The sequence below is a fragment of the Micrococcus sp. M4NT genome, assembly GCF_033790745.1.
Lineage (GTDB): Bacteria > Actinomycetota > Actinomycetes > Actinomycetales > Micrococcaceae > Micrococcus.
Window position 1 is genome coordinate 1 of the sequence record NZ_JAMYEH010000007.1, and the last position, 56,803, is coordinate 56,803.

General features: G+C 73.2%; 52 protein-coding genes and 1 pseudogene (1 of these 53 cut by a window edge). 9 read left to right on the top strand and 44 right to left on the bottom strand.

Annotated features, from left to right (window positions below):
- Positions 1-19 precede the first annotated feature (19 nt).
- From NJC10_RS05900 to NJC10_RS05945, 10 genes are all read right to left on the bottom strand, one after another.
- The gene (locus NJC10_RS05900; protein ID WP_319075209.1) at positions 20-1,636 is read right to left on the bottom strand and encodes a YifB family Mg chelatase-like AAA ATPase; all 1,617 of its coding nucleotides are present in this window, start codon (positions 1,634-1,636) and stop codon (positions 20-22) included.
- Entirely contained in the window at positions 1,633-2,052 is a 420-nt protein-coding gene (locus NJC10_RS05905; protein WP_319075211.1) for a YraN family protein, read from the bottom strand. The genes NJC10_RS05900 and NJC10_RS05905 overlap by 4 nt, the downstream gene beginning before the upstream one ends.
- 118 nt (positions 2,053-2,170) lie before the next feature.
- A complete protein-coding gene (locus NJC10_RS05910; RefSeq protein WP_298713260.1) occupies positions 2,171-2,494 on the bottom strand; it encodes a DUF2469 domain-containing protein in 324 nt (107 codons plus the stop codon).
- A 129-nt stretch (positions 2,495-2,623) separates the two neighbouring features.
- On the bottom strand, positions 2,624-3,382 hold the full coding sequence (locus tag NJC10_RS05915; RefSeq protein ID WP_319075213.1) for a ribonuclease HII: 759 nt from the start codon (positions 3,380-3,382) through the stop codon (positions 2,624-2,626).
- Positions 3,379-4,152, bottom strand: a complete 774-nt coding sequence (gene lepB, locus NJC10_RS05920) for a signal peptidase I (protein ID WP_319075215.1) — start codon at positions 4,150-4,152, stop codon at positions 3,379-3,381. Before lepB (NJC10_RS05920) ends, NJC10_RS05915 begins: the two co-directional genes overlap by 4 nt.
- Complete coding sequence (gene lepB / locus NJC10_RS05925) at positions 4,145-4,906, bottom strand: signal peptidase I (protein ID WP_319075217.1); 762 nt, start codon at positions 4,904-4,906, stop codon at positions 4,145-4,147. Before lepB (NJC10_RS05925) ends, lepB (NJC10_RS05920) begins: the two co-directional genes overlap by 8 nt.
- 37 nt (positions 4,907-4,943) lie before the next feature.
- Positions 4,944-5,297, bottom strand: coding sequence for a 50S ribosomal protein L19 (gene rplS / locus NJC10_RS05930; protein WP_248115058.1), 354 nt, complete (start codon positions 5,295-5,297; stop codon positions 4,944-4,946).
- Between the two features lie 209 nt (positions 5,298-5,506).
- A complete protein-coding gene (gene trmD, locus NJC10_RS05935; RefSeq protein WP_298713253.1) occupies positions 5,507-6,244 on the bottom strand; it encodes a tRNA (guanosine(37)-N1)-methyltransferase TrmD in 738 nt (245 codons plus the stop codon).
- 7 nt (positions 6,245-6,251) lie between these two features.
- Positions 6,252-6,845: a ribosome maturation factor RimM gene (gene rimM / locus NJC10_RS05940; RefSeq protein WP_319075218.1), complete on the bottom strand. Its 594-nt coding sequence runs from the start codon at positions 6,843-6,845 to the stop codon at positions 6,252-6,254.
- A gap of 34 nt (positions 6,846-6,879) precedes the next feature.
- Positions 6,880-7,404: a hypothetical protein gene (locus NJC10_RS05945; RefSeq protein ID WP_319075219.1), complete on the bottom strand. Its 525-nt coding sequence runs from the start codon at positions 7,402-7,404 to the stop codon at positions 6,880-6,882.
- A gap of 12 nt (positions 7,405-7,416) precedes the next feature.
- Here NJC10_RS05945 and NJC10_RS05950 point away from each other — a divergent pair, with 12 nt between their 5' ends.
- Positions 7,417-8,148 (top strand): HAMP domain-containing sensor histidine kinase, encoded by a 732-nt coding sequence (locus NJC10_RS05950; RefSeq protein WP_319075220.1) that lies wholly within the window; start codon positions 7,417-7,419, stop codon positions 8,146-8,148.
- On the top strand, positions 8,145-8,831 hold the full coding sequence (locus NJC10_RS05955; RefSeq protein ID WP_319075222.1) for a response regulator transcription factor: 687 nt from the start codon (positions 8,145-8,147) through the stop codon (positions 8,829-8,831). The genes NJC10_RS05950 and NJC10_RS05955 overlap by 4 nt, the downstream gene beginning before the upstream one ends.
- Before the next feature lie 88 nt (positions 8,832-8,919).
- Here NJC10_RS05955 and NJC10_RS05960 read toward each other — a convergent pair whose 3' ends face one another.
- The 5 genes from NJC10_RS05960 to ftsY form a co-directional block, all read right to left on the bottom strand.
- Positions 8,920-9,159 carry an RNA-binding protein gene (locus NJC10_RS05960; RefSeq protein WP_248115313.1) on the bottom strand — a complete coding sequence of 80 codons (240 nt, stop codon included), beginning with the start codon at positions 9,157-9,159 and terminating at the stop codon, positions 8,920-8,922.
- Positions 9,160-9,161: 2 nt separating this feature from the next.
- Positions 9,162-9,605, bottom strand: coding sequence for a 30S ribosomal protein S16 (gene rpsP / locus NJC10_RS05965; protein WP_319075224.1), 444 nt, complete (start codon positions 9,603-9,605; stop codon positions 9,162-9,164).
- Between the two features lie 229 nt (positions 9,606-9,834).
- Complete coding sequence (gene ffh, locus NJC10_RS05970) at positions 9,835-11,421, bottom strand: signal recognition particle protein (RefSeq protein WP_319075226.1); 1,587 nt, start codon at positions 11,419-11,421, stop codon at positions 9,835-9,837.
- Between the two features lie 107 nt (positions 11,422-11,528).
- Positions 11,529-12,818, bottom strand: coding sequence for an ammonium transporter (locus NJC10_RS05975; RefSeq protein ID WP_319075228.1), 1,290 nt, complete (start codon positions 12,816-12,818; stop codon positions 11,529-11,531).
- A gap of 235 nt (positions 12,819-13,053) precedes the next feature.
- Entirely contained in the window at positions 13,054-14,292 is a 1,239-nt protein-coding gene (gene ftsY / locus NJC10_RS05980; protein ID WP_319075230.1) for a signal recognition particle-docking protein FtsY, read from the bottom strand.
- 39 nt (positions 14,293-14,331) lie between these two features.
- Between ftsY and NJC10_RS05985 the strand changes: the two genes are divergently transcribed.
- Positions 14,332-15,639, top strand: a complete 1,308-nt coding sequence (locus tag NJC10_RS05985; protein WP_319075231.1) for an MFS transporter — start codon at positions 14,332-14,334, stop codon at positions 15,637-15,639.
- A gap of 13 nt (positions 15,640-15,652) precedes the next feature.
- On the opposite strand, the gene NJC10_RS05990 is transcribed toward NJC10_RS05985, so the two are convergent.
- Together NJC10_RS05990 and NJC10_RS05995 are read right to left on the bottom strand one after the other, a co-directional pair.
- Complete coding sequence (locus tag NJC10_RS05990) at positions 15,653-16,480, bottom strand: ABC transporter ATP-binding protein (protein ID WP_319075232.1); 828 nt, start codon at positions 16,478-16,480, stop codon at positions 15,653-15,655.
- Between the two features lie 47 nt (positions 16,481-16,527).
- On the bottom strand, positions 16,528-17,412 hold the full coding sequence (locus NJC10_RS05995; protein ID WP_319075233.1) for an ABC transporter permease: 885 nt from the start codon (positions 17,410-17,412) through the stop codon (positions 16,528-16,530).
- A gap of 191 nt (positions 17,413-17,603) precedes the next feature.
- Between NJC10_RS05995 and wecB the strand changes: the two genes are divergently transcribed.
- Positions 17,604-18,737: a non-hydrolyzing UDP-N-acetylglucosamine 2-epimerase gene (wecB, locus tag NJC10_RS06000; RefSeq protein ID WP_254184808.1), complete on the top strand. Its 1,134-nt coding sequence runs from the start codon at positions 17,604-17,606 to the stop codon at positions 18,735-18,737.
- A gap of 26 nt (positions 18,738-18,763) precedes the next feature.
- Here the strand turns inward: wecB and NJC10_RS06005 are convergent, their stop codons facing one another.
- The 3 genes from NJC10_RS06005 to NJC10_RS06015 are packed head-to-tail and all read right to left on the bottom strand — an operon-like array spanning position 18,764 to position 24,319.
- Positions 18,764-21,988 (bottom strand): hypothetical protein, encoded by a 3,225-nt coding sequence (locus NJC10_RS06005; RefSeq protein WP_319075234.1) that lies wholly within the window; start codon positions 21,986-21,988, stop codon positions 18,764-18,766.
- Positions 21,981-22,589: a hypothetical protein gene (locus tag NJC10_RS06010; RefSeq protein WP_319075235.1), complete on the bottom strand. Its 609-nt coding sequence runs from the start codon at positions 22,587-22,589 to the stop codon at positions 21,981-21,983. Before NJC10_RS06010 ends, NJC10_RS06005 begins: the two co-directional genes overlap by 8 nt.
- Positions 22,586-24,319, bottom strand: coding sequence for a hypothetical protein (locus NJC10_RS06015; protein WP_319075237.1), 1,734 nt, complete (start codon positions 24,317-24,319; stop codon positions 22,586-22,588). The genes NJC10_RS06010 and NJC10_RS06015 overlap by 4 nt, the downstream gene beginning before the upstream one ends.
- 317 nt (positions 24,320-24,636) lie before the next feature.
- On the opposite strand from NJC10_RS06015, the pseudogene NJC10_RS11255 reads away from it, so the two are divergent.
- A pseudogene (locus NJC10_RS11255) lies at positions 24,637-24,705 on the top strand (hypothetical protein); the annotation flags it as partial.
- Between the two features lie 179 nt (positions 24,706-24,884).
- On the opposite strand, the gene NJC10_RS06025 reads toward NJC10_RS11255, so the two are convergent.
- The 12 genes from NJC10_RS06025 to coaD form a co-directional block, all read right to left on the bottom strand.
- A complete protein-coding gene (locus tag NJC10_RS06025) occupies positions 24,885-25,925 on the bottom strand; it encodes a glycosyltransferase (protein ID WP_160311886.1) in 1,041 nt (346 codons plus the stop codon).
- A 147-nt stretch (positions 25,926-26,072) separates the two neighbouring features.
- Positions 26,073-28,031 (bottom strand): glycosyltransferase family 4 protein, encoded by a 1,959-nt coding sequence (locus NJC10_RS06030; RefSeq protein WP_319075240.1) that lies wholly within the window; start codon positions 28,029-28,031, stop codon positions 26,073-26,075.
- On the bottom strand, positions 28,022-29,263 hold the full coding sequence (gene wecC / locus NJC10_RS06035; protein WP_319075242.1) for a UDP-N-acetyl-D-mannosamine dehydrogenase: 1,242 nt from the start codon (positions 29,261-29,263) through the stop codon (positions 28,022-28,024). The genes NJC10_RS06030 and wecC overlap by 10 nt, the downstream gene beginning before the upstream one ends.
- A gap of 119 nt (positions 29,264-29,382) precedes the next feature.
- Positions 29,383-31,206, bottom strand: a complete 1,824-nt coding sequence (locus NJC10_RS06040; protein ID WP_319075243.1) for a glycosyltransferase family 4 protein — start codon at positions 31,204-31,206, stop codon at positions 29,383-29,385.
- The gene (locus NJC10_RS06045; RefSeq protein ID WP_319075244.1) at positions 31,203-32,432 is read right to left on the bottom strand and encodes a glycosyltransferase family 4 protein; all 1,230 of its coding nucleotides are present in this window, start codon (positions 32,430-32,432) and stop codon (positions 31,203-31,205) included. Before NJC10_RS06045 ends, NJC10_RS06040 begins: the two co-directional genes overlap by 4 nt.
- Complete coding sequence (locus tag NJC10_RS06050; protein ID WP_319075246.1) at positions 32,425-33,654, bottom strand: LCP family protein; 1,230 nt, start codon at positions 33,652-33,654, stop codon at positions 32,425-32,427. Before NJC10_RS06050 ends, NJC10_RS06045 begins: the two co-directional genes overlap by 8 nt.
- A gap of 32 nt (positions 33,655-33,686) precedes the next feature.
- Positions 33,687-34,598 (bottom strand): bifunctional DNA-formamidopyrimidine glycosylase/DNA-(apurinic or apyrimidinic site) lyase, encoded by a 912-nt coding sequence (mutM, locus tag NJC10_RS06055; protein WP_319075247.1) that lies wholly within the window; start codon positions 34,596-34,598, stop codon positions 33,687-33,689.
- A 7-nt stretch (positions 34,599-34,605) separates the two neighbouring features.
- The gene (gene rnc, locus NJC10_RS06060; RefSeq protein ID WP_248115095.1) at positions 34,606-35,268 is read right to left on the bottom strand and encodes a ribonuclease III; all 663 of its coding nucleotides are present in this window, start codon (positions 35,266-35,268) and stop codon (positions 34,606-34,608) included.
- Between the two features lie 73 nt (positions 35,269-35,341).
- Positions 35,342-35,545: a 50S ribosomal protein L32 gene (gene rpmF / locus NJC10_RS06065; RefSeq protein WP_248115096.1), complete on the bottom strand. Its 204-nt coding sequence runs from the start codon at positions 35,543-35,545 to the stop codon at positions 35,342-35,344.
- Positions 35,546-35,547: 2 nt separating this feature from the next.
- Positions 35,548-36,120 carry a YceD family protein gene (locus NJC10_RS06070; RefSeq protein WP_298713159.1) on the bottom strand — a complete coding sequence of 191 codons (573 nt, stop codon included), beginning with the start codon at positions 36,118-36,120 and terminating at the stop codon, positions 35,548-35,550.
- Positions 36,121-36,269: 149 nt separating this feature from the next.
- Positions 36,270-37,181 (bottom strand): UTP--glucose-1-phosphate uridylyltransferase, encoded by a 912-nt coding sequence (locus NJC10_RS06075; protein ID WP_319075251.1) that lies wholly within the window; start codon positions 37,179-37,181, stop codon positions 36,270-36,272.
- Positions 37,178-37,693 carry a pantetheine-phosphate adenylyltransferase gene (coaD, locus tag NJC10_RS06080; RefSeq protein WP_319075253.1) on the bottom strand — a complete coding sequence of 172 codons (516 nt, stop codon included), beginning with the start codon at positions 37,691-37,693 and terminating at the stop codon, positions 37,178-37,180. The genes NJC10_RS06075 and coaD overlap by 4 nt, the downstream gene beginning before the upstream one ends.
- 91 nt (positions 37,694-37,784) lie before the next feature.
- Between coaD and NJC10_RS06085 the strand changes: the two genes are divergently transcribed.
- The gene (locus NJC10_RS06085) at positions 37,785-39,032 is read left to right on the top strand and encodes an aminotransferase class I/II-fold pyridoxal phosphate-dependent enzyme (RefSeq protein WP_319075255.1); all 1,248 of its coding nucleotides are present in this window, start codon (positions 37,785-37,787) and stop codon (positions 39,030-39,032) included.
- 64 nt (positions 39,033-39,096) lie between these two features.
- Here the strand turns inward: NJC10_RS06085 and rsmD are convergent, their stop codons facing one another.
- The 4 genes from rsmD to NJC10_RS06105 are packed head-to-tail and all read right to left on the bottom strand — an operon-like array spanning position 39,097 to position 44,107.
- Positions 39,097-39,684: a 16S rRNA (guanine(966)-N(2))-methyltransferase RsmD gene (rsmD, locus tag NJC10_RS06090; RefSeq protein WP_248115102.1), complete on the bottom strand. Its 588-nt coding sequence runs from the start codon at positions 39,682-39,684 to the stop codon at positions 39,097-39,099.
- 4 nt (positions 39,685-39,688) lie between these two features.
- A complete protein-coding gene (locus NJC10_RS06095; RefSeq protein WP_319075257.1) occupies positions 39,689-41,929 on the bottom strand; it encodes an ATP-dependent DNA helicase RecG in 2,241 nt (746 codons plus the stop codon).
- The gene (locus tag NJC10_RS06100; protein WP_319075259.1) at positions 41,919-42,923 is read right to left on the bottom strand and encodes a DAK2 domain-containing protein; all 1,005 of its coding nucleotides are present in this window, start codon (positions 42,921-42,923) and stop codon (positions 41,919-41,921) included. Before NJC10_RS06100 ends, NJC10_RS06095 begins: the two co-directional genes overlap by 11 nt.
- Entirely contained in the window at positions 42,920-44,107 is a 1,188-nt protein-coding gene (locus NJC10_RS06105) for an LCP family protein (RefSeq protein ID WP_319075261.1), read from the bottom strand. Before NJC10_RS06105 ends, NJC10_RS06100 begins: the two co-directional genes overlap by 4 nt.
- A 116-nt stretch (positions 44,108-44,223) precedes the next feature.
- Between NJC10_RS06105 and NJC10_RS06110 the strand changes: the two genes are divergently transcribed.
- Positions 44,224-44,709 (top strand): DUF3515 family protein, encoded by a 486-nt coding sequence (locus tag NJC10_RS06110; RefSeq protein ID WP_248115109.1) that lies wholly within the window; start codon positions 44,224-44,226, stop codon positions 44,707-44,709.
- 28 nt (positions 44,710-44,737) lie between these two features.
- On the opposite strand, the gene NJC10_RS06115 is transcribed toward NJC10_RS06110, so the two are convergent.
- The 6 genes from NJC10_RS06115 to leuC all read right to left on the bottom strand — a co-directional run bounded on the left by NJC10_RS06115 (position 44,738) and on the right by leuC (position 51,346).
- Positions 44,738-45,913 carry a D-alanine--D-alanine ligase family protein gene (locus NJC10_RS06115; RefSeq protein WP_319075263.1) on the bottom strand — a complete coding sequence of 392 codons (1,176 nt, stop codon included), beginning with the start codon at positions 45,911-45,913 and terminating at the stop codon, positions 44,738-44,740.
- Positions 45,910-46,980, bottom strand: a complete 1,071-nt coding sequence (locus tag NJC10_RS06120; protein WP_319075265.1) for an NAD(P)H-dependent glycerol-3-phosphate dehydrogenase — start codon at positions 46,978-46,980, stop codon at positions 45,910-45,912. Before NJC10_RS06120 ends, NJC10_RS06115 begins: the two co-directional genes overlap by 4 nt.
- Positions 46,977-47,726, bottom strand: coding sequence for a lysophospholipid acyltransferase family protein (locus NJC10_RS06125; protein WP_319075267.1), 750 nt, complete (start codon positions 47,724-47,726; stop codon positions 46,977-46,979). Before NJC10_RS06125 ends, NJC10_RS06120 begins: the two co-directional genes overlap by 4 nt.
- 5 nt (positions 47,727-47,731) lie before the next feature.
- Positions 47,732-49,060, bottom strand: coding sequence for a UDP-N-acetylglucosamine 1-carboxyvinyltransferase (murA, locus tag NJC10_RS06130; protein WP_248115114.1), 1,329 nt, complete (start codon positions 49,058-49,060; stop codon positions 47,732-47,734).
- Positions 49,061-49,282: 222 nt separating this feature from the next.
- The gene (gene leuD / locus NJC10_RS06135) at positions 49,283-49,891 is read right to left on the bottom strand and encodes a 3-isopropylmalate dehydratase small subunit (RefSeq protein ID WP_298713124.1); all 609 of its coding nucleotides are present in this window, start codon (positions 49,889-49,891) and stop codon (positions 49,283-49,285) included.
- Positions 49,892-49,894: 3 nt separating this feature from the next.
- Positions 49,895-51,346: a 3-isopropylmalate dehydratase large subunit gene (gene leuC, locus NJC10_RS06140; RefSeq protein ID WP_319075271.1), complete on the bottom strand. Its 1,452-nt coding sequence runs from the start codon at positions 51,344-51,346 to the stop codon at positions 49,895-49,897.
- Between the two features lie 152 nt (positions 51,347-51,498).
- On the opposite strand from leuC, the gene NJC10_RS06145 reads away from it, so the two are divergent.
- Entirely contained in the window at positions 51,499-52,275 is a 777-nt protein-coding gene (locus NJC10_RS06145; protein ID WP_248115117.1) for an IclR family transcriptional regulator, read from the top strand.
- 151 nt (positions 52,276-52,426) lie between these two features.
- Positions 52,427-53,917: a UDP-glucose dehydrogenase family protein gene (locus NJC10_RS06150; RefSeq protein WP_413466402.1), complete on the top strand. Its 1,491-nt coding sequence runs from the start codon at positions 52,427-52,429 to the stop codon at positions 53,915-53,917.
- Between the two features lie 43 nt (positions 53,918-53,960).
- On the opposite strand, the gene NJC10_RS06155 is transcribed toward NJC10_RS06150, so the two are convergent.
- Both NJC10_RS06155 and NJC10_RS06160 read right to left on the bottom strand, forming a co-directional pair.
- Positions 53,961-55,061, bottom strand: a complete 1,101-nt coding sequence (locus NJC10_RS06155; protein WP_319075274.1) for a thiamine-phosphate kinase — start codon at positions 55,059-55,061, stop codon at positions 53,961-53,963.
- A gap of 53 nt (positions 55,062-55,114) precedes the next feature.
- Positions 55,115-56,803, bottom strand: partial view of a GTPase family protein gene (locus NJC10_RS06160; RefSeq protein WP_319075277.1) — the 3' portion only. Its footprint extends 75 nt past the window's final position; 1,689 of the gene's 1,764 nt are visible here — the last part of the coding sequence; its start codon lies off the right edge, out of view; it ends in the stop codon at positions 55,115-55,117.

Here is a 56,803-nt window from a genome sequence, read left to right on the forward strand (position 1 = left end):
GGGGTGGGGTGGGAGGGATTCACGGCTGTTCCTCGTCTCGGCTGCGCAGGTTCAGGGCCACGTCTGTGTCCTCCGGGGCGGGCCGCTCGCGGCCGCGCAGGTCCGCGAGGGTCCACGCGAGGCGAAGCACCCGGGCGTGGCCGCGAGCGCTGAGCTCGCCCCGGTCCACGGCCGCGTCGGCCGGCTCCCGGGCGACGGCGGGCACCGCGAACGGTCCGTGTCGCAGCACGGGGGCGGGCACGCGGGCGTTGCGGCGCACGTGGGAGGCCACGAGGCCGCGCGCGCCGGCCTCCCTCCAGCGGGCGTCCTGGCGCTCCACGGCGGCGTGCACCCTGGCGGCCACGGTGACGGAGTCCTCCGCGGCAGGGGCTCCGGTGAGCTGGTGCGCGCTCACGGGGCGGACCGTCACCTGCAGGTCCACGCGGTCCAGCAGCGGACCGGAGAGCCGGTCGGCGTAGCGCCGGCGCTGGAGCACGGAGCACCGGCAGCGGCTGCCGTTGCCGCCGCCGAAGCCGCAGGGGCACGGGTTCGCGGCGAGGACGAGCTGGAAGCGGGCGGGGTAGGCGACCGTGCCGCGGGAGCGGTGGATCACCACCTCCCCCGACTCGAGGGGCTGGCGCAGGGACTCGAGCGTCCGGCGGTCGAACTCGGGGGCCTCGTCGAGGAAGAGCACGCCGCCGTGGGCCAGGGACACGGCGCCGGGCCGGGCCAGCCCGGCGCCGCCTCCCACGAGGGAGGCGGCCGAGGCCGAGTGGTGCGGGGCCTCGAACGGCGGGCGGCGGTCGAGGCCGCCCGCGTGGGCGCCGATGGCGCGCAAGGAGCGCAGGGCCGCGGTCTCGAGCGCCGTGCGGTCGTCCATGGGCGGGAGGATGCCGGGCAACCGCTCGGCGAGCATCGTCTTGCCCGCGCCGGGCGGGCCCATGAGGAGCAGGTGGTGTCCACCCGCGGCGGCCACCTCGAGGGCGAACCGCGCCTCGCCCTGACCGGCCACCTCCGCGAGGTCGGGCGCCGGAGTGCACCCGGGCCCGCGGGCCTCCGGGGAGGTGGAGCCCTCCTCTCCGCCGGATCTGGCGCGGCCGGCGCCGAGCACGTGCCCGTCCGGCTCGGGCGGGACATTCCCCTCGGGCGAGCCGCCGAAGGCTCGGATCACGTGGTGCAGGTGGGCGTAGCCCCGGACGCGGGCACCGGGGACGAGCTCGGCGTCGGCGACCGCCTCCTGCGCCACCACGATGTCCCGATGGCCGGCGTCCACCGCGGCGAGCACCATGGCCACGGTCTCCGGGGCCCGGTGCAGCGTTCCGTCCAAGCCGAGCTCCGCCAGGAACACGGGCCCGTCCACACCGCGCACCCGCCCGTCCGCGGCGTAGGCGGCGAGCACGATGGCGAGGTCGTGGCACGCGCCGCGCTTCTGCACGCCGGCCGGGAGCAGGTTCACGGTCAGGTGCCGGCGGGTCAGCGGCAGGCCGGCGTTGCGGGCGGCGGAGCGGATGCGGTCACGGCTCTCCTGCAGGGCCTGGTCCGGCAGTCCCAGCAGGGTGAAGCCGGGAAGGGACTGGGCGATGTCCGCCTCCACGTCCACCACGTCGCCGCGCAACCCGGCCAGGGAGATCGACCGCGTGCGACCGATACGGCTCACGGCCGCACGTCCGTGACGAGGTCGAAGCGGACGCCCCCGGTGCGCGGCACGAGGACGGCGACGGCATCCACGCGCCACGGAGCCGGATGCCGCCCCTCGCTGTGGGTCCGCACCCACTCGGCCATGAGGCGGTGCAGGCGCAGGAGCTTGCGCCGGTGGATGGCCTCGAGGGGATCGCCGAAAGCCAGCCCCGAGCGGGTCTTCACCTCCACGCCCACCCACCAGCCGGCGTGGTGGGCCACGATGTCCAGCTCGCCCGCCTCGCCGCGCCAGTTCCGCTCGGCGATGACATAGCCGCGCTCCGTGAGCCAGCGCGCGGCCGCGTCCTCCCCGAAGCGGCCCAGCGCCGTGTGCGCGCTGCTGCCCCGCCCCTGTGCGCCGCCGCCCGGCGGCGCCGTCTCCCCGGTCCTCGTCATGGTGACCACCTCCGCCACCAGGGTGCGGGAGGCGGAGGGGACCGCGCCGGGCCGCGGGCCTGCTGTGAGGGAGGGGACGCCTGTGCAGGAGCGGTGGGCCCGCGCCGGCCCCCGCGACTCAGCCCGGCAGCCGGCCGTCCTGCGGGACCTGGAGGTCCTCGGCGGGCAGCTCCTCGATGTTCACGTCCTTGAAGGTGAGCACCCGCACACGCTTGATGAACCGCGCGCTGCGGTACACGTCCCAGACCCAGGCGTCCTCGAGGACCAGCTCGAAGAACACGTCGCCGTCGGCCTGGTGCGGCGTGAGGGTGACGCCGTTGGCGAGATAGAAGCGGCGCTCCGTCTCCACCACGTAGCGGAAGAGGCCCACGACGTCCCGGTACTCGCGGTAGAGCGTGAGCTCCGCCTCGGCCTCGAAGTCCTCCACATCGTCCGCGCTCATGGCAGGACCTCCTCAATGCTCGGCAGGGCATCCGGGCGGCCGTGCGGGCCGGACGGATGCAGACCCGTCCATCCTGCCTCGCGCCGGGACTCGCGTCGAACGCGGCGAGCCCGGTCGACGCCCGCGGGCTCAGTCGAACAGCGTGGGGGCGGGGTCGCCGTCGGGCAGGCCGAGGTTCCACGAGCGCCGGTGGTGCGCGGTGGCGCCGAGCCGCTGCAGCGCGGCGCGGTGGGCGGCCGCGCCGTAGCCCTTGTTGCCCGACCAGCCGTAGGCGGGGTGCTCGGCGTGGAGCATGATCATGGTGTCGTCGCGGCCGACCTTGGCCGCGATCGAGGCCGCCGCCACGGTCGCGGACTGGTCCTCCGCGCGGACCACCATGCGGGGCACGGGCGGCACCGGGGCGGGTGCGTCGACGGGGGCACCGCGCGTGAGCCAGTCGTCCCGGCCGTCCAGGATCAGGGCGACCGGCTCGGCGTCGAGCGCGGAGCACAGCCCGGCCCACGCCCGGTGCCCGGCGAGGCTGAGGGCCGCGCTGAGCCCCAGGGCGTCGATCTCGGCGGGGCTCGCCTCGCCGAGGCTCACGCCCGCGGCCCACGCGGTGATCTCGGGGACGAGCGCGCGGCGCCGCCGATCGCTCAGTGCCTTGGAGTCCCGCACCGCGGGGATCGTCCCGGAGGCCGGGGCCAACGCGGCGCACGCCCCGACGACGACGGGCCCGGCCAGCGCGCCCCGGCCCACCTCGTCCATGCCGGCCACGAGCCAGGGGCCTGCGGGGGCGGAGGTGGACCCGTCCCCGGCGACCTCGGCCGCCAGCGCGACCTCGAGGTGCAGCCCGGCGCGCACCGCCGTGCGCGGCGAGCTCCCCGCACGCTGTGCGGCGGGGCTCATGCCTGCCGTCCCGGCTCGGGGACGTCCGCGAACGGCGCCGGGTCCGAGCCCGCCGGGCCGATCCGCTCGAGGGGCCACACGATCGCGACGGCGCGCCCCACGACGTCGTCCGCGGCGACGAACCCTCCGCCCGGGCCGTCCCGGTGGTAGCGCGAGTCGGCAGAGGCCTGCCGGTTGTCGCCGAGCACCCACAGCTGCCCGGCGGGCACGGTGACCTCGAACGGGACCTCGGAGGCCGCCACGCCCGGCGCCAGGTAGGGCTCCTCCACGGGCTCCCCGTTGACGCTGACGTGCTCGTCCCCGGGCTGCCAGGCGACCGTGTCCCCCGGCAGGCCCACCACGCGCTTGGCCACGTGCGACCGGGCGTCCTCAGGGGCGAGCCCCACGAAGCGCGCCGCCTCGCCCAGCGGGTCGTCCGGGCCGGCGGCCGGGGGCAGCCAGCCCTTCGTGTCGCGGAACACGACGACGTCGCCGCGCTCGAGGGGGGACGCGTCAGGCACGCGCAGGTCCACGGCCACGCGGTCCCCCTGCTCGAGCGTGGGCGCCATCGAGCCCGAGGGGATGAAGAACATGCGCAGCACGAACGTCTTGACCAGCAGGAGCGCGCCCAGGGTCAGGAGCACGACGAGGAACACCCGGCGTGTCAAGGGGCCCCACCGCGGGCGCCGGGAGGGGCGGGTCTCGGCGCGATGCGCGCCCGCGCCGGAGGGCACGGCCGGGACGGGCTCGGGCGCGGCCGGATCGGCACGCGGCGGGACGGGCTCACCCATGCGCGGCCTCCCCCGGAGCAGCGGCGCCGTCCACGGGGCCGCGGCGGTCCAGCGGCCACACGACCTCCTCGGCCGTGCCGAGCACCGAGTCGAGGGGGATGAGCCCCCCGCCGGGGGCGCCGAGGAGGGCACGGGAGTCGCGGGAGTCCGCGCGGTTGTCGCCGAGCACGACCATCCGGCCCGCCGGCACCTCGAAGCGCCACGGACGCTCCGAGGCCGGCTCGGCGGCGGTGACGGCACGCCCGAGGTAGGGCTCGTCGAGCGGAGTGCCGTTCACCGTGAGGCGGCCGTCGGCGGCGCAGCACTGCACCGTGTCCCCGGGCAGGCCGGCGACGCGCTTGACAAACACGTCCTCCCTCGCGGCCGTGCCCCACCACTGGGCCACGTCCTCGAGGCCGGCCTCGAGCGAGCCGCGGGAGCGGTACGGCGCCAGGCTGCCGCCGCCGTCGAACACCACCACGTCCCCGCGCTCCAGGCCCGCCCCGCCGGCCGCGGACGCGTCGATCCGCACCCGGTCGCCCGGCAGCAGGGACGGCTCCATCGAGGCGGACGGAATGAGCAGCACGGCACCGGCCACGGCGCGCAGCACGGCGGCCAGCACGACGCCGGCCACCACGGTGAGCGCGACCCAGGGCCACCAGCCGGCCGCCCCGGCGGCGTCCGCGGACCGGGCATCCCGGGCGGCCGGCGCGCCGGATCCGGACGCGCGGGAGCCCCGCGACCGAGACGGGTCACGGGGCTCCGGATGCGACATGGGTGTGCTCAGGCCGCGCGAACGCGGCCGGAGCGGATCACTTGACGTCGGCGCGCTTCTCGCGGATGCGGGCGGCCTTGCCGTGGCGGTCGCGCATGTAGTAGAGCTTCGCGCGGCGCACGTCGCCCTTGGTGACGAGCTCGATCTTGTCGATGACCGGGGAGTGCACCGGGAAGACGCGCTCCACGCCGACGCCGAAGGTCACCTTGCGGACGCGGAAGGTCTCGCGGACGCCGTCGCCCTGGCGGCCCATGACGTAGCCCTGGAAGACCTGCACGCGGGCGGTCTTACCCTCGATGATGTTGACGTGGACCTTGACGGTGTCGCCGGGGCCGAACTCCGGGATGTCGGTGCGCAGCGTGGACTTGTCGAAGGAATCAAGGATGTGCATGTTCATCTCTCCTGGTGGACGCCACAGGTCATCCACGTGGTACTCGGGTCTGCGGCTGTCCGCCGCGCGTCGCGCGGTCGGGATGCCGGATCCCGTGAGCCTGGTCCGGGCGCGCCTGTTGGGCTCCCGGTGGTCCTGCCGTCGACGTCCGCCCCCTGTGGCAGGTCGGGCGTCCGGTGGACCGACAGTCGATTATGCCACAGCCGGGCTCAGCGCTCGGAACCGTCCGGGCCCGGCGCCGTGAACGCGCCCCACAGGTCCGGGCGGCGGTCCCGCGTCCGCTCCTCCTGCTGGGAGCGGCGCCACGCGGCCACCTTGCCGTGGTCGCCCGAGAGCAGCACGGGGGGCACCTCACGGTCCCGCCACACCGAGGGCTTCGTGTACACGGGATACTCGAGCAGCCCGTCCTCATGGGACTCCTCGACGAGGGACTCCGGGTTGCCCACCACGCCCGGCACGAGCCGCCCGATGGCCTCGATCATGGCCAGCGCGGCCACCTCTCCGCCGTTGAGGACGTAGTCGCCCAGAGAGACCAGGCGGACCTCGAAGCGCTCCTCGGCCCAGCCGAACACCCGCTCGTCGATGCCCTCGTAGCGCCCGCACGCGAAGGACACGTGCTCCCGCCGGGCGAGCTCGCGGGCGGTGGCCTGCGTGAACGGGCGGCCGGACGGGGTGGGGACGACGAGGACGGGGCGCTCCCCCACCGCGGGTGCGGGGCTCGCCGCGGCCACGTGCTCAAGGGCCAGCGCCCACGGCTCGGCCTTCATCACCATGCCGGCACCGCCGCCGTAGGGGGTGTCGTCCACCGTGCGGTGCCGGTCGAACGTGAAGTCGCGCAGGTCGTGGACGTGCACGTCCACGAGGCCCTCGCGGCGCGCCTTCCCCAGGAGGGAGACGTCCAGGACGGCCAGGTACTCGGGGAAGATCGTGACGACGTCGAAGCGCACGGGCGGCTCAGCGCTCCTCGTCCGCGGCGGCCGGCGCGGCCGCGGCATCGTCGCCCAGCGCGAGCTCGAGGAGCCCGGGCGGCGGGGTGAGCGTGAGGGTGCCTGCCTCGAGGTCGACCTCGGGGACGATCTCCTCGACGAAGGGCACGAGCGCCTCGGCGTCCGCGTCGTCGAGGGCCACCTGGAGCAGGTCCTGCGCTTCTCCGGTGATCAGTCCCGTCACCACGCCCACGCGGGCGCCGTCCACGAGCACGGCGAGGTCCACGAGGTCGTCCTCGTACCACTCGTCCGACTGCTCGGCCTCCAGGGGCGCGGCGAAGAGCTGGAGGCCGCGCCACGCCTCGGCCGTGTTCCGGTCCGGGCACTCCTCGAAGGCGACGACGAGGATCTGCTTGTTCCACCGGGCCCTGACCACCGTGAGACGCGCGGGCATGCCGGCGCCGGCGCCGCGCACCTCGAGGACCTCGCCGGGGGCGAAGCGGGCGTCCGGGTCGTCCGTGAAGACCTGGACCGTCACCTCGCCGCGGATGCCGTGGGGCTTGCCGATCCGGGCGACGCGGACCAGGGCGTCCTCGGCGGGCGTGACGGGGGTGGGGCTCATGCGGTGTCCTTCGCGGTGGCGCGGCGTCGGCCGCTCAGCGAGGCAGCTGTGGGCCCACCGGGAGGTGGGCCAGGTAGCTGACGCCGCTGATGTTGTACGGGAACGAGATCCCCATGATTTCACGGATGCCGGTGTGCATGCCCCAGGCGACCGCGACGATGTCGGCGGGATCCACGGCCACGGAGTCGACGGCCAGGTCGGCACGGCCGAGGCGCGTGAGCAGCGCGAGGTCGTCGAGCAGCTCCCGGGCCCGTGTGGCCTCGGCCGCCAGCTCGCCCGCCGTCGTCCGCCACTGCGCCGCGGTGCCCCCGGGGCTGCGCAGGCCCGCCTCGAGCATCGCGGAGGAGGTCCGCAGTGTCAGGGTGATGTCCTGCGCGAAGGAGCGTTCCCGCGCGAGGGCGCGATCGGCCCGGCGCAGCAGCCGGTTGACGCCCTTCGCCAGCGCCGCGTACTCGTCCGAGCCCTCCTCCGGGAGGCGGGGCACCCCGCGTCCCCGTGCCGCACGGCGCACCGCCGGGTCACGGTGCTCGGCCACGACGACGTGGCGGACCTGGGACACAGCTTCAACGCGATGCTGGACCGTCTCGAAGACTCCTTCGCGTCCCAGCGGCGCCTCCTCGACGACGTCGGGCACGAGATGCGCACACCGCTCACCATCGTGCAGGGCCACCTCGAGGTCATGGACCCCGAGGACCCCGACGACGTGCGGGAGAGCACGCGCCTGACTCTGGGCGAGCTCGCGCTCATGGGCCGGCTCGTCGACGACCTGCTCACCCTCGCCAAGGCGGAGCGCCCGGACTTCCTGCGTCCCGCGCCCACCGACGTGGCCGAGCTGACCGAGGCGGTGCTCGAACGGGCCCGCGCCCTCGGTGACCGGCAGTGGAGCCTGGACGCCGCCGCCCCCGTGAGCGCGCACGTGGACGGACAGCGTCTGACGCAGGCGTGGCTGCAGCTGGCCGCGAACGCCGTGCGCTACTCGGAGCCCGGCACGCCCGTGGGCATCGGCTCCGCGGTGCGGGCAGGCATGCTGCGGCTGTGGGTGCAGGACGCGGGCGTGGGCGTGCGCCCCGAGGACCGCGACGTGATCTTCGAGCGATTCGGCCGCGGCGCCCACGGCCGGCGGACGGAGGGATCCGGCCTGGGCCTCGCGATCGTCCGCACGATCGTGGAGGGCCACGGCGGCCGGATCACCGTGGACCCCGCGCCCCGCCGGGGGTCCGTCTTCACCATGTGCCTGCCCCTGGAGGGCACGCCCCCGCCGAGACCGGCGGGCGGCATTGACGACCGAGAGGACCGCCCATGATCCCCCTGCTGCTGATCGAGGACGAGGAGCGGATCGCCGGCTTCGTCACCAAGGGCTTCGCCGCGGAGGGGTACGCCGTGACGACGGCGGGCACCGGCGCCGAGGGCATCGCCCTTGCCATGACGGGCGCGTTCGACCTCGTGATCCTCGACCTGGGGCTCCCCGACGTCGACGGCTTCGAGGTCCTGTCCCGGATCCGCGCCCAGGACGGGGAGCTGCCGGTCATCATCCTCACGGCGCACTCCTCGGCGGAGGACACCGTGGAGGGACTCAGCTCCGGGGCGGACGACTACATGCCCAAGCCCTTCCGGTTCGCCGAGCTCCTCGCCCGCGTGCGCCTGCGCCTGCGTCCCGGCACTCCCGCTCCCGCGCCCGTGGACGCCGTGCTCCGGCACGGCGACCTGGAGCTGGACCCGGCCGCCCACCTACTCACCCTGAGCGGGGAGCCGGTGAACCTCTCGGCCCGGGAGTTCGCCCTGGCCGAGGAGTTCCTGCGCCATCCGGGCCAGGTGCTCAGCCGGGAGCAGCTCCTCGACGGCGTGTGGGGAGCTGACTTCGAGTCCGGATCGAACGTCGTGGACGTGTACGTGCGGTACCTGCGGACCAAGATCGGGGCGTCCCGGATCCTCACGGTGCGCGGCCTCGGCTACCGCCTCGCCACCGTGCAGGAGTCAGCCGGCTGACACGACGGCCCCGGACGCGACGATCCCCGCAGCTCCTGCACGGCAGGGGCTGCGGGGATCGTGGTGCCGGGTGGACCCGGCGGAGTGGTCAGCGGGCGCGGTCCGTCTCCACGACGTCCACGCGGACCGGGTGTCCGGCCAGGCCGTCCAGCACGGTGCGCAGCGCGGTGGCGGTGCGGCCCTGACGGCCGATCACGCGACCGAGGTCCTCCGGGGCCACACGGACCTCCAGCATGTCACCGCGGCGCTGGGCACGCGCGTCCACCCGGACGGCGTCCGGCGTGTCCACGATGCCTCGCACCAGGTGCTCGAGGGCCTCGGTCAGCATGGTCACTCGGACTTCTCGGCGTCCTCGGCCGGGGCCTCGGCCTCCGCGGCAGGAGCCTCGGCCGGGGCCTCAGCCTCGGCCGGGGCCGCCTCCTTCTTGGGCTCCTCGGGGATGATGACCGAGCCCTTGGAGGGGGCCACGAAGGCCTCCTTCTCAGCCTTGGTCCGCAGGGTGCCCTCGGCGCCGGCCTCGCCCTTGAACTTCTGCCAGTCACCGGTGATCTTCAGGAGGGCGGCGACCTGCTCGGTGGGCTGTGCGCCCACGGAGAGCCAGTACTGCGCGCGCTCCGAGTCGACCTCGATGAACGAGGGCTCCTCGGTGGGGTGGTACTTGCCGATCTCCTCGATCGCACGGCCGTCACGGCGGGTGCGGGAGTCGGCGACGACGATGCGGTAGTACGGGGCGCGGATCTTGCCGAACCGCTTCAGACGAATCTTGACAGCCACGTGTGTGGTCACTCCTTGGTAGAGATCAGGGGGCCGCGATCGGTTCTCCGCGTGGGGGCAGCGGGGCATGCGACCGGGCTAAACGGAACGGAGCGCGCGGAGGATAGAGGGTCGTCCGGGCTCACGCTCAGTACCGGGCCATTCTGCCAGACTCCCCCGGCTCGCGCACCTCGACGCGCGAGGAAGACGACGACGGCCGCGCCGGGCGCCGTCGTCGTCGACCCGGGGCTCAGCGGTCCTTGAGGTACTTCTCGAAGCCGGCGGGCAGGTTCAGGCTCGACGGGTCGAAGTTCTCGAGGTCCATGCCGCCGGCGCCCTGGCCGAACATGGAGCCCGCGCCGGCCTGCGCGGAACGCGCCTGGCGCTCCTCGAGGGCCTTGCGCTCGGCCGCGGCCTTGGCCGGATTGCCGGACTTCACCCTGTTCTTGGCGTTCTTGCCCTTGGCCTTGCGAGAGGTGCCGCCGTGGCCCATGCCGGGCATGCCCGGCAGGCCGCCGCCCGAGGCCATCTTCTTCATCATCTTCTGCGCCTCGGCGAAGCGCTCCAGGAGGGCGTTCACCTCGGAGACCTGGGATCCGGAGCCGCGGGCGATGCGCGCGCGGCGCGAGCCGTTGATGATCTTCGGGGCCACGCGCTCGTGCGGGGTCATCGAGTGGATGATCGCCTCCACGCGGCCGATGGAGGACTCGTCGAACTGCTCGAGCTGCTGCCGCATGCCCTGGGCGCCCGGCATCATCATGAGCATCTTCTTCAGCGAGCCCATCTTCTTGAGCTGCTGCATCTGCTGCAGGAAGTCGTCGAGGGTGAAGTCCTCCTGGTCCGCGAACTTCTTGGCCATCTTCTCGGCCTCGGCGCGGTCCCAGTTCTGCTCGGCCTGCTCGATGAGCGACATGACGTCGCCCATGTCGAGGATGCGGGAGGCCATGCGGTCCGGGTGGAAGACCTCGAAGTCCTTCAGCCCCTCGCCCGTGGAGGCGAACATGATGGGCTGACCGGTCACCTGGCGGACCGACAGCGCGGCGCCGCCGCGGGCATCGCCGTCGAGCTTGGTGAGGACCACGCCGGTGAAGCCGACGCCCTCGTTGAAGGCCTGTGCGGTGGCCACGGCGTCCTGGCCGATCATCGCGTCGATGACGAAGAGGACCTCGTCCGGCTGCACGGCGGCGCGGATGTCCGCGGCCTGGCGCATGAGCTCGGCGTCCACGCCGAGGCGGCCGGCGGTGTCGATGATGACCACGTCGTGGTACTTGGCGTTGGCCTCGGCCACGCCCTCCCGGGCCACCTGCACGGGGTCGCCCGTGGCGGCCTCGAACTCGGAGGAGACGCCCGGGTGCGGGGCGTACACGGGCACGCCGGCGCGCTGGCCGCCCACCTGGAGCTGCTTCACCGCGTTGGGGCGCTGCAGGTCGCACGCCACGAGGAGCGGGGTGTGGCCCTGGGACTTGAGCAGATGCGCGAGCTTGCCCGCGAGGGTGGTCTTGCCGGCGCCCTGCAGGCCCACGAGCATGATCACGGTGGTGCCGGTCTTGGCGTGCCGGATGCGGCGGGTCTCCCCGCCCAGGATGGTCACGAGCTCCTCGTTGACGATCTTCACGATCTGCTGGCCCGGGTTCAGCGCCTGGGCCACCTCGGAGCCGAGGGCGCGCTCCTTCACCTGGGAGATGAACTGGCGCACCACGGGGACGGCGACGTCGGCGTCGAGGAGGGCGCGCCGGATCTCGCGCGCGGTGGCGTCGATGTCCGCCTCGGTCAGCCGCCCCTTGCCCTTGAGGTTGCGGAACGTGGCGGCGAGGCGGTCGGACAGGGAGGTGAACACGGCGGGTGGGATCCTTCGCAGGCGTCAGGGGTGTCGGCGTCGTGAAGACCGCCGGGCGACGCCGTCATCCGACGACGTCGCCCGGCAAGCCTAGCAACCGTGGCCGCTCAGCCCGCTGACCGCTCCCCGGCGTGGGCGAGCGCGTCGGCCGGGACGGGCACGGCGCCGAAGCCCACGTCGTAGGCGGTCTCGGAGTGCAGCGTGACGTCCACGCCCCGCTCCTCGTCCTCGGCGCTCACGCGCAGGCCGAGGGTGGCCCGCAGCGCGAGGGCGATCACGGCGGTCACGACCGCCGTGAACACCACGGCCACCACGACGGCGACCGCCTGGGTGAGCAGCAGGGACGCGTCACCCCCGTAGAAGAGGCCCGCGGGTCCTTCAGAGGGCAGGGCGAAGAAGCCGATCAGCACGGTGCCGAGGATGCCCGCGGTGAGGTGGACGCCGACCACGTCGAGCGAGTCGTCGAAGCCGAGCCGGTACTTGAGGTTGACGGCGAGCGCGGACGCCGCGCCGGAGACGAGGCCGATCACGATCGCGCCGACGGGGCTCACGTACGCGCAGGCCGGGGTGATGGCCACGAGCCCGGACACGATGCCGGAGGCCGTGCCGATCGAGGTCGGGCGGCCGCGGCGCAGCCACTCGACGACGATCCACCCGAGCATGCCGGCCGAGCCGGCGGCCAGGGTGGTGATCCACACGAGCCCGAGCTGGTGCTCGCCCTGGGCGGCGCCGCCGTTGAAGCCGAACCAGCCGAACCACAGGATTGCGGCGCCCAGCATCACGAAGGGCACGTTGTGCGGGCGGTGCGCCGGGTCCACGCCGAAGCCCTTCCGCTTGCCCATGGACAGCGCCAGCACGAGCGCGGCCACGCCGGCGCTGATGTGCACCACGAGGCCGCCGGCGAAGTCGAGGGCCTCCCCGAGGCGAGAGCCGATCGCGCCCTCCTCGGAGAGCAGCCCGCCGCCCCACACCATGTAGGCGAGCGGCGCATAGACGAGGCTGACCCACACGGGCACGAACACGCACCACGTGGCGAAGCGCGCCCGGTCGGCCACGGCGCCGGAGATGAGGGCCACCGCGATGACGGCGAAGGTGGCCGCGTAGGCCGCGGGGATCAGGTTCCCCTCGGCCATCGCATCGCTCAGGCCGAGGTCGGAGAGGGGGTTGCCCACGAGTCCCAGCCAGCCCGGCTCATGGGTCATGCCGTAGCCCCACAGGACCCAGACGACGCCGATGAGCCCCATCGAGACGAAGGACATCATCATCATGTTGAGGGCGGACTTCGCGCGCGTCATGCCGCCGTAGAAGAGCGCCAGACCCGGCGTCATCAAGAGGACGAGGCCCGCGCTCGTGACGGTCCATACCGTTCCGGCATCCAGGGTGGTCGGGTCGTTCATCGCTGCACCTTCCGGTCGGGCCCCCGGACGGCAGAGCGGCGACCGATGCCCGGAGGCGTCGTCGCCCGGCCCTGTCGGGCCGATGCCGTGATCCTAGGCGCAGGGGCGGCGCACCGCCCGACCCTGCCGTTTTGTGACGCCACACACGCCTCTGTGACGCCACGCATGCCCGGCCGAACGGCGACGGGGCCCGGACCGCGCGTGCGGTCCGGGCCCCGTCCTCGGGCGGCGCTGCTCAGTCGGCGAGCAGCGCGTCCACGAAGCCTTCGGCGGTGAAGGGCGCGAGGTCGTCCGCGCCCTCACCCAGGCCGATCAGCTTGACCGGCACGCCGAGCGTGCGCTGGATCGCCACGACGATGCCGCCCTTGGCGGTGCCGTCCAGCTTGGTGAGCACGATGCCGGTGACGTCCACGACCTCGGCGAACACCTTCGCTTGGGTGAGGCCGTTCTGGCCCGTGGTGGCGTCCAGGACGAGGAGGACCTCGTCCACGGCGGCCTGCTTCTCGATGACGCGCTTGATCTTGCCGAGCTCGTCCATGAGGTTGGCCTTGTTCTGCAGGCGGCCCGCGGTGTCCACCAGGACGCAGTCCACCTCCTGCTCGATGCCCGTCTTCACGGCCTCGAAGGCGACGGAGGCGGGGTCCGCGCCCTCGACGTCGGACTTGACGGTCTCCACGCCCACGCGGGCGCCCCACGTGGCGAGCTGCTCGGCGGCGGCGGCGCGGAAGGTGTCGGCCGCGCCGAGCACCACGGTGCGGTCCTCGGCCACGAGCACGCGGGCCAGCTTGCCCACGGTGGTGGTCTTGCCGACACCGTTGACGCCCACGACCATGGTCACGGCGGGGAGGTCGTTCTTGCGGGTGGCGGCGATGCGGCGGTCCAGCGAGGGATCGAGCATGGCCACGAGCTCCTCGCGCAGCAGGCCGCGCAGCTCCTGCGGGTCACGGGTGCCGGCCACGGTCACGCGGGCCTTGAGACGGTCCACGAGCTCCATGGTGGCGTCCGTGCCGAGGTCCGCCATGAGCAGCGTCTCCTCGATCTCGTCCCACACGTCGTCGTCGATGCGGTCCTGGGACAGCAGGGCGAGGAGGGACTTGCCGAAGACGTTGTTGGACTTCAGCAGGCGCGCCCGCAGGCGGGCCAGGCGCGTGCCGGCGGCCTCGGGGCGCTCGAGCTGGCGCGTGGTCTCCGGCTCGACCTCGACCGGCGCGGTCTCAACCGGGGCGGCCTCGACGACCGGAGGCGCGGCGTGCTTGGGCGCCGGGGCCTCGGGCTCGGCGAGCTCCGGCTCCGCCACGGGGGCATCGAGCACGGCGGTGGACCCCGAGGCCTGGACTCCCGGCGCGGGGTCGTCCGCATCACGCAGGCCCGGATAGGCGCCCTTCGGCGGCGCGGGGCGACGATCGAGGAATCCGACGAGGACGGTGCCCACCAGCAGGGCGATCACGACTGAGATGATGAGGGCGATTTCCACGAGGCCAGTCTGTCACAGGGGCGTGGGATGATGACGGGCATGCCGCCCTCCCGTGACCGCCGACCGTCCCGACCACCGCTCCCCCGGGACGTCAAGGTGCTGGTCGCGGCGGCGTTCGTGATCGCCATCGGGTTCGGCATCATCGCCCCGCTCCTGCCGCAGTACGCGAGCTCCTTCAACGCGTCCGCGACGGCCGTGGCCGCCGTCGTCTCCGCGTTCGGGCTGACGCGGCTCCTGTTCGCCCCGCTCTCCGGACGCCTGACGAACCGCCTCGGCGAGACGCCCGTGTACATGACCGGTGTGCTGATCGTGGCCGCGTCCATGTTCCTCATCGCCTTCGCGCAGACGTTCGAGCAGCTGCTGCTCTTCCGCGCCCTCGGCGGCGTCGGATCCACGCTGTTCACGGTGTCCGCCATGGCGTTCCTGGCGGCGAAGTCACCGCCGACGATGCGCGGGCGCGTCTCCGGTGCGTACGCCTCCGCCTTCCTGATCGGCAACATCGTGGGGCCGATCGTGGGCTCCGCCCTGGCGGTCTTCGGCTTCCGTGCGCCGTTCCTGATCTACGGCACGTCGCTGGTGATCGCCGCGGGGATGGTGTTCGTCCTGCTGCGGGACACGCGGCGCGCGGACCGCGGCACCGGCGATCCCCGCCCGACGATGCCCCTGAAGGAGGCGTTCGGCCTGCCGTCCTACCGCGCGGCGCTCGCCTCGTTCTTCGCGAACGGCTGGGCCACGTTCGGCGTGCGCAACTCGGTGATGCCGCTGTTCGCCGGCACCGCGTTCGCGGGCACGGCGCTGCTGGGGTGGCCGGTGGACGGGGCCTTCATGGCCGGACTCGCCCTCTCCGTGTTCGCGCTGGGCAACGTGGTCGCCGTGACCTTCTCCTCGCGACTCTCCGACGTGCACGGCCGCAAGCCGCTGATCCTCACCGGCCTGCTCACCATGGCCGCCACCACCGGCGTGATCGGGTGGATGCAGTCGCCCCTGCTGTTCCTGGTCGCGTGCCTGCTCTCCGGAGCCGGCACCGGCGTGCTCAACGCCCCGCAGCAGGCCGCCATCGCGGACATGGTGGGCCAGGGCCGCAAGGCCGGGCCGGTGATGTCCGCGGCGCAGATGTCCGCGGACCTCGGTGCGATCGCCGGTCCGCTGCTGGCCGGCCTCGTGGTGGACCACGCCGGCTACGGCTGGGCGTTCGTGCTCACCGGCGGTGTGATCCTGCTCGGTGCGCTGGCCTGGACCCGCGCCCCCGAGACCAACGTGCCGGTCGCCCCGGGCGGACCGCGCACGGGCTCGCTGCCCACGATCATCCCGCCGGACGTGACTCCGGCGCCGCGCGAGGACGGGTGAAGTCGGGGGCACATCAGTCGGCGATGACGCCGGACGGTCGTCGGCCGCCGGTCCACCGCACGGCCACCCGCTCAACGCCCGCACGCGCTTCGGCTAGCAGTCGTTCCGCGACCTCGTCCGCGCCGTTGGACCGATGTCGGGTGTAGCGGGCGTAGTTGCCTGTGACGACCTCGGGGTTCCCGTCCATCGTCAAGATCCCCTGCTCAATCCAGATGACCCGCGAGCACATCTGTTTGAGGGTGGTGAGTGAATGGCTGACAAGGAATACGGACCCTGCCCGAGCTCGCAGTTCATCGATACGATCACGCGTGCGGGCCCGGAACTGGGCATCGCCGGTATTCAACGCCTCGTCGATAAGCAGAATGTCCGGATCGACGGAAGTGGCGATGGCGAATTGCAGACGAGACGCCATGCCCGACGAATATGCCTTTAACGGCAACTGGAGCGCCTGGTCGTCCAGTCCCGCGAGACGGACAACATCGTCGCGCTTCTCTGCCGCCTCCGCCGTGGTCATGCCCATGGCGAGGCACCCGAGACGGATGTTGTCCTCCCCGGAGATCTGACGGACGAGGGCCGCGTTGACCCCTAGCATCACCGGTGTGCTGGTGGCGTAGACCCGGCCGGTCGTCGGATGGATCTCGCCGGTGATGAGCTTCATGAAGGTCGACTTGCCCGAGCCGTTGGTGCCGATGATTCCGACGGACTCACCACGCTCCACAATGAGAGACAACGGAGCCAGCGCCTGAACCTGATCCGTGCGGACGCCTCGGACCCCGCGCAGCATCCCGCCGATGCCGGCTCGACGCGCGCCGGTGTCGGACGACCGAACCGTGTACGTCATGCCCGCCTCGTCCAAGACGACGGCGGGATCGAGTGGACGTGACCCGCTCATCGTTCCTCCCCGTAGGTCTCTTCGGCACGCCAGAACACCACGAGACCGACGACTGCGACGAGCGCGGCCCAGCCAGCCAGCACCAGCCAACGATGAGGTTCGGCGTCCTGACCGTACAACAGCGACTGGCGAGCGATGTCCAGCACGCAGTACAGGGGGTTCAGATGCATCGCCGTCTGCACGATCGGCTGTGCATCGAAGCGCTCGACACTGAAGAACACGGCGGACAGGTAGAGCCAGATGCGCATCCCGAACGCGATCAGGTTCGCCAGATCCGGCCAGTGGGCCACGAAGCGGGCCAGTACAAGCGAAAGGCCGACGTTGAAGAGCGTTTGGAGGGCGAGCAGGGGCACCAAGAGGAGCCAACGCCACGTGAAGACTTCCAGCGGCGGGATGGCCAGGATGAGGACGACCATCACGGCCAGCGTCGGAACGAACTCGAGCAGAGCCCGCAGATTGGTCGCGAGAACGAGGGTCGCCCGCGGGAAACGGAAGGCCCGCACCAACGTCAGGTTGGAGCTGACCGCCTTCGACCCGGCCGTGATCGCCTGCGAGGAGTAACGGAAGAAGAAGACCCCGATGATGAGGTAGGCGATGAAGTTCGGAATGCCCCGGCCGGTGCCCAGGAGAACACCGAAGACGAGGAAGTAGGCACCGCCGTCGAGGATCGGGTTGAGCACCATCCATAGCCGGCCCAGAGTGTTGACGGCGTTGGCCCCGGAGATGCGCGAGCGCGAGTCGAACAGGATGAAGGAGCGGTAGCGGAAGAGTGAGAGGACATAGTCGCGCAACGAAGGCCGCGCGCCCACGACGCCCAGGGGCGCCGCGTCGACGACCACCGTGTTCATCGGGCCGGACGCGGCCATGCCGGTTCCGCTCATGACAGGCACCTCCATGCGACGACCAGCTGGCTGGGGTGGACCCTTGCCGCCCGCGATACAGGGACGGCTTCCAGCGGTGCCGAGACCTCGTCGCGGCACCGTAGAAGTATACTCGCCGGGGACCGGCATCCCGCCGCACGGGGCCGGTTTCCGTCATCCCTCGAGGTCAGGAGAATCCCGCCGTGAAGGTCATGCCCATCTACGGAACCCGCCCGGAGGCCATCAAGGTGGCCCCCATCGTCAAGGCGCTGCAGGCCGACGAGCGGTTCGAGTGCGTGGTGACCGTCACCGGGCAGCACCGCGAGATGCTGGACCAGGTCAACGAGCTGTTCGGCATCGTCCCGGACCACGACCTGAACATCATCCAGCCCCGCCAGACCCTCAACGGCGTGTTCGCCCGCACCCTCGACGGGCTCGACGCCGTCCTCGAGCAGGAGCGGCCGGACGCCGTCGTCGTCCAGGGCGACACGACGACCTCGACGGCGGGCGCCGTCGCCGCCTTCAACCGCGGCATCCCCGTGGTCCATGCCGAGGCGGGCCTGCGCAGCTTCGACATCCTCTCCCCGTTCCCGGAGGAGGCCAACCGCAAGATCACCAGCCAGATCTCGGCGCTGCACCTGCCCCCGACCACCGTGAGCCGGGACAACCTGCTGCGCGAGGCCGTGGCCGCGGAGGACGTCTACGTCACGGGCAACACCGTGATCGACGCGCTGCTGGAGGCCGTCGGCCACCAGGTGCCGTTCGAGGACGAGCGTCTGGCCGAGCTGGAGGCGTCCGGCCGTCGCGTCGTCCTGGTGACGACCCACCGGCGCGAGAACCAGGGCGACGCGATGCGCGGCGTCGGGCGCGCCCTGGCCCGCCTGGCCGCGGACCACCCGGAGGTCACCTTCGTGCTGCCGGCGCACCGCAACCCAGTGGTGCGCGAGGCGATCCTGCCCGAGATCGAGGGGCGCGAGAACGTGCTCGTGACCGAGCCCCTGGCCTACGGCGAGTTCACCCACCTGCTGTCCGTGGCCACCGTCGTCCTCACGGACTCCGGCGGCGTCCAGGAGGAGGCCCCGTCCCTCGGCAAGCCCGTCCTCGTGATGCGTGAGAACACCGAGCGTCCCGAAGCCGTGACCGCCGGCACCGTGCGCCTGATCGGCACGGACGAGGAGGTCGTGGTCACCGAGGTCACCCGTCTGCTGACGGACGAGGCCGCGTACACCGCGATGTCCCAGGCGGTGAACCCCTACGGCGACGGCCGCGCGGCAGAGCGCACGGTCTCGGCGATCGCAGAGCTGCTCGGCGTGGGTGAGCGGCTGCCGGCCTTCGACGGAGCCTGAGCGGCCCGCGCGTTCCCGAGGCGGGCTCAACGCGTCTCGGGGACCCCCAGCATGCGCATCGCTAGGCGGACCCTGTCACCAGGTCTCAGCACATGCTCTTCGCCGCTCCGGACTCCCCAGGGAGCCGTGGACACGGCGACCTGCGACGGCACGATGCGCACGTCGTGAAGGCGCTGGACGTCGTCCGGATGGGCGGTGACCACCGCGTCGACGCGCCGAGCCTGGGCGATCCCCGCCGAGTCCAGACCCTCGTGACCGAGGTCGACGATCGCGAGCGGGGTCGCATGGCGGCGCACATGTGTGATGAAGGCACCCAAGGGTCCGGTGTTCCCCTCGGACGCGCGCCACGCGTTGCGGGGATGCAAGACCTGCGCGTCGAGGAGGGCCACGTCCAGTCGGGGCACTGTCTGCTCTCGCCATCGACCGAGCGAGAGGTTCACGGGCTCGCCCCACGACCGGCCCACGAGATCCCCGAGGGAGCGCCCGATAACGCCCACCCGGCGGGGACGGTCGAGATCTGCCATGCCGATGAACGTCTCGAAGGGCACCGGTAGTCGCTCGGCGGGCCCGGCCCCGATGAGCCGAGTGGCGGAAGCGGCAGCCAGTAACGCTAGGCGTCCTTGAGGTGTAGGCGCGTCCGGCAAGGCGCGCATCCGCATCAACAAATCGCGGGCCGCTGGCTCGCTGGTGAGGTCCCATACGAAGGGGATCCCGAGCCACCCAGCGACGGCGCCGCCCGCTAGCGCCAGCATCTCATCGCCGATCACGGTGAGGGCTGTCGCCCGGTTCTGAGCCCCGATACGGAAGGCCTGATCGACCAGTCGGTCAAACTCTGCGTTCACGTCGTCGAGGATGTCGCCGCGTCCGACCGCGATGTCCCCGCTCCTCGTAACGTACGTTCCGGCCGGTCCCTCCGTGAGGGTCAGGGAACGCGCGGAGTCTGCACCGGCCGCCAGCGGGAGGAGCGGGGGGACGCATGGCGCCGACGGAACGAGCCGGTGTGCCCGTTGCGCCAAGGCCGAGTACCCATTCACGTGCGCGGCGAGACGACGCACGTCCTCCGGTTGTGCCCATGCCGGGCGCGACTCTTCTTGGGCCACGGCGGCGGCCTGCTCGACACGCCCGTCCCGAAGTAGGCGGCCGACGCGGTTCCAGTCGGCCCGCCCCGCGAGTGCGGTGGCCACGGGCCGGGCCCGCTGGAGGTGTTCCGGGGAGGGCGGCCCACCCGGCCTTTCCCCATGCAGGATCAGGCGGAGCCAGTGATCGACGACAGCCCCTGCTTCGTAGCGGGTCGCGAACTCGATGGCAGATCGAGCAGCAGAGTCATAGGCGTCCCGGTCGCCCGCGGTCCGGTGGATGCGGTCCGCTGCGGACGCGGCGTCTGTCACGAGGCTCTCGGGCGGGAAGATCTCGTCCGATCCCTCACGGCGCCACACGACGGGGACGGCGCCTGAGGCCATGCCTTCGGCCGGGGCGAGGTGGAAGGTCTCACGGGTGCTGGGGGACAGCATCCAGCCGATGTTCCGGAACCAGTTGCCCATGTCCGGTCCGAAGTCGTCGAACACCACGGCCCGGCGGAGCCGGGGATTGGAACGCAGCCGTTCGTAGTTGGCCAAGTATGTGTCGCGACGCAACGGGTGCCGCCACACGTACGGATAGTTCCACGGGTGCCGTCCGCGGAGGTGGAGTACGAAGCGGTCGTCCCGTCGCAGGAGTTCTTCAAGGAGATCGAGGGCACGATCCATGCGCTTGAGTTCGGGCACGTACCCAGCCAATCCCAGGTGGAACCGTGCGTCGGCCGTCTTGGGTCGGCGTAGCTCCGCCGACTGCACCGAATTCGGGATGACGGCTGTCTGCTCAACCCGCCACCCGGTCGTCACGACGGCGTCGGCACGGTAGAACTCCGAGGCGAAAACGACGGTGTGCACGCGGTCCATGACGATGTCGTGGATCAGCGGATTGCGCAGCTCGTACCCGTGCAGGTGCACGATGAGACGCTGGTGTTCTCGAATGTGCTGGCTTGCCCACACAGCATTGCGGCTGGCGAACTCGCAGATGACGACGTCCGCCCATGCCAAGAGCTCCGCGCTGTTCGGGGTGGGCCGATCACCGTTGGTCTTCCACTGGTCTACTCGCACCTCGGCGTCAGGGCGCAGGATCAGTGCCTCGACAAGGTCGCCAGCGAACTTGTAGTCAGCGCCGACGAACAGGACCTTCAATGGGGCGTTCGGATGGGCGGGAACGGTGGAGAGCGCCGGAACGTGGGGGGCGAAGGCCTGGGCCACCCGGTTGATGGGAGCGGCACCGAACGTCGTCCCGCCCGCGTGCTGGTCGGCCCAATCGAGGGCTGCGCTCAGATTGTCTCCGGGAAGCTGGCCGACCGGCCTTCCTGAGACCTGTGGGGGCACCGCTCCGGGTTCGGCCCACACCTGCGCGCCGACGGCGGCCGCCCACGCGAGCAGGTCCTCCGCACGACTGTCCTGGGGCGTCGACCATCGTGGCAGGACAGTGACGGTGCGGCGACCTGCCGCGACCCTCGACAGCTCGGCACCGCCGTCGATGAGGGACGCTCCGGGGATGCGGGCCAGATGCCGCTGCCCCGCTTCGGACCGCACGGCCACGCGGAGGTCACCGGGCGCGACGACGAGGACCTTGCGAACGTGCCGGCGTGCCCTGACGGCGTCCGAGTACTCGCGGAGAACGTGTGCCCCCTCAGAGCCCAGGAGTCCCGCATGGAGAACGAGGATCGCCTCTCCCGGCTCGTGCGGTCCCTCGACGCGGTTGCCTCCAAATGAGACCGCCTCGACCTCCTCGGCCGTGAATCTCGGCATCACCACGACCTTGCCGGCGGCGTTCCACAATGTGCTCTCGACGGCGGAGCGTGACGCCTCGTCGAAGACGACGACCCGACGCGACTCGGCGACCGCCCGTCCTACGCCCGCTGCGGACAAGCCACGGGGCATTAGCGGAATGCCCGGGTCCGTCTGGACGACGGTCCACACCTGGAACCTGTCCCAGCCTGCGGCTCGGAGCGCCGCAGCGGACTCCACGTCGACGGCGAGCAGGACGTCCACGTGAGCGGACGAGGTCCGGACGACCTCGGTGGTGGACACGACACCGGCACCGGCGGCCCGCAGCTGGGCGATGAGACCGGGCTCCCAATCCGGACGCTCGGCCACGGCGACGAGCCGGAAGGAGCGACCCGCGAGGGGACCTTCGGGCGTCGGTGCAGGGGTGTCAGCCTCACCCATGGAGTTCTCCTATCTGGTCGTCGTCTTCCCTCGGCATGAGGCCGGCGTGTCTCCGCAAGGCGGCGAGCAGCCGGCTCACCGGCGCGCCTTCGGTGTCCGGAAGCCACAGATCATGGTCCACCCGCAGCCCCGGCAGACGTGTCTGGTCTGCCGAGCCATCTGCCGGGGGGACCAGGTAGACCACTCCCCCTCGCTTCCGGATACGGACAGCGGTGGCGTGCAGGTCGAGCAAGACCCCGTGCCGATGGGGGCTGTCAGTACCGCTCCATGCGCCGCCCGCGAACGCGTCGAAATCGATGACCATCCGGTCGACGAGAGCGCGGCGGTCCTGCGCCTCCGTCATGCCCGGAGCACCACGCATCACCCGGTGGTGTTGCTCGATCTCTGCCGTCAGCGCGTCGCATGCCACGACGAGCACCGTCTCAGCGACGACGGCCCCGGACAGTGGGCCGGTGGTCTGGTCGTGGCCGGTGAGCGCCAAGGGGTCGACGCGGAACGTCGTCTCGTCGACCGGGGGCGTGCCGGCTCGTCCGACCACGTCCAGGAGCCGGTCGCGGTCGCTGTCATAGGCCCTGTGGGATCCTCGGCCCGTTGTCGTCATCTGCGTTCCTCCTGCTTCGCCTCGACGCGTTCCCAGAGGACGTCTCGCGCTGCGGCCGGATCCCCGAGGGGGGTCTGGAGCGCCGTCGGCATGGTGCTGAGCATGCTGCCGTCCTCGACCAGGGCCCACACCTCCGCTTGGGATCCGCGGTAGTCACTCCATTTGGACGGGAGGAACGGATTCCTAGTATGGCGTGACCCGGACTGGGCGTCATTGACGACGAGGTAGTCGAATTGGCGGGTGACTGCGAGGAAGTCCAGGTACGGCAAAGAGGCGTTGAAACGGACGAGGTGCTCCATGCCGTGGGCGCCCACACCGTCTTGAGCCCGACGTACGAGGGCGTCGAACTGGGCCTTGGAGAAGCCTGGTGGGCGTGTGGCCAGGCCGCCCTCCGGGACGAAGTTGGTGAACACGTGCAGCCGGATCCGGTCGCGGATGTGCTGAGGGAGCATGGCCATGGCGAGGGTGATGTCAGTGATGCCCCGCGTCACGTAGAACTCACCAAAATAGGCCACATTGACCATAGTGGGATCCACTTCGTACGTGACGGGACGGGCATCGTAGTACTCCGGCGGCAGTGTCGGGTGATGCGACACCTCGGCCCGCCCCTGCACACGCTCTCGCAGCGCTGGACTGTAGATGTGGTCCAGCATCTCGGCCATCTGGTGTTCGTTCGTGAACAGAATGCTGTCGGCGAGTGCGTACGGGAGGATCTCGGCTAGTCCGAAGATCGAGAAGTGCTCGTCAGGGATGCGTCCGAAGTCGGCTTCGACGGGCGCGGTGAGTCGTGCAAGCATCGGGTCGGAACGGTCGAGCAGGTCACCGCGCCGCTTCCCCTGGACGTCCAGGGACAGGGGGTCGGAGAACTCCGCTGTCCATATCAGTTCCGGGTGGGCCTCGTGGATCAGTGCCCCCGCATAGTGCGACGGGGCCCAATTCGCTCGCGTGTACAGGCGCTCGTACCGGGCGCCGGCGGCGATCCAGGCATCAGCTTGGTCCCTGGCCTGTGCGGCGAAGTCGGCGAAAGCGTGCCAGGACGCCCAGGAGGGGCGCATTTCGAGATACCGCCGGCGTGCCAGATAGGGCCGAGAGATCATGCCGATCGTCGGGTCGACCTTCTTGTGGTGGAGGAACGAGCACGCGATGACGTCGCTCGTGTGCCCGAAGACGCGGAGCCGCTTGGAGGCCACGCTGGACCCGGTGTCGGCGAACGGTTGGAAATTGTAGAGGACGCTCAGTGTCGATGCAGGCGCCCGGAGACGGTCCCACGGCACCGCCCACCCTGAGGGGTCGACGGTCAACCGGTCGAACAACTCCCGCCGGTACGACTCGTCCGACCCCGCGATCTGCTCAAGCGCGGACGCGACGAGGTCAACCACCTGGTCGAGGAGGCGCGCGGCGTCCTTCTCGCCCGCTATGGCGGCACGCACCACGGTCAGAAGCGTCCCCGCGTCGGCTGCGGGGTCTCCTGCAGGACACCACGTGGTGGTGCCAGTGTCTCCGGCACCGCTCGCGATGATCCGCACCGAGCCATCAGCCAGCAGACCCACGCGTTCAACGAGGAGGGATACCTCGTCGATGGTGTCGAGGGTCGACGGCCAGTCTCCGGCCAGGAGGTCCAGCGCCGACGCCACACCCTCCGCGCCGACGCTGAGGCCCGTGCGCGGAGTCCCAGCAGGCCCGGACAGAGGCAGATGAACGAACGTCACCGCATCGGGTCGTGCGCTCACGCCTGCCGGCCCCCACGAGGGGCCTCGGCGAGGTGGGCGACCTCAGCACGCAGTACGGACAGCTCGTGGCACACACCGACGAGCGCCTCTGCCACCGCGATGGAGGAGTCCGAACGGTCGTCGGCGTCGTCAGTTGGACCCGCTCCCGACACGGGACGAAGCTGTCTGCCCATCGTCTCCTCCCGAAGCGACACGAGCTGTCGGTTGATACGGGTCAGAGCGGCCATGGTCTCGCGGCCGACCTCGACGGAGGCCGCCGGGCCGGGTGAGGTGGTCGGAGCTGCCGCGCGGCCACGGCCGCCGGCGCGACGGATAGCCACGCCCATGAACCGGCGCATCCGTCGAGCATGGACCGGGATCAGGACGGACGCGACGACGGCTCCTAGCCCGAGCAGTGCCACCACCAGGCGGAACTGACCGAGGAGGCCGAGAACGGCCACCGCCACGCCGATGATGCCCATTGCCGCAAGGCAGCCGACGTAGAGGGCTTTCTCCAGGGAAGGTCCTGGCTTCATGAAGGGCTCCTTCGAGAGAGACGTCGATGTCATGTGGACCCGAGCGCGCATCAGGCGGCCCAGAGTCGCGCCCGCAGTACTTGGGCGAAGCGTTCCCCGATCAGGTCGGGGTCATGCTGCCGAGCGAAGTCAGACGCGGCATCTCGAGCCTCAGCGCTCAGCAGTCGGTCCGCGGCCCGAAGACCGGCTGTCATGCCCGGCACCGTGTGGTCCTGGAAGAACTCCGTGAACTCCGGTTGCAAGACCGCAGGGAGCACGCCAACGCGTGCGGCCAGGACCGGAAGCCCGTAAGTCGGCCCCAACAGAGCACCACCGGAGTTCAACGCGCGCAGATGGGGCAGGACGGCCATGTCGGCGGACCGTAGCAGATACTGGACACGATCCCCTGGGACCGGGCCCGCCTGCACAAGCACACGCGGGTTCGTCCGCAGGCGTTTCACGAGCGCCCGGGTGTGAGGGGACGTATCTGCCGGGCCGGCGACGACAAGGCGGCGCGGGGTGACATCCTCACGGCACAACTGGTCGAACGCATCGAGCAGGGTGTCGATGCCCTTGTACGCCTTGATGGCACCGAGAGCAACGTAGACGACCTCGTCCTCGTGAATCCCCAAGACCCCGCGGGCCTCGTCGCGGCGCACCGTGTCGGGGTAGGCCCCGGCATAGCTCGGATGGGGGGCGACGACGGTGCGGGCCGAGTCCCAGCGGAGCGATTCGCCCAGAACGTCCGCTGTGTCTGGGTGCATGACATGGATCAGGTGTGCACGATCGGCCACGCCCTGTTGGAGGCGACGCTCCTGCTCGAGATGCACGGCATCATGGGGAAGGACGTTGTGCACCGTCCACACCACACGCCCGTCGGCGTCGATGAACCCGTCCACCCGTTCGAGGAACCGATCGACCCGGGCTCGTGCGTCCGCACCGTCACGGGCCCCGGCCAGGACGGGATTCAGCCAGTGGAGGTGGACGCCTACGCCGGAGGTCTCCGCCCGGACGGCGAGGAGCGGATCGAATCCGTCAACCGACAGGACGGGGGTGGTGACGATGTCCTGCGCGGCCATCCCGCGGTACAGCAGTTGCTGATAGGGGTTCATCCGGGCGACGGGAGCGCACCCGAGAAGGTAGGGGCGGGCGGCGGATTCCCCGCCGCGCCCACGCCGGTGGCCACGCAGATGTGCCATCGCTTCGTGGAGCGGAGATCCCGGTTCCCTCGCGAAACCTCGATATGTGAGAAGCATTCCTCACCCCTCTCCCGCACGACGGCGCGCGTTGATTGCTGCGTGGTATGCCCTGTCATATCGTGGCCCGTTGTGGACCCATTGCCGCTCGGCCTCCACCCACTCCCGGCCGGCCGCTCCGAGGCGTTGCCGCTCGGCCGGGTCCTCCAGGAGCCGTGCAATGGTCTCGGCCAGCGCCATCACGTCGCCGACTGGGAAGGTGAGGCCACGCCGGGGTGCCGCGACGATCTCACGGAGTGCGGGCAGGTCGGACACCACCACCGGACGCCGAAGAGCCATCGCCTCGAACGGCTTGAGCGGCGTGACGTAGCGTGCCGCGCGTTCATTGATCCGTGGCACGACGAACACATCGATGAGTCCATAGAGAGCCGCGACTTCCTCGTGATCGACGGGTCCCGTGAAGACCACTCGATTCGCGATTCCCAGCTCCCGTGCGAGCGCCCGCAGCTCGTCGAACCGCCGACCACCGCCCACGAGCACGCACTGCGCCTCGACGCCCCGCTCTTGCAACAGCAAGGCCGCCCGGATGAGTAGTTCGTGGCCTTCGCGGGGATGGTCCATATTCGACACGTAGCCGAAGGTGGGCAGAGTGATCCCATGGCGAGCCGCAATCGCCGGGTCGCGAGGCGCGGAAGTGAACCGGTCCAATTGCACCCCGTTGGGGACGATGTCCACTTTCTCCGCCGGGACTCCGCGAGCAACGATCTCGTCCTTCATCGCCTCGCCGAGGGTGAGCACGCGGTCGGCGGCGATCATACACCGCGTCTCCACCTCGCGCCGACGGCGGAACACCTCGCTGCGCTCCTCGATGTCGAGGTCGGGTGTCCAGTTCCCCTCGAAGAACGACCGCACCTCGTACACGAGGGGCAAGCCCGTCTTCTCACGAAGGGCGAGCCCGACCAGGGCGGTCTCATACCCTCGTCGGCCGGACGAGACGTGCAGGACATCGGGCCGGACGTTTCGCACGTGGTCGAGAGCGAGGAACGCGAAGTCCTCTAGCCACCGATCGAATGGAACCCCACGGTAGGAGGCGCCCGTGAGGATACGTCGATGTTCGATGCCATCCACTTCTTCCACCGTAGATGGACGCCCCTCCGTCAGGCCTTCCGGGAATCCAGGCTCCGTCAGCACCACAGGAGTCCATCCGGCGTCCTTCTCGGCCAGCAGATTCCATTGCGTCCGCGATGTGAACCCGTTGGACAGGTAGGGGCGAGACTCCTTCAATAGGTGCAGGACGACGTTCGTCCCGCAGCCTGACACCGATTCCACCGGGCCGGGCAGCCGGGGCAGCCACCCGCTCAGCTCGGTCATGCGGCCGTTCACGTCGACCGCGGCCCGCGCCATCGAGGTGTTCGACGATGCGAGCTCAGCCGTCGCATCGAGGGCGGTCGAGATCTGGCCATCACGCAGCGCCAGCCTGCGCAGCTGTTCGAAGTACGCCGCGCGTGCAGGCCCTGACGGATAGTGCCGTTCGAGAACCGACAGCCAGATCCGGGCGCGCTCGGAGTCGAGCTCACCCGGGAGCATGGTCATGGGTCCCGCGCCCGCGAGAGTTGGCCCCACGGCTTCGTCCCGCAGACGGAGCACTTCAGCCAGCGCGTCACGCGGGGCGAGCACGCCGTGTTTCAGTCCGATCCGGGTCGCCCGCTTGAGTGCGGAGCCCGTCGACGCGCGACCCGCACGGTAGTCACGGTAGACACCTCCGAGCTCCCGTCGGATCTTGCGCCAGTGCCGGTCGAACGCACCTTCCAGCCCTCCCGGGCGGTCCACACCGAGTGCCTCCGGCCGTCGATCCGCAGCGAGGCTGCCGGTGAGAAGATGGGTGAGTTCGTCGTGGACCCGGACCAGCTCCCTTTCGAGCGCTTCACGGCTGGGGCGGCTATCGACGATCGCGTCCTCGATCCGCCCGGGGTGCGCTTCGACCCTCGGGTCGGGGGAGCCGTCGTGAGATGTCAGCGCCACTGGCCGCGCGTGTCGATGACCTTCTTGCCCTCGGTGGTGGTACCGAGGCTGGCGAACGCGTCGTGGTCCACCAGTAGCAGGACGACGTCCGCCTCCCGAATGCCGTCCTCGGCCGGGACCAGCTCCACGTTCTCACGGCCGGCCAGCGCAGCGGGCAGTTCCTCCACGTGCGGCTCCACCACGAGGATCCGCGAACCGGTGAACTGCTGCGCCACCTCGGTCGCGATGTTCAGGGCAGGCGATTCACGCAGATCGTCGATGTTCGGCTTGAATGCCAGACCGAGGACGGCCACCACGGGGGCACGGCCGGTGGCCTGCTGCACGTCGAACGCGGCGGCCTTGGCCTGGTCCACGACCCACTTCGGCTTGCCGTCGTTGATCTCGCGGGCCGCACGGATGATGCGGGCCGTCTGCGGTGCGGCGTCGACGATGAACCACGGATCCACGGCGATGCAGTGGCCGCCCACGCCGGGGCCCGGCTGGAGGATGTTGACACGGGGGTGGTGGTTGGCAAGCTCGATGAGCTCCCACACGTCGATCCCCAGGTCGGAGCAGATCAAGGACAGCTCGTTCGCGAAGGCGATGTTCACGTCACGGAACGAGTTCTCGACCAGCTTGGCCATCTCCGCGGTGACGCAGTCCGTCACGAGGATCTCCCCCTGACAGAACGTCTCGTAGAGCGCCTTGGCGCGCTGCGCGGCGCGCGGGGTGGAGCCGCCCACGATCCGGTCGTTGGTCACCAACTCCACCATGACGCGGCCGGGAAGCACACGCTCCGGGCAGTGGGCAAAGTCCACCTTCGACTCGCGAAGGTCGGGACGCTCGGTGTAGACCACCTCGGCCATGCGCTCGGTAGCGCCGGGAGGCGAGGTGGACTCGAGGATCACGAGCTCGTCTCCGGAGAGCTGCGGGGCCAGGGCGCGTGCCGCCGCCTCGATGTAACCGAGGTCCGGAGCGTGGCCGTCCTTGAAGGGGGTCGGCACGGCCACGATGTACGCATCCGCCTTCGGGGTGTCCAAGGTTGCGGAGAGCAGGCCCTTCTCGACGGCTCGGGAGACGAAGTCCGCGAGGTCCGGCTCCACGAATGGGACGGTGCCGGCGTTCACGGCGTCCACTGTCCGCTGGCTCACGTCAACGCCGTGGACCCGCACGCCGTTCTCTGCCAGGATCGCGGCGGTGGGGAGGCCGATGTAGCCCAGGCCGACGACGGCGACGCTGCTGATCTCGCTCATGAAGAATCCTCGTTCACTTCTCTCGGGGCCCAAATGGTGGAGCCGGGCGGGACGTCCTCGCCCCAGGTTGACTCTCGTCCGGCGGCAACGATCACCGACAGCGATCGGCCAGGCGTGTCTTATTCCCCTCGAGTATAGGGACGGCCCGTCGCGGACGGCTCATTGGGTCTTGACTCGGCCGCGCCGAGCCTGGCGTAGAGGGCCGCATAGCGCTCCGCGTTCGAGCCCCACGTCCGCTCCGCCACCACCCATGCCCGAGCCGCCTGCCCCAGGGATCGAGCCCACTCGGGGTCGGAGAGCACCGACTCCAGTGCGCCGGCCCAGGCGGCCGGGTCCTCGGGGGGCACGGTGATACCCGTCACCCCGTCGGTCACAATCTCTCGGAGTGCGGGAAGGGCGGAGACGAGTGTGGGACGCTCCGACGCCATCGCCTCGAGAGGCTTCATGGGAGTCACGGACCGGGTGACGTCCATGTCCTTGCGGGGCACGCAGAAGACGTCGAGCGCCCGATGGTAGAGGGGGGCCAGGGAGCGGTCGACCCGTCCGGTCGTCACGAGCCGGTCGTCAATGCCCAGCTCGACGGCCAGCTGCCTGAGCCTGGGCAGATCCGTCCCGTCGCCCACCAGCAGGACACGCAGGCGCGGCCGACGTGGGGCGAGGATCGCCGCCGCACGGAGGAGATCGTCGAGTCCCTCGTAGGGGACGATGGAGGAGACGGTGCCGATGTATTCGGCCGCCGCGTCCAGCCCAAGCTCGCTACGGGCCTGATGGGCGTCACGCGGCGTCTGGAGGAAGGCTCCTCCGACAGCGTTCGGGCTGAGGACGATCTCCCCCCGGGGCACGCCGTCTGCCGCAATGCGCCGAGCCATCTGCTCACCCAGCGTGACCACCGCGTCGGCGCTGCGGACCGCCTCGGACTCCCGGGCCTGAAAGAGGCGGTAGCGCTGCGAGCGCTTCGCCTCCGGCCCCCGGGTCGAGGCCCACGTGTCTGCGAGCTGGCCACGGACCTCATAGACCCACGGGATCCCCACTGCCTCCGCCACCGCCCTCGTCACCACGGCATTCACCCAGTGGGTGGTCGTGTGGAGCACAGCCGGCCGTCGGTCCAAGACGAGGTCCAGGAGCAGGCGCGCGTGCTGGGCCAATCGGTGGTCCATGCCCGGCTCGAGACGAGGGGTGAGAAGGCGGTGATAGAGCACTCCGTCGACCTCGTCTGCGCTCCGGGCACGCAGCACCCCCGTCTGCACGGGCCATCCCAGCCGTGTCACCGCCTCAGGGTGCCAACCGGCCTCGCGCGTCGCGAGGAGCAGGCTGTGCGAGCGCTGCGCGTAGCCGGACCCGGTATGGGGCAGGGAGTTGGTGAGCACGTGGAGGACCCTGCGCGGCGTCGGCTCGTACCCGACCGCACGCTTCACGTCCCGTCCCGACAGGAGGGTGAGGCCCCCCGTCAGAGCCCGGTGTTCCGAATAGAAGCGCGCCCGCAGGCGGCCTGGCCGCCCCCGGGTTGTCAGGACAGCGATGGCCTCGTCGACCTGCCCATGGTGCCAGTGCCACCGGGCCCGCGCCTCGGACCAGCCCCGTGTCCCCGACGGGGTGCCCGAGAGGAGCTCGTCGGCGAGCTCAGGTTCCTGGGCGGCGGTCAGCACGTCGGCGAGATGCACGCGCTCGACGGGAGACGCCTGCCCCACCCTCGAGCGGACCAGTGCGCCCAGTTCGGCCGGGCGACCCGCGGCCGCGTGGCCGAGGGCGGTCAGGACAGCGAGCGGGCCACCCCCGGCACCGGCCAGGGCATCCGCCGCTGCGGTCCGAGCCCGGGGTGGCAGGCGCCTCATCACCTGGAGGGCAAGCACGACGGGATCGTCCAGCAGGTGGTCGGCCACCGTCGAGACCGTCAGTCCGAGGTTGGCCGCTACCTGGGCGGGCGCGGGCAGGCGTCGGTTCATGAGAGTCCCTTCGGCGATGACGGGTGAGCCCCGGAGCGGGCCGAGCGGACCAGACGGTCTACGAGCTCGACGTAGCGTGAGCCCAGACAGCGGGCGTCCGCGTGCTCGCTCACCCACGCCCGCCCGCCGTCGCCGACGGCCGTCCGGGCGGGGTCCGCGGCGAGCGCGGCCAGGTGCGCCACGAGGTCGTCCACGCCCGGGCCGACGACGTCGGCACCGCCGGCCGCCTCCAGCGTGTGGGCGGCCTCCCCCGTCACCTGGCCGGTGACGTGACGGCCGACCGCGAGGACCTCGTAGGTCTTGGAGGGGACGGTGTGGCGGAAGCTCGGCCAATCGGGGCGCAGGGAGACCACGAGGGTGTCCGCCCACGCGTACTGCTCGCCGACGGAGACACCCTCCACGGGATCGAGGAGCTCCGCGGCCCCGCCCAGGCGGGCGTTCAGCTCCTCGAGCGCCGCGCGGCGCGTGCCATCCCCCACGAGGCGCACCTGCACGCCGGGATGTGACGCGCGCAGACGGGCCGCGGCCTCCACGAGGCGCTCGAGACCCTGGCTCTCCCCCATGTTGCCCAGGTAGAGGACGCGCAGCTCCCCGGCGGCCCGTTCCCGGGGCGGCACGGTGCGCACGCGGCCGAGATCCACGCCGTTGCCCAGCGTCACCACCTCGCCCATCCCCCTCGCGCGCAGGGTCTCGGCGAAGCCCTCGGTCACCGTCACGACGACGTCCGCGGCCCGTTGCCCGCCCGCCACGACGCGCTCCATGGCCCTGCCCAGCGGGCCCTCGTGCACCCCGGCCTCGTGGGCGAGGTCCGGCCACGCGTCGCGCATCTCGAGCACGAGGGGGCGTCGGCGCAGGCGGGACAGGGCCCAGCCGGCCACCACGACGGGAAGGGCGGGGACGGTGGCCACCACGACGTCGGGGCGGGGTGCCAGCAGGCCCCGCGGCACCGCGAGCACGCTGTGCACCACGGCCTCCACGAAGCGTCCGTTGCGGCTCCCGGCCCCGCGTGCCAGCCGCGGCGTGGGGAGGAGGCGCTCGCCGTCGTCGCCGTGGGAGGCGCGCAGTCCGCCGGGGGCGATCACATCCACGTCCCAGCCGGCCTCGCGCAGCACGCGGACCACGACGGCCCAACGTCGCGCCGGAGGCGTGCGCTCCGGGCGGTAGGAGTGCGTCACGAGCATCAGACGCGGGGGGCGGGCACGGCCCGCGGAGCGGGCGTCAGCCACCGCAGACCTCCTCGGGGACGGCGGGGCTCGGGGCCGGCGGTGCGGACGGGCTCGGCTCCGCGGTGCTCGAGGAGCTGGACGCGCTCTGGGACGCGGACGCCTCCGCGGCCTTCTCGGCCGCGCGGCGGCTGCGCGCGGCCTCCTCCGCCTCGATGTAGCCCTGCACGTCGTCCGCCGCGAGGGCGGAGCGCAGCGAGTCCATCCTGGCCGGGTCCAGCTCCAGGATGGACTGGCCGCCGGGAGAGCGGCCGGACCCGGCGATCGGCACGGAGAACATCTCCACGTCCTCGCGGCCCACCTCGCGCAGCTGCCATGCCAGCGACGCCACGGTGGCGGCGTCCAGGCCGTCGTCCACCGAGAGGTGCCGGGAGAGGACGGAGACGACGTCGGAGGTGCGGCCCGGGTTCGCCAGGATCTCCGGGCTCAGGAAGCGCCCCAGGGCCCCGCCCACGTAGCGCTGCTGGTTCTCCACCCGGGTCATGTCCCCGTCCTCGAACGCGTGGCGCTCCCGCACGTAGCGCAGGGCCGCGGTGTCCTGGAGGAGGATCTCGCCCCGCGGGAAGTAGGAGGGATTGGTCTGCCCCGAGGAGAAGGCGGTGGGGTTGCAGACCTTCACGCCGCCGAGGGCGTCCGTGACGCCGCGGAAGCCCTGGAAGTCCACCTCCATGAGGTGGTGCACGGGCACGCCCATCAGCTGCTCCACGGTGTCGACGGCCAGCGGGTAGCCGCCCATCGCGAACGCCGCGTTGACCTTGTCCTGGTGGCGACCGGGGATCTCCACCCACGTGTCGCGCAGGATCGACATGATGTAGACGTGCTCCCGGTCCGCCGGGAGGTGCACCAGCATCATCGTGTCGGAGCGCCCGTCGCCCGCGTCCGCGCCCTCCTCCTCGGAGCGGGAGTCGGAGCCGAGCAGCAGGATGTTCATCGGTCCGGAGCCGGCGTCGTCGAGCGCCCCGGTGTCCACGGTCTTCCGCTGCTCGTCGTAGACGCGCCCGAGCGAGACGGCGTACCAGCCCGCGAGCACCACGGCGGCCCCCAGCAGGAGCGCGAGGAGGCCGAGGACCCACGGCCAGCGGCGGCGACGCCGGCGCCGGCCCCGGGCGGGGGACGGCGCGGGCGTGGGCCCCGCCGGCTGCCGGTGCTCCGCAACGGAGTCCTCGGGCGGCGTGCCGTCTGCGGGGCCACGAGGCGTCCACGGCGTCTGCGGGGGCTGGGTCACGTCGGCTCCTGTCGGGAATGGCTCCGCACAGTCTAGGGACCGGGGCGCGCGGAGGCCCGCCGCGGTCTCGGCTGGCACCGCGGGCAGCGGTGGGAGGCCCGCCCCATGAACGGCTCGCGCACGATCAGGGAGACGACGCCCTCCGCCGCGCAGCGCCGGCACGGCAAGCCCGTGCGGCCGTACGCCTGCAGGGAGCGGGCATACTCGCCGGAGCGCCCGTCCACGTTCACGTAGAGCGCGTCGAAGCTCGTGCCGCCCTGCTCGAGGGCGCGCCCCATGATCTCCCGCACGGCCTCGAGGACGCCCACGGTCTCGGCGCGGCGCAGGCGGGAGGTGGGGCGTTCGGGGTGCAGCCGAGCCGCCCAGAGCGCCTCGTCCGCGTAGATGTTGCCGATCCCGGACACGAGGGACTGGTCCAGGAGCGCGCGCTTGAGGACGCTGCGCCGCCGCGCCAGGCGGGCGTGCACGGCCGCGGGGTCGAAGAGCGGGTGGAGGGGGTCCAGGGCGATGTGGGCCGCCGTCGCGGGGATCCGCTCCCCCGTCGCGGCCTCGGTGACGAGCGGGTCCAGCCACCAGCCGCCGAAGAGCCGCTGGTCCACGAACCGCAGCTCGCGCGCCGCGCCGTCGCCCGTGGTGATCGGGAGGCGCAGCCGCAGGTGGCGCGGGTCAGGATCGGCGGGCTCGGCCACGAGCACCTGGCCGCTCATCCCCAGGTGGACGACGACGGCGTCGTCGCCGTCCGCGAGCGGCAGCCACAGGAACTTGCCGCGCCGCGCGGGCTCGGCGAGGACGGCCCCGTCGAGGCGCGCGCGCAGCGCGGCGGGTCCCCCGGGGCTGCGGCGCACCGAGCGGGCGTCGAGCACCTCGAGGGGGCCGGCGGCGGCACCGGCGGCGCTGCGGGCCATGCCCCGGCGCACGACCTCCGCCTCGGGGAGCTCCGGCACGGCGGGCTCAGCGCCCCGCGGCGGGCAGGTCGGCCTCCAGGGCCGGCCAGGACTCGGCCGCGGCCTCGCGCTCGGCCTGCTTCTTCGAGCTGGCGACGGCGGAGCCGTAGTCCTTCCCGCCCACACGCAGGGTGGCGCGGTAGCGCGGGTCGTGCGCGGGGCCCTGTCCCTCGATGACGTACACGACCTCGCCGAGTCGGTGCCGGCTGGCGGCCTCGGCCACCACGGTCTTCCAGTCGGTGCTCTCGCGCATCAGGTCCGGCTCGTCGAGCAGCGGCACGACGTGCCGGTGCACGAGGGCCGCGGCGGCCACCGCCCCGTGGTCCACGTAGGTGGCGCCGATGAGGGCCTCGAGGCTGTCCGCGAGGATCGAGTCCTTGTCCGCGCCGCCCGTGCGGGCCTCGCCCGTGCCGAGCTTGATGAACGGGCCGATGCCGATCCGGCGAGCCACCTTCGCGAGCGCACGCGTCGAGACGACGGCGGCCCGGCGCCGGGCGAGGTCGCCCTCGGGCAGGTCCGGGTACACGGCGAAGATGTGGTCCGTGACCACGTAGCCCAGCACCGAGTCCCCGAGGAACTCGAGGCGCTCGTTGGTGGGCAGGCCGCCGTGCTCGTACGCGTACGAACGGTGCGTCAAAGCACGTTCGAGCGTCTCGGACGTGATGTGCACGCCGAGACGCTCGAACAGTTCAGGTGTCTCCGGCGCGGGGGCGACCCCGCGGCGAGCCGGTGACGACGCCATCTCAGGCGTCAGCGACCTTGCGGCCCTTGTACTCGAAGAACAGCGGGGTGCCGGCGGCGTCGGTCTTCAGCTCGGCCTGGTGGGGCAGGCGGTAGGACACGCGGCCGTTCTCCACGGTCTTGACCAGCGTGGGGGCCTCGGCCTTCCACTGGGAACGACGGGAACGGGTGTTGGAACGGGACATCTTCCGCTTCGGGACTGCCACGGCTATCTCTCTTCTGTCTCGGTGTTGGAGGTCTCTTCGGTGCCCGCGAGGGCGGCGAGCGCCGCCCAGCGCGGATCCACGCGCTCGTGGGCGTGCCCCTCGGGCGCGTCCTCGAGGCGGATGCCGCAGTCGGCGCACAGGCCCTCGCAGTCCGGCCGGCACAGCGGCTGGAACGGCAGGGTGATGACCACGGCGTCCCGGAACACGGGTTCCAGGTCCACGGTCTCGTGCACCACGATCGGCTGGTCGCCGGCCTCGTCCCGGGACGCGCCGGTGAGGAACAGCTCCTGCAGGTCCACGGTGATCCCCTCGCGCAGAGGGGTCAGGCAGCGGCCGCACTCGCCCACCAGGTCCGCGTCCGCGGTGCCGGTGACGAGCACGCCCTCGTGGACGGCCTCGAGGCGCAGCTCGACGTCCACGAGGTCCCCCGCGGGGACGCCGAGGACAGGCGTGCTCACCCCCTCGGGGGCGGGCCACTGGGCCGTCACGTGACGCTGGATCCCGGCTCCGCGCAGGAGGTCGCGCACGGAGATGACCCACGGCGACCCCGCGTCGGGGCGTTCGTCGGTGTCCATGATCGCTCCTCTCGGCGGTGGGACGGGCCGCGCCGACTGTCCGGATCGGACCGTTCGACGCGTGCAGGCAGGGTCAGGCCACGATGGACCGACAGCCCATCCTAGCGGCTGCCCCGTTCCACGCCAAAGCGGCGCACGGGCGGCGCGCCTCAGAGTCCGGCGGCGAACCCCTTGAGCCAGGCCCGCAGGTCGTCGCCGAGCTCGGGGTGGTCCACGCCGAGCTCCACCACGGCCTGGAGGTAGCCCAGCTTGTCCCCCGTGTCGTAGCGGCGGCCCTCGAAGACGACGGCGTGCACGCCGTACCCCTCGCCCTCGCCCTCCGCGAGGGTCTGCAGCGCGTCCGTCAGCTGGATCTCGCCGCCGCGGCCCGGAGCGGTCTCGTCGAGCACGTCGAACACCGCCGGGGAGAGCACGTAGCGGCCGATGACCGCGAGGCGAGAGGGGGCGTCCTCGCGGGCGGGCTTCTCCACGAGGCCGGTCACGCGCACCACCTCGTCGGTGCCCTCCACGGCCTCGACGGCGGCCACGCCGTACGAGGAGACGGCCTCCTCCGGGACCTCCATGAGCGCGACGACGGAGCCGCCGAGGCGCTCCTGGGCGTCGATCATGCGGACCAGCAGGTCGTCGTCGGCGCCGATCAGGTCGTCGCCCAGGAGCACCGCGAACGGCTGCTCCCCGACGTGGCGGCGCGCACAGCCGACGGCGTGGCCGAGGCCGAGCGCGGCGCCCTGGCGCACGTAGTGGATGTCCCCCACGAGGTCCGACTCGCGGATCAGGTCGATGCGCTTCTGGTCTCCCTTGCGCTCGAGCGTGGCCTCGAGGGCCGGGTGGCGGTCGAAGTGGTCCTCGAGGGCGCGCTTGTTGCGGCCTGTGATCATCAGGACGTCGCACAGCCCCGCGCGGCGGGCCTCCGCCACCACGTACTCGATGGCAGGGCGGTCGACCACCGGCAGCATCTCCTTGGGCATGGCCTTCGTGGCCGGGAGGAAGCGCGTGCCCAGGCCGGCGGCCGGGATGACGGCCTTGCGCGTGCGCGGGCGGGTGGGGGTCTGCTCGGTCATGGACGGGTGCTCCTGGACGGGTCGGGGACGGCGGACGGGGACGGTGCGGCGTTCAGGCGCCGCATCACGGCGGCGGGGACGAAGTCGCGGACGTCTCCGCCCAGGCCGTGGACCTCCTTGATGAGGGAGGACGAGAGGTGGGCGAACCGCGGATCGGCCTGCAGGTAGACCGTCTCCACGCCCGTGAGGTGGCGGTTCATCGTGGCCATGGGCGCCTCGAAGGCGAGGTCGGCGCCGTCCCGCAGGCCCTTCACGATGGTGTCCGCACCCACGGAGCGGCAGAACTCGGCGAGCAGGCCGGTCCCCATGGGCCGGGCGCTCACGCCGGACAGGGAGGAGACCGTGGCCTCGACCATCTCGATGCGCTCGTCCACGGTGAACCGGTACGTCTTCTTGGGGTTCACGGAGACGGCCACGATCACCTCGTCGAAGAGGTTGGCGGCCCGCATGATGACCTCGACGTGACCCTTGTGCAGCGGGTCGAAGGATCCGGGGCAGACGGCACGACGCATGCGCCCAACCTACCCCGGGGGCCCGGCGGGGGCGAGGACCGCTCTCCGCCCCCGCCCGCGAGCCGGCCGGCCGGAAAGTACAGTGGCCGCCATGGACACCCCGGCCCCCCACCCGACTCCCGCCGCCGTCCCCGGACCATGGCGCCGCGCCGCCGAGGCCACCGGGCTGCTGCGCGGGGGCGTCCCCGCGCCCACCGTCTTCGAGACGGTGACGGCCCTCGCGGCCGAGCACGGTGCCGTGAACCTGGGGCAGGGCTTCCCCGACGCCGACGGCCCCGCGGACCTGCTGCGCCTGGCCGCGGACGCCGTCCTCGCGGGCCCGAACCAGTACGCGCCCGGCGGCGGGGACGCGGCGCTGCGCCGCGCCGTCGTCGAGCACCGCCGGGCGCACTGGGGCGTGACGGAGGACCCGGATGCCGAGCTGCTGGTCACCGCCGGGGTGACGGAGGCGATCGCCGCCACTGTGCTGGCCCTCGTCGGCCCCGGCGACGAGGTGGTGACGGTGGAGCCGTTCTACGACTCCCACGCCGCGACCGTCGCCCTGGCCGGCGCCCGCCACGTGACCGTGCCCGTGGAGCCGCCCGCGTTCCTGCCCGACCCGGCCCGGATCGCGGCGGCGCTGACCGACCGCACCCGGCTGCTCATCCTCAACACCCCGCACAATCCGACCGGCGCGGTGTACCCGCGCGCCCTGCTCGAGGAGATCGTGCGGCTGTGCCGGGAGCGCGGCGTGCTGATCCTCTCCGACGAGGTGTACGAGCACCTCGTGTTCGAGGGCGAGCACGTCTCCCTGCGCTCGATCCCCGGGGCCCGGGAGATCGCCCTGACGGCGTCCGGGGCCGGGAAGGCGTTCGCCGTGACCGGGTGGAAGGTGGGCTGGCTGGCCGGGCCCGCCGAGCTCGTGGCCGCCGTGCGCGCCGTGAAGCAGTACCTCACCTTCTCCACGGGCCCGGCCTACCAGGCGGCCATGGCCGCCTACCTGCCGCGGGGCGAGGCGCACCTCGTGGGGCAGCGGGAGCGGTACCGCGCCACGCGGGACACCCTCGTGGCAGGGCTGCGCGCCGTGGGCCTGGAGCCCGTGGTGCCGGACGCCGGGTACTTCGTGGTGGTGGACCTGGCCCCCTGGGGCGTGACGGACGCCTCGGCGGCCGTGCGGGACTGGGTGCGCGAGGCCGGCGTCGCGGGCATCCCGGTGAGCGCGCTGTGCCGGCCGACGGACGATCCGGCCGACGCCCACCTCGCCTCCTGGCTGCGGCTGGCGTTCTGCAAGTCCGAGGACGTGGTGGCCGAGGGCATGCGGCGCCTCGCCGAGGCCGCGCCGCGGCTGCGCCGGGGCTGACGCTCCCCTCTCCCGCGCGGCCGCGTGCCGTCGGGCCCCCGCCCGCCGAGCGGGGGCACGGGGCTCAGCGCTCGTCCTGCCACAGGTAGAGGGCGGTCTCGCCGTACGCGCGCACGTCGACCTCCTCGAGCGTGGCCGGGCGCCGCGGGGCCGGGTCGCGCGCGGAGCGCTCCAGCACGAGCAGCCCGCCGGGGCTGAGCCGCGCGGCGGCGGCGGCGAGGACGGCGTGGAACGCCTCCCCCGCCTCGGGATAGGGCGGGTCGGCGAGGATGAGGTCCACGGGCTCGCCTCCGTCCTCGAGGCCCTGCGCCCCGCCGACGGCGAGCACCTGTTCGACGGAGGAGGCGCGCACGCTCACCACTGTCCTCCCGAGGGCCTCGTTGACCATCGCCGCGTTGGCGCGGCACACCTCGGCGGCGCGGCGGTGCCGTTCCACGAGCACGACGCTCGCCGCGCCCCGGCTCGCCGCCTCGCACCCCAGCGAGCCGGAGCCGGCGTAGAGGTCGAGCACGCGGGTGCCGTCCGTCCAGTCCCGCGCGGAGAGCCAGGAGAAGAGGGCCTCCTTGGTGCGGTCCGTCGTGGGGCGGGTGCCCGTGCCGGGCACGGAGCGCAGGGGGCGGCCGGCGGCGGCGCCGGCGATGATGCGGGACACGGGGTCAGCCCTTCTCGAGGTAGTCGGCGGCGGTGAGGTGCTCGCCCTCCCAGCGGGTCACCTCGGCGGCCAGCGCCGGGTGCGCGGAGAGCCCCTCGCCGGCTGCCATGATGCGCGCCACGGCGTCCGCGGCCAGGCCGATGAGCGGGGCGTCCGCGATGACGTCCACGTGGCGCAGCCCGGAGGCCAGGCCGGACTGCTGCGCCCCGAGGACGTCGCCGACGCCGCGGTGGGCCAGGTCCTCCTGCGCGATCCGCAGACCGTCCTGGGTCTGCTCGAGCACCTCGAGGCGGCGCAGGGAGGCGTGCCCGTCCGGCAGGCGCGTGGCCAGGAGGCACACGGACGCGCCGGGGCCGCGGCCCACGCGGCCGCGCAGCTGGTGGAGGGTGGAGAGGCCGAAGTCGTCCGCGTCCAGCACGGCCATGACGGTGGCGTTGGGCACGTCCACGCCCACCTCCACGACGGTGGTGGCCACGAGCACGTCCGTCTCCCCGCGCGCGAACGCCTGCATCGCGGCGTCCTGCTCGGCCTGGTCCATCCGGCCGTGCACCACCCCGATCCGCGCCCCGCCCGGGCGGGCGGCCGCGAGCGCGGGCAGCGCCTCGAGCCGCGGGGCCATCTCCGTCACGTTCGCGTGGCCCGGGTCCGCGTCGTCCGGGTCGATCCGCGGGCACACCACGAAGGCCTGGTGCCCCGCGGCGACGTGCTCCGCGATCAGCTCCCACACGCGCCCGATCACGCGCGGGCCGTGCGCCATCCGCGCGACGTGCGTGGTGACCGGCTGGCGGCCGGAGGGCAGGCCCTCGAGGACGGTGAGGTCGAGGTCGCCGAAGACGGTCATGGCCACCGAGCGCGGGATGGGCGTGGCGGACATGACGAGCAGGTGCGTGCCCGGGTTGGCGCGGCGCAGGGCCTCGCGCTGGTCCACGCCGAAGCGGTGCTGCTCGTCCACCACGGCGAGCGCGAGCTCCGCGAACCCCACCGTGTCCGAGAGCAGGGCGTGCGTCCCGACGGCGATCCCCGCCTCCCCCGAGGCGAGCGCGAGCAGCGCCTCGCGCCGGGCGGCGGCCCGCTGGGACCCGGTCACGAGGACGACGCCCGTGTGGGGACCCTCCCGGCCGTCGTCGAGGCCGAGGGTGCCGACGCCGCCGAGCCCGCGGGCGCCGTCGTCGGCCAGCGGGCCCATGAGGCGCAGCAGGGCGCGGTGGTGCTGGGCGGCGAGGACCTCCGTGGGGGCCACGAGTGCGGCCTGGCCGCCGGCGTCCACCACCTGGAGCATCGCGCGCAGGGCCACGAGGGTCTTGCCCGCGCCCACGTCGCCCTGGAGCAGGCGGCTCATCGGCCTCTCGCGGGCGAGCTCGGCGGAGAGCTCCTCCCCCACGCGCCGCTGGCCCGCGGTCAGCGTGAAGGGCAGGCGCGCGTCGAGGGCCTCCCGCAGCCCGCCGGCGCGGGGCGGGCGCGGGACCGCGGGGACGGCCCGCTCCCGGCTGCGGCGCCACGCCAGCGCGGCCTGCACCACGAGGGCCTCGCGCAGGGCGAGGGCCGTGCGGGCGGGGCCGGTGTCGGCCACGTCGTCCGGCGCGTGGAGGTCCCGGTAGGCCTGGGCGGTGCCGGGCAGGGGTGCGTCCAGGTCGAGGTCGGCGGCGGTCATCGCGCGGATCTCGGGCGTCAGGAGCTCCGGGATCCGGTCCAGGTCCACGGTCTCGAGGACCCGTTGGAGCGCCGAGCGGACCGTCCAGCTCGGCAGCTTGCCCGTGGAGCGGTAGATCGGCACGGGGCGCACGTCCACCTCGCCGGGCGCGACGTCGTCGTCCAGGAGCGCGAAGTCCGGGTTGTTGAGCGTGATCCGCCCGCGGTACTCGGTGGTCTTCCCCTGGAACATGGCGGTGACGCCGGGGGCCAGGCGGCGGCGCGCGTCGTGGCCGTTGAAGAAGGCCATGGACAGGCTCGCCCCGGGCACGCCGGCCACGGAGGGGTCCGCCACGGTCACGTCCACGATGAACCCGCCGCGGCTGCGCATCTGGCGGGTGCTCACGGACTCGACGACGGCCACCACGGTGACCTCGGAGTCCCACGGGAGCGCCGCGATCGGCGTCAGCTCCCCGCGCTCGACCCAGCGGCGCGGCGTGTGGTCCAGCAGCTCTCCGACGGTGCGGAGCCCGAGCTCCTTCTCGAGGCGCCCGGGCAGCGTGCCAGAGAGCACCTCGGTGAGGGGCAGGTCCGTGACGGCGACGTCAGCGGCCATGGCGCCCGTCGGCCTCGTGACGGTGCGCGTGGGCCGGCGCGCTCAGGTCTGTGACGGACAGGCCCGCGGGCTCGCCCGCCGCGCGCAGCACGTCCACGGCGTCCTCGGCGCGGGGCACGTGCACGTGGACGCGCCACGGCACCCGCCCCTGCTCGTCCAGCTCCCTGGACACGGGGGCGAGGATCAGCGAGTCCCCCACCGCGTCCAGGCGGCGGCGCAGCTCCGCGGCGTCCAGGGGGGTCAGCGCGAGGGTGCCCATGACCTCGACGCCGGCCGCGTGCCCCGCGGGTGCGGCCACGGCCTCGCGGGACTCGTCCGCGTACCCGTGCAGAGCGGCGGCGAGCTCGGCGTCCACCTCGGTGCCGGTCACGGCCGAGCGCAGGGCCTCGAGCACCCACAGCAGGCCCACGGCGCCGGCGTCCACCACGTGGGCGTCCGCGAGCGTGGGCAGGAGCGCCTCCGTCCCCTCCACCGCTCGCAGGCTGCCCGCCACCATCGCGGTGACGGCGTCCGCCAGCCGGGAGTCCTCCCCGGTGCCCGACGGCGCCTCGGCCGCCGAGCGCTCCAGGCTCTCGGCCGCCGAGGTGAGCACGGTGAGGATGGTGCCCTCCTGGGGCTCGGAGAGCGCGGCGCGCGCCGCCTCGTCCGCCGCGCCGAAGGCCGCGGCCAGGTCCGCCACGCGCACCTCCCGGCGGCCGCGCAGCGGCCCGGACGCGCCGGCCAGGGCGACGGCGAGGAGCGTCCCCGAGTTGCCGTGCGCCGCGTCCAGGGCGGCCCGGCCCACCCGCGCCATGACCGCCCCGACGTCAGCGGTCTCCGCCGACTCCGCGGCCGCGCGGGCGGCTCGCAGGGTCGCGAGCATGTTCGACCCCGTGTCAGCGTCCGGCACCGGGAAGACGTTCAGGGCGTTGAGGCGGGGCGCGGCACGGCCGACCAGGTCCTCGGCGAGGACCAGCCAGCGCTCCACGGACGTCGGCCCGCTCGGGGTGCTCACTGCCCGACGACCTCGCCGAGGCCGCCCGTGCGGATGCCCTTGCCGATCGCGCGGATGCCGGCCCAGTCGGGCCACACGACGGACTGGTTGTCCCCCGCCGTGCCGACGCCCAGCGTGGGCACGGTGCTCGTGACGATCGGGGCGTCCCGTGCGTCGCGCAGGGACCACGCGAGGGAGGCGAGGGCGCCCGAGTCCAGGGAGTCGTCCAGGGTCAGGTAGGGGGCGAAGCGCTCCACGGACTGCTGCACGCGGCCCGGGTCCGAGAGGGTGTCCAGGGAGAGGAACTCGGCCATGATCGCCTTGACGAGGCGCTGCTGGTTTTCCACGCGGTCGTAGTCGCCGCGCGGCAGGGTGTAGCGCTCACGGGCGTAGACCAGGGCCTTCGCCCCGTCCATCTGCACCGTCCCCGCCGGGAAGTCCACGCCGCCGGTGGAGGTGAACGCGGTGGGGTTCTGCACGGTCACGCCGCCGAGGGCGTCCACGAGGCCCTGGAAGCCGGCCAGGTCCACCGCCACCACATGGTCCACGCGCGCCTGGAACATGTTCTCCACGGTGCTCACGGTCAACGGGATCCCGCCGAGCGAGTAGGCGGCGTTGACCTTGCGGTCGCCCTGGCCTGGGATCGGCACCCAGAGGTCGCGCATGACGGACATGACGTCCACGCGGCTGCGGTCGCCGGGCACGTGGACCCACATCATCGTGTCGGAGCGGCCGGTCTCGCCGCGGCCCTCCGCGCCGGCGTCCTCGCCCACGAGGAGGAAGTCGACGGCGGCGCCGTCCGCCTTCTCGTCCGCGGAGGGGGCCTCGGGGCCCTGGGCGGCGGCCTCGGCCATCGTCGGGTCCACGCCGGGCGGCGGGGCGGTGGGGGTCCACACGCCGGGAGCGGCGTTGCCGGCGGCCGCGCCCTTGCCGTCGTTCCCGCCGCTCCCGTCGCCGTCCGATCCCGCGCCGTCCTTCCCGGGCTCCGCCGGACGCAGCGACTCCGCGGGGAACGCGCCGCCGTCGAAGCGCTGGGTGTCCTCGTCCACCGAGCGGGCCAGACCGGAGAGGTACACGGCGGCGGTGATGCCGAGGGCCAGCAGGGCGGCCAGGAGGACGGCCAGGACGATGAGCAGCACGGGCCGGCGGCGGCGCGGCGCGCGGTGCGGGGTCTCGTCCGGTGCGGAGGCGGGGGCGCTGTTCACGGCGTGTACTCCTGCTGGGCGGGGGCGCCGGACGCGGCGCGCGGGTCGGCGGGTCGATCCCGTCCATGCTAGGCCACCGGGGCGACGCGACAGGGCCCGCCCCCTATCCTGGGAGGATGCCGTCCCGCGTCCCCGCTCCGGTCCGCCTGTCCGCCCTGCTGGCCGCCGTCGCCCTGGCCACCACCGCGTGCTCGGGCCGCACGGCCACCGTGGAGGCCGCCCCCGACGCCGCGGACCCCGCGTGCGCCCCCGCCATGATCGCCATGCCGGACGAGCTGGCCGACCTCCCGTTGCGCCCCACGGACAGCCAGGCCACCGCCGTGTGGGGTGACCCGGCGGCCGTCGTGCTGCGCTGCGGCGTGCCCTCCCCCGGCCCCACCACGGACCCGTGCCTGCGCGTGGACGAGGTCGACTGGGTGGTGCGGGACGAGGACGCGAACTGGCGCCTCACCACGTACGGCCGCACGCCCGCCGTCGAGGTGCTCTTCGCGAAGGACCGGGCGAGCTCGGACTCGGTGATGACCGGCCTGTCCTCCGCCGTGGCCCGCATCCCCGCCGAGCGCGCGTGCGTGAACCTGGAGGACGCGACGCCCGTGGGCTGAGGCCGCCCGCCGCGCGGCGCGGCCCGGCTCAGTGCAGGCCGGTGCCGCGCTCGATCGCGAGGTCCAGCAGCTCCGAGATGAGCTCGGCGTAGGGCAGGCCCGTGCGCTCCCACATCGCGGGGTACATGCTGATCGGGGTGAAGCCGGGCATCGTGTTGATCTCGTTGACGACCCAGCGCCCGTCCGGGGTGTGGAAGAAGTCGCAGCGGCCCAGGCCGGAGCCGTCCACGGCCTCGAAGGCGGTGACGGCGAGCTCGCGCAGGCGCGCGATCTGCTCCTCGGGCAGCTCGGCCGGGCAGGAGAGCTGCGCGGCCTCGCGGTCCTGGTACTTCGCCTCGAAGTCGTAGAACTGGTGGCCGGCCTCGGAGCCCTTCACCACGATCTCCCCGGGCAGGGAGGCGCGCGGGGCCTCCGTGCCGTGGCCGTCCAGGACGGCGCACTCGATCTCCCGGCCCAGGATGCCGGCCTCCACCACGACCTTGGGGTCGTAGCGGCGCGCCTCCTCGATCGCGGCGCGCAGGTCCTCGCCCTCGGCCACGCGGGTGATGCCGAACGAGGAGCCGCCGCGGGCGGGCTTGACGAAGAGCGGGTGCGCGAGGCGGCCGGCGCGCTCGAGCGCGGCCTCGGGGTCCCGCGCCCACTGGCGGTCCGTGATGGTCTCCCACGGCCCCACCTCGAGGCCGGCGGCCTGGAAGGCCACCTTCATGAAGTGCTTGTCCATGCCGACGGCGGAGGCGAGCACGCCGCAGCCCACGTAGGGCAGGCCCAGGGACTCGAACATGCCCTGCAGCGTCCCGTCCTCGCCGAACGGGCCGTGCAGCAGGGGGAACACCACGTCCACCGGGCCGAGGGAGGCGCCGTCCTCGGCCACGAGCTCGACGGCGCCGTCCGCGCGCGTGCGCACGCTCACCGGGCGCTGCGGCTCGGGGACCTCCGGGAGCTCGCCCGCGTCGAGGCGGAACCCCGCGACGTCCACCTCGCCGTGGGACCACAGGCCCGAGCGTGCGACGCCCACGGGCACCACGTCCCAGCGCGCGGGGTCCGCCGCGTGCAGCACACCGGCGGCGGTGACGCAGCTGATGGGGTGCTCGCTCGAGCGGCCGCCGAACAGCAGGAGCACGCGCGGGCGGCGGCCGGCGGGCCCGCCCGCGGCGGAGGCATCGTGGACGGTGGCGGCCGGGGCGGCCTCGGGGGTGGCGGTCATGCGATGCGTCCTTCCGACTTCAGGTCCCGGCCGAGCAGGAGGCCGGCCAGGTGGTGCACGTCCACGGAGCCGGCGACGACCCGGTCCATGGCCTCGCTGATGGGCATCTCCACGCCGTGCGCGCGGGCCACGTGGACGATCGCGGACACGGACTTCAGGCCCTCCGCGGTCTGCTTCATGGCGGCCACGGCCTCGTCCACGCCCATGCCGGTGCCGAGCAGACGTCCGGCGCTGCGGTTGCGCGAGAGCGGAGAGGCGCACGTGGCCACGAGGTCGCCCAGGCCCGCGAGTCCGGCGAGGGTGCCGGCGTCGCCGCCCAGGCGCACGGCCAGGCGGGTGGTCTCGGCCAGGCCGCGCGTGATGATCGAGGCCTTCGAGTTGTCCCCCAGGCCCTGGCCGTCGCAGATGCCCACGGCGAGGGCGATCACGTTCTTCACGATCCCGCCGATCTCCACGCCCACGACGTCCGTGTTGGTGTAGGGGCGGAAGGTGCGGCCCGCGGTGAGCGCGGCCACGCGCTCGGCGGTCGCCGCCGACGTCGAGGCGACCACGGTGGCGGTGGGCTCCCCGCGCGCGATCTCGAGGGCCAGGTTGGGCCCGGAGACCACAGCGAAGCGGTCGGCGGCCAGACCCAGGACGTCGGCGCACACCTGGGAGGGGCGCGCATCCGTGCCGCGTTCGAGGCCCTTCACGAGCGAGACGACGACGGCGTCCGGCGCGATCGCGTCCGCCACGGACTCGAGGGTGGCGCGCACGCTCTGTGCGGGCACCGCGACCACCACGACGCCGGCGCCGGAGACGGCCTCGCGGGCGTCGGTGACGGCGCGTACGCACGCGGGCAGCTCGATCCCCGGCAGGTACTCCGAGTTGGCGTGGTCGCGGTTGACGGCCTCGGCCACCTCGGCACGGCGCGACCAGACCACCACCTCGCGGGCGCGGGCCCCCTCGGGGCTCGTGCTGGTGCCCAGCACGCGGGCGAAGGCGGTGCCCCAGCTGCCGGCGCCCAGCACGGCGACGACGGCGGGGTCCCCGGCGGGGCGCGGGCCCTGTGGACTCGCGTGCGTCACGCTCGGGGCTCCCGGCGTCCGGTCTTCGGGTTCCACCGGCCCTCCGGGGCGGGCTCGCCGCGCAGCTGCGCCACGAGGTCCGTGACGGCGTCCATCATCCGATCGGTGCCGGTGCGCAGGACGGTGGCCGTCAGGGGGACGTCCCGGAGGTCGTCCAGGTCCACGGGCTCGCCCACGACCATGCGCGCGGTCTTGCGCGGGAAGGGCTTCAGGGCGTGGGTCGGGTACGGCAGCAGCTCCTGGATGCCCCACTGGCCCACGGGGACGAGCGGCGCGCCGGTCTGCAGGGCCAGGCGGACGGCGCCGGCGCGGGCCGCCATGGGCCAGCCGTCGGGGTCGCGGGTCACCGTGCCCTCGGGGTACACCACGATCACGCGGCCGGCGGCGAGGGCGGCCCGGGCCGCCTCGAGCGAGCGGCCGCCGTCGCGGGAGCGGTCCACGGGGATCATGCGGGTGGACTGGAGCATCTGCTTCAGGCCCGGGACCTTCCACAGCTCGGCCTTCGCCATGATGGTGGGCAGCAGGCCCTGGTTGTAGACCATGTGGGCCACGGAGAGCGGGTCGATCTCCGAGATGTGGTTCACCGCGAGGATCGCTCCGGTGCGCGGGATCCGGTCCGTGTGCTCCCAGCGCTGGCGCACGAGGGAGCGCATGAGCGGCCGGACGAGCGCGGCCGGGACCACGTAGCCCCGTCGCTCCGCCCGGGTGGGGGCGGCCGTCCCAGGGGTCGCGTTCGCGGGGCCCACGGACGTCATCGATCGGTCTCGGCCAGCTCGACGTCGGCGCCGAGCCCCTGGAGCTTGTCCATGAAGTGCTCGTAGCCGCGGTTGATGATCTCCAGGCCCGTGGCGGTGGAGGTGCCCTCGGCCGCGAGCGCGGCGATGAGGTGGGAGAAGCCGCCGCGCAGGTCAGGGATGTCGAAGTCCACGCCGTGCAGGGGCGTGGGGCCGGAGATCACGGCGGAGTGCAGGAAGTTGCGCTGGCCGAAGCGGCACGGCACGGAGCCCAGGCACTCGCGGTGCAGCTGGATGGAGGCGCCCATGCGCACGAGCGCGTCGGTGAAGCCGAAGCGGTTCTCGTACACGGTCTCGTGGACGATCGAGACGCCCGTGGCCTGGGTCAGAGCCACCACGAGCGGCTGCTGCCAGTCGGTCATGAAGCCGGGGTGCACGTCCGTCTCCAGCACGAGCGGGTTGAGGTCGCCGCCGGCGTGCCAGAAGCGGATGCCGTCGTCGGTGACGTCGAACTCGCCGCCGATCTTGCGGTACGTGTTGAGGAACGCCGTGAGGTCGCTCTGCGCGGCGCCGCGCACGAAGATGTCGCCGCGCGTCGCCAGGGCGGCGGAGGCCCACGAGGCGGACTCGTTGCGGTCCGGCAGGGCGACGTGGTTGTACCCGCGCATCTCGGCGACGCCCTCGATGCGGATGGTGCGGTCCGTCTGCACCGTGATGATCGCGCCCATCTTCTGGAGGACGTCGATGAGGTTGTGGATCTCCGGCTCCACCGCGGCGCCCTTGAGCTCGGTGATGCCCTCCGCCTTCACGGCGGTGAGCAGCACCTGCTCCGTCGCGCCCACGGAGGGGTAGGGCAGCTCGAGCTTCGCTCCGTGCAGCCCCTTGGGGGCGGAGATGGAGATGCCGCCCGGGCGCTTGTCCACCACCGCACCGAAGTTGCGCAGCACCTCGAGGTGGTAGTCGATCGGGCGGTCGCCGATCTTGCAGCCGCCCAGGTCGGGGATGAAGGCCTCGCCGATCGCGTGCATCAGCGGGCCGCAGAAGAGGATCGGGATGCGCGAGTCGCCCGCGTGGGCGTCGATCTCCGCGGTGAGGGCGGACTTCACGCCGGCCGGATCCATGGTGATGGAGCCCGACTCCTTGTCCCAGTCCACGGTGACGCCGTGGATCTCGAGGAGGGAGCTGACCACGTCCACGTCCTTGATCTCCGGGACGCTGCGCAGCGTGGAGGGCGTGTTGCCCAGCAGAGCGGCCACCATGGCCTTCGGGACGAGGTTCTTGGCGCCGCGCACCGTGACCTCGCCCGTGAGCGGCTTTCCGCCGTGGATCGTCAGCAGCTTCGCCATTCTCGTGTCCTTCCTCAACGTGACGCTCGGGCCACGGTCTCGGCGACGCCCCGGGGGAAGCGGAGGCGTGCGGGTTCGGGCACCGGCCGCGCTGCACGCGCTCGGCCCCGGAATCGCACCCAGCATAGGTGCTGGGGGGGCCGCGGCCGCAACGCCCCGCCGCACGGCGGACAGCTGGGCGCCTGTGCCGTCGGCCACGCCGACGCCGCCCCGGCGCGCGCGTCAGTCGGCGGCGGTGCGCGCGGGCAGCGTGGTGGGCTTCCAGGCGGGGCGGGCCGCCTCGTAGGCGTCGATCGCCTCCCGGTGGCCGAGGGTGGCGCCGATGTCGTCGATCCCCGCGAGCAGGCGACGCCGGGCGTCGTCGTCGATCTGGAAGGTGGTGCTGAAGCCGCCGCACTCCACCGTGCGGCGCTCGAGGTCCACGGTCACGGCCGCTCCCGGCTCGTTCTCGAGCTCCTTCCAGATCCGCTCGATGTCCGCCTGCTCCACCTGGGCGGCCACGAGGCCCTGCTTGGCGGAGTTGCCGCGGAAGATGTCCGCGAAGCGCGGGGAGAGCACGGCCTTGAAGCCGTAGTCCTTGAGCGCCCACACGGCGTGCTCACGGGAGGAGCCCGTGCCGAAGTCCGCGCCGGTCACGAGCACCGAGCCGGCGCTGTAGGGCTCCGTGTTGAGGATGAACTCCGGGTCCTGGCGCCAGCCGGCGAACAGGGCGTCCTCGAAGCCCGTGCGCGAGATCCGCTTGAGGTACACGGCGGGGATGATCTGGTCCGTGTCCACGTTGGAGGCGCGCAGCGGGACGCCGATGCCGGTGTGGGTGGTGAACTTCTCCATGGCTCAGGCCTCCTGGACGGTGAGGGCGGGCAGGTCGGACGGGCTCGCGAGGCGCCCGAGGACGGCGGTGGCGGCGGCCACCACGGGCGAGACCAGGTGGGTGCGCCCGCCCTTGCCCTGGCGGCCCTCGAAGTTGCGGTTCGAGGTGGAGGCGCAGCGCTCCCCCGGCGCGAGCTGGTCCGGGTTCATGCCCAGGCACATCGAGCAGCCGGCGAAGCGCCACTCGGCGCCGAAGTCCTGGATCACGCGGTCCAGACCCTCCTCCATGGCCTGCAGGCGCACCCGCGCGGAGCCGGGGACCACCATGACGCGCAGCCCCTCGGGCTTGGTGCGGCCCTTCACGATCTCCGCGAAGGTGCGCAGGTCCTCGATGCGGGAGTTGGTGCACGAGCCCATGAACACCGTGTCCACCGCCACGTCCTTCATGGGGGTGCCGGGAGCGAGGTCCATGTAGCGCAGCGCCTTGCGGGCCGCCTCCTGGGCGGCGGGGTCGGCGAAGTCCTCCGGCGCGGGGACGGCGTCGTTGAGGCTGATCCCCTGGCCGGGGTTGGTGCCCCACGTGACGAACGGCTCGAGCGTGTCCGCGTCCAGGACCACCTCGGCGTCGAACCGTGCGCCCTCGTCCGTGGCCAGCGTGCGCCAGTGCGCGACGGCGGCGTCCCAGTCCTCGCCGACCGGCGCGTGCGGACGCCCCTTCAGGTACTCGAACGTGGTGTCGTCCGGGGCCACCATGCCGGCGCGGGCGCCGGCCTCGATGGACATGTTGCAGATGGTCATGCGGCCCTCCATGGAGAGAGCACGGATGGCCTCGCCACGGTACTCCAGCACGTAGCCCTGGCCGCCGCCCGTGCCGATCTTCGCGATGACGGCGAGGACGATGTCCTTGGCCGTGACGCCCGGGCGCAGGGTGCCGTCCACCGTGATCGCCATCGTCTTGAAGGGCTTGAGCGGCAGGGTCTGCGTGGCGAGGACGTGCTCCACCTCGGAGGTTCCGATGCCGAACGCGAGGGCGCCGAACGCGCCGTGCGTGGAGGTGTGGGAGTCGCCGCACACCACGGTCAGGCCGGGCTGGCTGAGGCCGAGCTGCGGGCCCACCACGTGCACGATCCCCTGCTCCACGTCCCCGAGGGAGTGGAGGCGGATGCCGAACTCGGCGGCGTTGGCGCGCAGCGTCTCGATCTGGAGGCGGGAGACGGGGTCGGCGATGGGCCGGTCGATCTCGAGGGTGGGGGTGTTGTGGTCCTCGGTCGCGATCGTCAGGTCCGGGCGATGCACGGACCGGCCGGCCAGGCGCAGCCCCTCGAACGCCTGGGGGCTCGTCACCTCGTGCAGCAGGTGGAGGTCGATGTACAGCAGGTCTGGCGCACGGGAGGCCCCCTCGCCCTCGCCGCGGACCACCACGTGCTCGTCCCAGACCTTCTCGGCCAGCGTGCGCGGATGCGTCGTGGGACCCATGGATCGTCCTCCTCGTCGTGCCGCGGTCGCCTCGTCCTCCGCGGGCCCCCGCGGTGCGGCCCGGCGTCGTCGTCCCACTGTGCCGCCCCGCCCCCGGGGATCTCGACCCGCGAACCGCAACGTCTCACATTGCAAGACGCTATGATCGCGACATGACCCTCCCCGACTCTCCTGACCCCCGGGGCAACGACGCCCTGGGACCCGCGCTGCACCGCCACCCGAGCGGCGTGGGCGTGGTGGACAAGTCCGTGGCCATCCTGGACGCGCTCGAGTCCGGCCCGGCCACCCTCGCCCAGCTCGTGGCCGCCACGGGCATCGCCCGTCCCACACTGCACCGCCTCGCGGCGGCGCTCGCTCACCACCGCCTCGTGGGCAAGGACCTGCAGGGCCGCTACGTGCTCGGCTCCCGCCTGGCCGAGCTGGCCTCCGCCGCGGGCGAGGATCGGCTGACCACGGCCTCCGGGCCCGTCCTGCTGTGGCTGCGGGACGCCACGGGCGAGTCCGCGCAGGTGTTCCGCCGCCAGGCCGACTCGCGCGTGTGCGTGGCCTCGGCCGAGCGACCGTGGGGCCTGCGGGACACCATCCCGGTGGGCGCCCGCATGTCCATGAAGGCCGGATCCGCGGCACAGGTGCTGCTCGCCTGGGAGGACCACGAGCGTCTCGTCGAGGGCCTCGCCGGGGCCGTCTTCACCCCCACCGTCCTGGCGGCCGTGCGCCGCCGCGGCTGGGCGCAGTCGCTCGCCGAGCGGGAGCCCGGCGTCGCCTCCGTGTCCGCGCCGGTGCGCGGGCCGAGTGGCCGCGTGATCGCCGCCGTCTCCATCTCCGGCCCCCTCGAGCGCCTCTCCCGGCAGCCGGGGCGCGTGCACGCCGAGGCCGTCGTCGCCGCCGCCACACGCCTCACCGAGCTGATCCGCTCCGGCGAGGCCTGAGTCCGCGCCGCCGCGGCCGGTTCGTCCCGCGACCACCGCGGGAACACCCCGCGTCCGCGCCGCGTTCGGCGCGTGTTCACGCGTCCGGCTTAGCCTTGGGGCGTCCGTCGCCCGCCCGCCCCCCGCCCGCCCCACCCGCAAGGAGTCCGAAGTGACGCAGCCGAGCACCTCCCCCGCGAGCCCCGTCGAGACCGGACGGGAGGACGGGGTCGGCCGGCCGGCGAGCCCGCGTCTGTCCGTGATCGGCACCGGCTATCTCGGCGCCACGCACGCGGCGTGCATGGCCGAGCTTGGCTTCGAGGTCCTGGGCGTGGACGTGGACCCGGCCAAGATCGAGCGACTGGCCCGCGGCGAGGTGCCGTTCCACGAGCCCGGCCTGCCGGAGCTGCTGCGCACGCACGTGGAGTCCGGCCGCCTGCGGTTCACCACGGACGTCGAGGAGGCCGCGCGCTGGGCGGACGTGCACTTCATCGGCGTCGGCACCCCGCAGCAGGCGGGCTCGTCCGCCGCCGACCTCACCTATGTGGACGCCGCGGTGACCTCGCTCGCCCAGGCGATCGACCGGGACGCCCTGATCGTGGGCAAGTCCACCGTGCCCGTGGGCACCGCGCGGCGCCTGACCGGCCTCGTCGCCGAGGTGCGCGCCGCGGCCGGCCTGCCGGGCGACGTCGAGCTCGCCTGGAACCCCGAGTTCCTGCGCGAGGGCTTCGCCGTGCAGGACACGCTCACCCCGGACCGCCTCGTGATCGGCACCTCCGGTCCGCGCGCCGAGCCGATCCTGCGCCGCGTCTACGCGCGGCAGCTGGCCGCGGAGACGCCGTGGGTCTCCACGGACCTGGAGACCGCGGAGCTCGTCAAGGTCGCCGCGAACGCGTTCCTGGCCACGAAGATCTCCTTCATCAACGCGTTCTCCGAGATCACGGAGACCGTGGGCGGGGACATCCGCACGCTGGCGGATGCGATCGGCCACGACGCCCGCATCGGCCGCCGCTTCCTGAACGCCGGCGTGGGCTTCGGCGGCGGCTGCCTGCCCAAGGACATCCGCGCGCTGCAGGCCCGCGTCTCCGAGCTCGGCCTGGACCGCACCATGCGCTTCCTCGCCGAGGTGGACGACATCAACCTGCGCCGCCGAGAGCGCGTGGTGGACCTGGCGGTGGAGATGCTCTCCGCGGCCCACGGCCACGAGGCGGCGGCCGGCCCGTACGGCGGCACGACGACGGGCTCGGGCGAGGAGGTCCTGCACGGCGCCCGGATCGCGGTGCTCGGCGTGACCTTCAAGCCGGACTCCGATGACGTGCGCGACTCCCCCGCGCTCGACGTCGCCGCGCGCCTCTACTCGGTCGGCGCGGACGTGCGGGTGTACGACCCCGAGGGCAGCGCCAACGCGGCCGCCCGCTTCCCGCGCCTGGACTACGTCGGCTCGCTGGACGAGGCCGTGGAGGGCGCCGAGCTGACGCTCCTGCTGACCGAGTGGCAGGAGTTCCGGGAGATGGACCCGGAGGCCGTGGGCGGCAAGGTCGCCGACCGGCTGCTGATCGACGGCCGCAACGTGCTGGACACCGCCGCGTGGGAGGCCGCCGGCTGGGCCGTCACGGGGCTGGGCCACCGGTTCGACCCCGCGTCGGTCACCGCGCGGCGCTGAGGCCGCCGGCCATCGGCCCCGGCGCGCGACAGCCCGAGGCGCGTCAGCCGCCGAAGTGGTCCCAGCCTCGCTCGGGCAGGGGCCGATGGCCGGCCGGTGGTTCGGCGCCGGCAGGGAGCATCCGCCCGATCCGGGTGAACCCGGCCGGCAGCACGGTCTCCGGCCAGGCCAGGCCCACCACCCCGTAGTCCTCGCCGCCGGCGAGAACCAGGGCCTCCGGCGCGACGCCGGCCAGCGCGGCCACGCGCGCCAGCGGACGGGCGACGTCGGCGAGCCAGGTGTCGGCCACCCACGGGGTCAGGATCCGCGCCCCGCCATCCTCGACCCGACCGCCCGGGGCGCCCGTGCCGCAGGCCCGCGCCATGCGGTGCGCGTCCCGGCCGATCCCGTCGGAGACGTCCATGAGGGTGAGCACCCCGGCGGCCAGCGCGGCCGGTCCCGCGGCGAGGGGCGGCCGCGGGCGCAGCTGCCCCCGGACGGCGCGCGCGATCTCGCGGGCGCCCGGCCGCTGCTCCGCGGGCAGGGCGTCCCAGCGGCGCTCGAGCTCGGCCCGCTCGGTCAGCAGGAGGCGCAGCCCGGCGGCAGCCCATCCCGGTCCGCCGCCGACGAGTCCCCCGAGCACCTGGCAGTGCACCAGGTCCGCGCCCTCGGCGAGCAGGCGGTCCCGGTCCTCCGCGCGCCGCGGTCGGCGCTCCAGCACCCCCGCACCCGGATCCCCGAGCACCGTCACGGCGGCCTGGATCCGCTCCCCCGTGCCGAGGTCGCCGCCCGCGGCGCGGCACCCGCCGGCGCCGAGCCGGGCGATGGCGCCCGCGATCCCCCGCGCGAACCCGCGGACCCACGCGACGTCCGTGCCCTCGGGGAGCGTCAGCGCCGTGACGAGCGCGGAGGAGCTCGCCCCCATCGCGTTGATGTCGGAGAGGTTCTGCGCGGCGGCCTTCCAGCCGGCGTCGTAGCCCCGCGTGCGCACCCCGGCAGGCCACATCAGCAGGAAGTCCGTGCCCTCGCCCATGGCGTCCGTGGAGACCACCACGGCGCCGCGCGGGGCGGGGACGACGGCGGCGTCGTCCCCGGGCGGAACGGAGTCGGCCGGCCACAGCGCGGGGGCACTGGCAGGGGCGAGGGCCCCCTGGATGATCTCCACGAGGCCCTCTTCGGACAGCTCGCCGACCGTGAGGCCGGCACCACCGGGACCCGTCACCGGCGCGCCCGTCCCCGGCCGCGGGCGGACGTGCCCGCCGCCGTCCCGATCGCGGACTGGAAGCGGTGGTAGCGCTCGATCTCGGCGGTCACGGGGTCCACCACGAGGCGGCGGCCCACCGCCGTCGTCGACTCCTCGAGGCGACGGCGGGCGCGGCGGCCGCGCGCCGCCGCGGTCCAGCGCGTGAGCGGGACCGCCAGGAGCGCCAGCAGCAGGCCGAGCGCGAGGCCGCCGACCAGCAGCAGCGTCGGGATCGGGAAGCCCTCCACGCTCGGCGCCGGCGGGAGCGCGAACTGCAGGTACACGGCGAGGGCCAGCAGGCCGAGCCAGCCTGCGCCGACCACCGCGGTCAGCAGCGCGAGCCACTGCAGCACGTTCAGGACGGGCCACCACCAGCTGCCCTGGGCGGCACCCAGGTCGGTGGCGGAGATCGCCTGGTCCACGGCGTCCGGGACGGCGTCGAGCTCTGCGCGGCCGGCACGGCGGATGGACGCGGCCCACGGCTCCGGCGCGCCCGCGGACGCCTCCGTGACCACGGTGCGCACAGCGCCCTCGACGACGGCCCGCTGGGTCCCCGTGCGCGTGGGCAGCGAGGTGCGGTGCACCGCGGGGTCGCGTTCGATCTCGTCCCGGTCGCGGCGGGCGGAGGCCCGCTCGGGCATGAGGTGGAGGCGGCGCAGCGGATCGGCCCGGAAGGAGTGCATCCAGCGCAGCACCGGCCAGCTGGTCTGCTTGGCTGAGCGGAGGCGGTAGGAGCCCTCCACCGCGCGCACCACGGCCGGCACGCCGCCGGCCACCGCGAGGTCCTTGCCGAGGCGGTGCTCGAGCCCGTCCGTGACGCCGGCGGGATCGCCCGTGCCGGAGGCCGCGGAGAGGTCCTCGGCCCGGGCGGCCACGTCGGCGCCCAGGCGCTCGACGGCGGCGCCCCGGGCCGCGACGATCGACGCGAGCTGGCGGCCGACCTCATCGAGCCCCTCGCCCGTGCGGGCGGAGACCGGCAGGACGCGCACGTCCGCGAGGCCGTGGCCCGTGAGCATGTGGCGCAGCGAGGCGAGCACGGTGTCCCGGTCCGCCACGGTGAGGCGGTCCACCTGGTTCAGCAGCACGAGCGTGACGGCGGCGTGCGAGCCCATCGTGGCGAGGAAGTCGCGGTGGATCACGGCGTCCGCGTACTTCTCCGGGTCCACGACCCACACGAGCACGTCCACGTGGCCCGCCAGCTTGGACGTGATCTCCCGGTTGTTCAGCTCCACCGAGTCGATGTCCGGCAGGTCGAGCAGGATGAGGCCCGTGGCGTCCGCGCCGTCCTTGTGGCCGATGCCGAGGAACCCGCTCCGGCCGCCGTCGAGCACGGGGGCCTCGTCCAGCAGGTGGCGGCGCGTGACGCCGAGCCAGTCGAGCAGGGCCGCGGCGCCGCCGCCCTCCCCCGTGCCGTCCGCGTCCGGGCCGCCGCCGAGGCCCTGGCCGTGGCGCACGCCCCACACCGCCGCGAGCGGCTCGGACGTGGTCGGGCGGGTGGCGGCCACGCGGGCGAGGTCACGCCCGGTCAGCGCGTTGAACAGGGACGACTTGCCGGAGCCGGTGGCCCCGAAGAAGCCGACCACGGTGTGCTCGGCGGACAGGGAGCGGCGCTCCCCCGCGGCGCGCACGGCGGCCTCGGCGGTGTCCACGGGCCCGTCCGGCAG

Coding starts and splice junctions, on each gene's coding strand:
- NJC10_RS05905 (WP_319075211.1), bottom strand. CDS start 2,052: ATGACGAGGACCGGGGAGACGGCGCCGCCGGGCGGCGGCGCACAGGGG.
- NJC10_RS05910 (WP_298713260.1), bottom strand. CDS start 2,494: ATGAGCGCGGACGATGTGGAGGACTTCGAGGCCGAGGCGGAGCTCACG.
- NJC10_RS05915 (WP_319075213.1), bottom strand. CDS start 3,382: ATGAGCCCCGCCGCACAGCGTGCGGGGAGCTCGCCGCGCACGGCGGTG.
- lepB (WP_319075215.1), bottom strand. CDS start 4,152: ATGGGTGAGCCCGTCCCGCCGCGTGCCGATCCGGCCGCGCCCGAGCCC.
- lepB (WP_319075217.1), bottom strand. CDS start 4,906: ATGTCGCATCCGGAGCCCCGTGACCCGTCTCGGTCGCGGGGCTCCCGC.
- rplS (WP_248115058.1), bottom strand. CDS start 5,297: ATGCACATCCTTGATTCCTTCGACAAGTCCACGCTGCGCACCGACATC.
- rimM (WP_319075218.1), bottom strand. CDS start 6,845: ATGAGCCCCACCCCCGTCACGCCCGCCGAGGACGCCCTGGTCCGCGTC.
- NJC10_RS05950 (WP_319075220.1), top strand. CDS start 7,417: ATGCTGGACCGTCTCGAAGACTCCTTCGCGTCCCAGCGGCGCCTCCTC.
- NJC10_RS05955 (WP_319075222.1), top strand. CDS start 8,145: ATGATCCCCCTGCTGCTGATCGAGGACGAGGAGCGGATCGCCGGCTTC.
- NJC10_RS05960 (WP_248115313.1), bottom strand. CDS start 9,159: ATGCTGACCGAGGCCCTCGAGCACCTGGTGCGAGGCATCGTGGACACG.
- NJC10_RS05975 (WP_319075228.1), bottom strand. CDS start 12,818: ATGAACGACCCGACCACCCTGGATGCCGGAACGGTATGGACCGTCACG.
- NJC10_RS05985 (WP_319075231.1), top strand. CDS start 14,332: ATGCCGCCCTCCCGTGACCGCCGACCGTCCCGACCACCGCTCCCCCGG.
- NJC10_RS05990 (WP_319075232.1), bottom strand. CDS start 16,480: ATGACGTACACGGTTCGGTCGTCCGACACCGGCGCGCGTCGAGCCGGC.
- NJC10_RS05995 (WP_319075233.1), bottom strand. CDS start 17,412: ATGAGCGGAACCGGCATGGCCGCGTCCGGCCCGATGAACACGGTGGTC.
- wecB (WP_254184808.1), top strand. CDS start 17,604: ATGCCCATCTACGGAACCCGCCCGGAGGCCATCAAGGTGGCCCCCATC.
- NJC10_RS06005 (WP_319075234.1), bottom strand. CDS start 21,988: ATGGGTGAGGCTGACACCCCTGCACCGACGCCCGAAGGTCCCCTCGCG.
- NJC10_RS06010 (WP_319075235.1), bottom strand. CDS start 22,589: ATGACGACAACGGGCCGAGGATCCCACAGGGCCTATGACAGCGACCGC.
- NJC10_RS06025 (WP_160311886.1), bottom strand. CDS start 25,925: ATGAACCCCTATCAGCAACTGCTGTACCGCGGGATGGCCGCGCAGGAC.
- wecC (WP_319075242.1), bottom strand. CDS start 29,263: ATGAGCGAGATCAGCAGCGTCGCCGTCGTCGGCCTGGGCTACATCGGC.
- NJC10_RS06040 (WP_319075243.1), bottom strand. CDS start 31,206: ATGAACCGACGCCTGCCCGCGCCCGCCCAGGTAGCGGCCAACCTCGGA.
- NJC10_RS06070 (WP_298713159.1), bottom strand. CDS start 36,120: ATGGACACCGACGAACGCCCCGACGCGGGGTCGCCGTGGGTCATCTCC.
- NJC10_RS06075 (WP_319075251.1), bottom strand. CDS start 37,181: ATGACCGAGCAGACCCCCACCCGCCCGCGCACGCGCAAGGCCGTCATC.
- coaD (WP_319075253.1), bottom strand. CDS start 37,693: ATGCGTCGTGCCGTCTGCCCCGGATCCTTCGACCCGCTGCACAAGGGT.
- NJC10_RS06085 (WP_319075255.1), top strand. CDS start 37,785: ATGGACACCCCGGCCCCCCACCCGACTCCCGCCGCCGTCCCCGGACCA.
- NJC10_RS06095 (WP_319075257.1), bottom strand. CDS start 41,929: ATGGCCGCTGACGTCGCCGTCACGGACCTGCCCCTCACCGAGGTGCTC.
- NJC10_RS06110 (WP_248115109.1), top strand. CDS start 44,224: ATGCCGTCCCGCGTCCCCGCTCCGGTCCGCCTGTCCGCCCTGCTGGCC.
- NJC10_RS06115 (WP_319075263.1), bottom strand. CDS start 45,913: ATGACCGCCACCCCCGAGGCCGCCCCGGCCGCCACCGTCCACGATGCC.
- murA (WP_248115114.1), bottom strand. CDS start 49,060: ATGGCGAAGCTGCTGACGATCCACGGCGGAAAGCCGCTCACGGGCGAG.
- leuD (WP_298713124.1), bottom strand. CDS start 49,891: ATGGAGAAGTTCACCACCCACACCGGCATCGGCGTCCCGCTGCGCGCC.
- leuC (WP_319075271.1), bottom strand. CDS start 51,346: ATGGGTCCCACGACGCATCCGCGCACGCTGGCCGAGAAGGTCTGGGAC.
- NJC10_RS06145 (WP_248115117.1), top strand. CDS start 51,499: ATGACCCTCCCCGACTCTCCTGACCCCCGGGGCAACGACGCCCTGGGA.